The organism is Pseudomonas sp. HMSC066A08 (assembly GCF_001813025.1).
GTDB lineage: Bacteria > Pseudomonadota > Gammaproteobacteria > Pseudomonadales > Pseudomonadaceae > Pseudomonas > Pseudomonas aeruginosa.
Genome location: NZ_KV811290.1, coordinates 312,475 through 354,332 on the forward strand (window position 1 = coordinate 312,475; position 41,858 = coordinate 354,332).

Genomic DNA, 41,858 nt, shown 5'->3' on the forward strand with positions numbered 1-41,858 from the left:
AGCGGGCAGAGCAGCCTGACCGACCCGCTGGCGCCACTGGTACTCGGCGCCCGGTTGTTCCAGTCGCTGATGCACCTGGTCAGCACCTCCGCGCTGTTCGTCTGGCTGCGTTTCGCCGGCTTCTTCGTGCAGTTGCTGGTGCTCGCCTGGTGGCTGCTGCTTCTTGCGGGGCTGGCCTAGCGGCGCGGCGCCGGCTCAGTCGCCGGAGGCCAGTTGCTCGGCGAATACCTCGCGGTCGACGTTCGCTCCGCTGAGGATCAGGCCTACCTTCAGCCCCTTCAGGCGCTCGCGCTCCTGCCAGGCGGCGGCCAGCGCCGCCACCCCGGCGCCCTCGGCGACGTTGTGGGTGGTGGTGAAGCACAGGCGCATGGCCGCGCCGATCTCCCTGTCGCTGACCCGCACCAGGCGATCGGCGCCGGCCAAGATCATTTCCAGCGCGCTCGGGTCCGGCGTACTGCACGCCATGCCGTCGGCCAGGCGGGTGTCGACCGGGTGGCTGATCGGCGTGCCGGCCTCGAACGACAGGGCGTAGGCCGGCGCATGGGCGGACACCACGCCGACGATGCGGGTCTTCAGGCCCAGCGCGTCGCGTGCGGCGATCAGGCCGCAGATGCCCGAACCCATACCGATCGGCACGTAGACCTCGTCAAGGTCGGCCAGCGCGGCGAACAACTCCAGGCTGTAGCTGGCGACCCCGGCCACCAGCCAGGGATGGAACGCCGGAATCAGGTGCAGGCCTTCGTGCCGGGCGCGCTCGGCGGCGTATTCGCGGGAGGCCTGGAAGTCCTCGCCATGCTCGATCAGCTCCGCGCCGAGGCTGCGCATCGCCGCGTTCTTCTCACGGCTGTTGCCGTGCGGCACGACGATGATCGGCTGGATGCCGTAGCGGCTCGCCGAAAAGGCCACCGACTGGCCGTGGTTGCCGCGGGTGGCGCTGATCACGCCGGCCGGTCGCTCGCCCTGGTGCGCCAGGTGGTGGAAATACACCAGGCCGCCGCGCAGCTTGAAGGCCCCCACCGGCAGGTGGTTCTCGTGCTTCATCCACACTTCGCAACCGAGTGCCTCGCATAGCAGCGGCCAGCGTATCTGCGGCGTCGGTGGCAGGCTCTGGTGGACGATGGCGGCGGCCTGTTGGAGGGAGGCGAGAGAAAATGGCATGCGTGGTTTCCCCGTGCTGGTGGTCGGACCAGCCTAGGGAGCGCACGGCAGATTGAACAGGCACACGTAGCCAGGGTTTCGCCGGGAGACTGTACCGTTGTGCGGATTCGCCGTCTCGCTGTGGGTGCCTGGCGGCGAAAACGACTGCCGCCCGGAGCGGGCGGCAGTCGAGGGCGTTATAGCAGGGTCCAGGCGTCCTGCCAGGCCATGCCCTTGCCCGGGGCGTAGTAGAGATCCCAGCCCTTGCACCAGCCGGAGTTCGGGTAGGGCTTGCACTGGTAGCGCTTGCCATCGGTACCGCGCACTACGGTCCCGGCGTCGTATTGCTGCAGGCCTTGCGGATAGTCGAAGTCGACCTTGCCGTCGCCGCCCGGCTGCTCGCCGCCGCCCTCGACCGGCAGTTCGATGTCGACCTGGAAGCGGTAGCCGGCCTGGCGCACGTAGACCTGGTTGTCCTGCGAGCTGGCCACCGGGCTGACCGCCCCGTAGGCATCCAGTACGCCGACATTGACCAGGGTGGAGTCCTGGTTGACCTTCTGCGCCAGCGCCAGCGGCCATTGCTTGGCACCGTTGTTGCCCTGGGCCAGGGTCAGGCTGTGACGCTGGGCGTCGCGGCCCTGGGCATCGAACAGACGCAGGGTGACGGTAGCACCGGCCGGCAGGTCCTGCTGCGCGCGCAGGTTGCCCAGCGCTTGCCAGGGGTTGGCGACGGCGCCGCTGAAGCTCACGTCGATGCAGGCGTAGAAGGCTTCCGGGCTGTCCGAGCGCTGCCAGACGTTATAGATCACATGCTTGCCGGTCTTGCCCTGGGGCAGCGGGCAGTTCATCCGGTAGGTGCCGTTCTCCAGCTTGACGCTGGTGATCGAGCAGAACGGCGCGGGTTCCAGGTCGCTCCAGGCTAGCGGCTTCTCGGGGTTGTAGCCGTCCTTGGTGATGTAGAAGTCGAAGTAGCGGGTCGCGTGCGGCGCGCTGGCCTTGTAGACGAACTGGAAGTTGCCGCTGGCGTCCGGCGCGATGGCAGTGCTGGGCCAGTCGCTGCGAGCCAGGTTCAAGCCCTTGAACAGAGCCTTGCCGGCGCCGCAGAGCTGGCCGTCGGGGACCACCGCCTGGTGGTTGCCGTTGGCGTTGCCCTGGTTGACGCCATTCCAGTCGTACAGCGCCTGGGTACCGCCGGCGGCGACGGCGGCCTTGCAGGCGGCCGACTTGGGATTCTCCGGACCTTCGAGGAAGCAGCCGTAGACCCGACTGGGCGGCGTTTCCATCGAGCCGTGGGCATGGGCTGCCTGGGGCAGGAGCAGGGCGAGGGTGAGTGGCAGGAGTGCCAGGGTGGCTGAGTAGTGTTTCATGACAAGTCCTTTTTTCCAGAACCGGATTCATTTCGAAGCGGGCTGATCCTAGCCCTCGGTGCCGGTTTGAGGTCCCTACCAAATGTGACGGGCCGGTCAGATTCGCTACCCATTCCTGATGGATGTCGCGGAATGCAAAGCGGTCGGCACCCGCACTGTGAGCCGGTAGAGGCAGGCAAAGGGCTGCTATGGGGCGGGGAAGGGAAGCCGGCGGGAAGGTGGCGGACCTGTCAGAACGATCAGTGTCCGCGCCCGGCCGCAGCCGGGCGCGAAGGGAACTAGACCTGGCTGCCGAGCTGTTCGGCGCGACGCAGCCAGCCCTGGCGCTGTTCCTCGCTGGAACTGCGCATCGGCGCGAATTCTTCCAGGCGGCGGGTGGCGATGCCACAGGCGCCGAGCACGCTGCGCACCATCTGCCGGTGCGCCGGCGGGCCCTTGAGGAAGCGCAGCCGCGACAGCGGCTGGTCGTGGCAGACCAGCAGGTCGGCGCTGCGCCCGCCCAGCAGTTGCTCCCAGTCCTTGTCCTGGGTGCCGCGATAGCGGAAGGCGAAGCCCGGTTGCAGGGCGCGGTCGAAGAAACCCTGCAGCAGCGCCGGCAGGCCGCCCCACCAGACCGGGTAGACGAACACCAGGTGCTCGGCCCAGTGGATCTGCCGCTGCGCTTCCAGCAGGTCGGGTTCGAGCACCTGGCTCTGCTCGTAGCCTTCGTGGAGGATCGGGTCGAAGGCCAGCTCGCCCAGCTTCAGTTCGCGCACCACGTGATCCTTGCTGCGCGCGCCCTGGGCATAGCATTCGGCGAGCAGGTGGCAGAAGCTCTTGCGCTTGGGCGAGCCGACGATCAGCAGGATGCGCTTGCCGTCGCCTTCCAGCGGGGTGGCGCCGGACTTGGCGGTTTCAACCATGGTGGCCGGCCTCCAGCATCTGCTCCGGCCGCACCCATTCGTCGAACTGCGCTTCGTCCAGGTAGCCCAGTTGCAGCGCCGCGGCGCGCAGCGTGGTGCCTTCGGCGTAGGCCTTCTTGGCGATCTCGGCGGCCTTGTCGTAGCCGATGTGCGGGTTCAGTGCGGTGACCAGCATCAGGCCGCGCTCCAGCAGGTCGGCCATGCGCTGGGCGTCCGGCTCCAGGCCGGCGACGCAATGCTTGTTGAAGTTGCGGCAGCCGTCGGCGAGCAGGCGGATGGATTCCAGCAGGTTGTAGACGATCACCGGCTTGAACACGTTGAGTTGCAGATGGCCCTGGCTGGCGGCGAAGGAAATCGTGCTGTCGTTGCCCATGACCTGGCAGGCCAGCATCGACAGCGCCTCGCACTGGGTCGGGTTGACCTTGCCGGGCATGATCGAGCTGCCCGGCTCGTTAGCCGGCAGCTTCACCTCGGCGAAGCCGGCGCGAGGGCCGGAACCGAGCAGGCGCAGGTCGTTGGCGATCTTCATCAGGGCCACCGCCAGGCTCTTCAGGGCGCCGGAGAGGATAACCAGCGGCTCGTGGCCGGCCAGGGCGGCGAACTTGTTCGGCGCGGCGACGAAGGGCAGGCCCGATTCGGCGGCGATTTCCGCGGCGATGGCGTCGGCGAAGCCCTTCGGCGCGTTGAGCCCGGTGCCCACCGCGGTGCCGCCCTGGGCCAACTGGTAGACCGCCGGCAGTGCCGCGCGGATGGCGCGCTCGGCGTAGTCGAGCTGGGCGACGAAGGCCGAGAGTTCCTGGCCGAAGGTGATCGGCGTGGCGTCCATCAGGTGGGTGCGGCCGGTCTTGACCAGGCTGGCGTGACGCGCCGACTGTTCGGCGAGACCGCCGGAAAGCTCGGCGATGGCCGGCAGCAATTGTTCGTGCACGGCCTTGGCGGCGGCGATGTGCATGGCGGTGGGGAAGCTGTCGTTGGAACTCTGCGCGCGGTTGACGTGGTCGTTGGGATGCACCGGCGACTTGCCGCCGCGCGGATTGCCGGCCAGTTCGTTGGCGCGGCCGGCGATCACCTCGTTGACGTTCATGTTGGTCTGGGTGCCGCTGCCGGTCTGCCAGACCACCAGCGGGAAGTGTTCGTCGTGGCGGCCTGCGAGGACCTCGTCGGCGGCCTGTTCGATCAGCCGGGCGACTTCCGGCGGCAGTTCGCCGAGGTGGTCGTTGACCCGCGCGGCGGCTTTCTTGATCAGCGCCAGGGCATGGATCACGGCGAGCGGCATGCGTTGGCCGCCGATGGCGAAGTTCTCCAGCGAGCGCTGGGTCTGGGCGCCCCAGTAGGCGTCGTCGGGCACCTCGATGGTGCCCAGGCTATCGGTTTCGGTCCGGCTCATGAGTGTTCTCCAGGGTGCGTATCCGGCAGTTTAGGCCTTCGCTCCCGCCTTGGGTTCCGCTGCCGTCGCTTCCTCGTGGGCATTTTTCGCCGCGCTGCGGGTCGGAAATAGATTGCCCGCCGCCGCCGTCACCAGCGCGCGCGGGTCGAACCGATCCAGCCGAGGGCGCCGTCCACTGGCACGCAATCGCCGTCGTCGTGGCGCAGGGTGCCGTTGAAACGGCCGAACCACTGGCGGGTATTGGCATAGAACAGGCCGACGCTGGGCCGCGCCTGGTGCAGCTGTTCGGGACGGAAGACCAGCTCGACGCGACCGCAGGCGCTGTCCAGGCGCCATTCGGCCAGCGGGTCGCGAGGCTCGCGGATGTGCACGTCGTCGAGCACGCGGCTGAGCTTGCCGCCGAACCACAGGGCGTTCTCGCGCAGGTCGCTGGCTTCGGTCCAGCCGGTGCCGAAGTTGCCGGCAATGCCGCCGGGGGCGGCGAAGGCGGCGCGGGTCCAGTAGGTATGCAGCGGCCAGACGCCGCGGCCGAAGTCCAGCGCGGCGAAGCTCTGGCCCGCCTGGCAGTCGTAGCGCCGGCGGCCGAGTTGCAGGCAGCCGCTGATCGGCAGGCCGAGCTGGCGGCTGCAGGCATGGAAGGTGTGTTCGCCCATCGGCACCACCAGGTTCACCGACTCCAGGTGCGACGGTCGTCGCACTTCCAGCGCCAGCTCCAGCGGCAGGCCGCCGAGGTCCGGGGCCTGGCCGGTGACGCGCAGGCGCCCGGGCTGTTCGTCGAAGCGCAATTGCAGGCGGGGATGCTCGAAGGCATGGCTGGCCTGCGGCTCGTCGGGCAACTGGCAGCCGAGGCCGAAGAAGCGGATCTGCGTGTGCGCTACCGCCTGGCCGCTGTCCAGGTCGAGGAAATAGGCGGCGCCGTAGGTCAGGTAGTCGAGGTCGGCGATGGTCAGCGAGAGCATCCAGCCGGGGCTGACGATACACCAGTGGTTCCAGCGCTTGCGCCGGCCGAAGTGGCCGGGGATGTGGCAGAGCACCCGCGGCCGGGCGGACCAGCCGACCGCCCGGGGATCGAGCCGGCCGAGGCCGTCGCAGAGGTTGCGCAGGGGCGGGGGCGATACGGCGAGGGTATCGGCGGCGGTTCCGTTCATCTAACACATCCATGTGACAGGCTGACGCAAGCATGCCGGCTGCGGAAGGAGGGCGGCAAGTACCCACTACAGAACTGATAGTAGACGGCATGGGGCGGGCTGGCGCCGGATAGGATTCTCCCGATATTCGGCGCTGCGCTTGAGCGGATTTCGAACTTAGGCGCAGAATGTCGGGTCCCACGGACACATCTACCCAACCTCAAGGATTTTCCATGACCCGTCTTCGCCTCATCGGCAGCGCCGTGCTGCTCAGCCTCAGCTCCATGGCCATGGCCGATTCCGCCAGCCAGGCCGAGCAATTCCTCAAGCTGGTCCATGCCGACAAGCTGACGGTCCCGGTCTATGCCCAGGTGCAGCAGATGCTGGCCCAGCGCTTCGCCCAGGCCAAGGCGCCGGAGAGCAAGAAGGCGGTTCTCGAGCGTTACCAGGCCAAGGCCAATGCCGAGCTGGACCGCGCCATCGGCTGGGACAAGATCAAGCCCGAGCTGATCAAGCTCTACACCACCAACTTCACCGAGTCCGAGCTGAAGGACCTGAACGCCTTCTACCAGTCGCCGCTGGGCAAGAAGGTGCTGGAGAAGATGCCGCGCCTGACCGCCGAATCCGCCCAACTGACCCAGGCCAAGCTGCAAGGCGCCGTCGAGCCGGTGAACAAGCTGATGGCCGACATGGACAAGGAACTCGGCGTCGCCGCGCCGGCCCAGAAGAAAAAGTGAGCCGTGATTCGCGATGAGCATGCGTGACCGTATCCAGACCGCCCTGCAGCCCCTCGATCCGCAACACGTCGAGGTGCTCGACGAGAGCCACATGCACAGCCGCGGGCTGGAGACCCACTTCAAGGTGGTGCTGGTCAGTCCGCAGTTCGCCGGGTTGAACGCGGTGAAGCGGCACCAGAAGGTATATGCCACCCTCGGTGGGTTGATGGGCGAGTTCCATGCCCTGGCGCTGCATACCTTCACCCCGGAGGAGTGGAGCCAGGCCGCGGTGCCGGCTTCGCCGACCTGCCGCGGCGGGAGCAGGCACGACATACCCTGAGACGGCGTCCGTCGCGGCGGGGTGCAGAGCCTGCCCCTGCTGCGCTAGACTACGCACCCAGCGCCGGCCTTCCGCCGGCGTTGTCGTTTCCATGGCGCCAGCGGCTGGCGCTTTTCGTTCCGGTCCGCCCTTTACGCGGGCGACCACCTGGAGGCTATATCCCCATGACATCCATCGTCGTGGCGGCGCTGTACAAGTTCGTGACTCTCGACGACTACGTGGCGCTGCGTGAACCCCTGCTGCAAACCCTGCTCGACAACGGTGTGAAAGGCACCTTGCTGCTGGCCGAGGAAGGCATCAACGGCACCGTCTCCGGTAGCCGCGAAGGCATCGATGCGCTGTTCGCCTGGCTGCGCAGCGATCCCCGGCTGGCCGATATCGAGCACAAGGAGTCCTACTGCGACGAACAGCCGTTCTACCGCACCAAGGTCAAGCTGAAGAAGGAAATCGTCACCCTCGGTGTGCCTGGCGTCGATCCGAACAAGCAGGTCGGCCAGTATGTCGAGGCGAAGGACTGGAACGCCCTGATCAGCGATCCGGAAGTCCTGCTGATCGATACCCGCAACGACTACGAGGTGGCGATCGGCACCTTCGAGGGCGCGGTCGATCCGAAGACCAGGTCGTTCCGCGAGTTCCCCGAGTACATCAAGGCCCACTACGACCCGGCGCGGCACAAGAAGGTGGCGATGTTCTGCACCGGCGGCATCCGCTGCGAGAAGGCTTCCAGCTACATGCTCGGCGCCGGTTTCGAGGAGGTCTTCCACCTCAAGGGCGGCATCCTCAAGTACCTCGAAGAGGTGCCGCAGGAACAGAGCCTGTGGCGCGGCGACTGCTTCGTATTCGACAACCGCGTGACCGTGCGCCACGATCTTAGCGAGGGCGAGTACGATCAGTGCCACGCCTGCCGCAACCCGGTCTCGCTGGAGGACCGCCAGTCCGAGCACTACGTGCCCGGCATCAGCTGTCCGCACTGCTGGGACTCGCTGAGCGAGAAGACCCGCGCCGGCGCCCGCGAGCGGCAGAAACAGATCGAACTGGCGCGGCAGCGCAACCAGCCGCACCCGCTCGGTCGCGATCCGCGCCAGTCCACGCTGGAGAACTGAACCTTGGCCAAGGCCCGCCTGCTGTACGTGATGGACCCCATGTGTTCCTGGTGCTGGGGCTTCGCCCCGGTCGCCGAGGCGCTGTCCCGGCAGGCGGCCGCCGACGGCGTCGCTTTCCACCTGGTAGCCGGTGGCCTGCGCGCCGGCCACGGCGCGGCGCTCGACCCGAATACCCGCGGCTACATCCTCGGCCACTGGCAGACCGTGCAGCAGACCACCGGCCAGCCGTTCCGCTTCGACGACGCGTTGCCCGAAGGCTTCGTCTATGACACCGAGCCGGCCTGCCGGGCCCTGGTGGCGGCGCGCAGCCTCGACGAGGAAAGCGCCTGGCCGCTGGTAAGGGCGATCCAGCGGGCGTTCTACGCCGAGGGTCGCGATGTCACCCAGGCGGCGGTGCTCGCCGGCCTGGCGGAAGCGGTGGGGCTTCCGCGCATCGAGTTCGCCGCGGCCTTCGACAGCGGCGAGGCGCGTGACGCCACCGCCGCCGATTTCGCCTGGGTCCAGGACCTCGGCATCGCCGGGTTCCCGACCCTGCTGGCCGAGCGCAACGGCCAACTGGCGTTGCTCACCAACGGCTACCAGCCGCTTGCCGAACTTTCACCCTTGCTCGGCCGCTGGCTGGAACGGGGCCGGCATGAGTGAGCGCGGAGACCGCCTGAGCTGGGCGGAGATTCGTCGACTCGCACTGCGCCACAAGAAAGCCCTGTTGTTCGCCAACCTGGTGGCGGTGCTGGCCACCCTCTGCACCGTGCCGATTCCCTTGCTGCTGCCGCTGCTGGTGGACGAAGTGCTGCTCGGCAAGGGCGACGGCGCGTTGCGTTTCATGGACCGCCTGTTGCCCGCCGACTGGCAGGTGGCGTTCGGCTACATCGGCCTGATGCTGGCGGCGACCCTTCTGTTGCGGGGGGCGGCGCTGGTGTTCAACGTACTCCAGGCAAAGCTGTTCGCGCGGCTGTCCAAGGACATCGTCTACCGCATCCGCCTGCGTCTGATCGAGCGCCTCCGGCATATCGCCCTGGGCGAATACGAAACCCTCGGCGGCGGGTCGATCAGCGCCCACCTGGTCACCGACCTGGATACCCTGGACAAGTTCGTCGGGGAAACCCTCAGCCGCTTCCTGGTCGCCTTGCTGACGCTGCTCGGCACCGCCGCGATCCTGGTCTGGATGCACTGGCAGCTCGCCTTGCTGATCCTGCTGTTCAACCCGCTGGTGATCTGGTCCACGGTGCAGCTGGGCAAGCGCGTCAAGCATCTCAAGAAGCTCGAGAACGATAGCACCGCGCGCTTCACCCAGGCGCTCACCGAGACCCTCGAGGCGATCCAGGAAGTCCGCGCCGGCAATCGCCAGGGCTATTTCCTCGGCCGCCTCGGCCACCGCGCCCAGGAGGTCCGCGACTACGCCGTCGCCTCGCAATGGAAGAGCGACGCCGCCGGACGCGCCAGCGGCCTGCTGTTCCAGTTCGGCATCGACGTGTTCCGCGCCGCGGCGATGCTCACCGTGCTGCTCTCGGACCTGTCGATCGGCCAGATGCTCGCGGTGTTCAGCTACCTCTGGTTCATGATCGGTCCGGTCGAACAACTGCTCGGCCTGCAATACGCCTACTACGCCGCTGGCGGCGCGTTGCAGCGGATCAACGAGTTGCTGGCGCGGGCCGACGAGCCGCGCTACCCGCCGCTGCGCGATCCGTTCGCTGGCCGCACGACCGTTGGCATCGAGGTGCGCGGGCTGGATTTCGCCTACGGCGAGGACAAGGTCCTGGAGCAGTTGGACCTGGACATCGGCGCCGGCGAGAAGGTTGCGCTGGTCGGCGCCAGCGGCGGCGGCAAGAGCACGCTGGTGCAACTGCTGCTCGGTCTCTACAGTGCGCAGCGCGGCAGCATCCGCTACGGCGGGGTGCCCCTGGAGGAAATCGGCCTGGACTGCGTGCGCGAACATGTCGCGGTGGTCCTCCAGCATCCGGCGCTGTTCAACGACAGCGTGCGGGCCAACCTGACCATGGGCCGCGAACGCAGCGACCAGGCCTGCTGGCGGGCTTTGGAGATCGCCCAGTTGGCCGACGGCGTGCGGCGCCTGCCGCAGGGGCTGGACACCGTGGTCGGGCGTTCCGGGGTGCGCCTGTCGGGTGGTCAGCGGCAGCGCCTGGCGATCGCCCGGATGATCCTCGCCGAGCCCAAGGTGGTGATCCTCGACGAGGCCACCTCGGCCCTCGACGCCGCTACCGAGTACGCCCTGCACCAGGCGCTAGGCGACTTCCTCGAAGGCCGCACCACATTGATCGTGGCCCATCGGCTGTCGGCGGTGAAGCAGGCCGACCGGGTCCTGGTCTTCGATGGCGGGCATATCGCCGAAGACGGCGATCACCAGCAACTGATCGCCGAAGGCGGCCTCTACGCCCGGCTCTACGGACATCTGCAACAGATGTGAGGCGCCAGGCTGTCGCCTGGCGGTTTTTCTCGTATATTCCATATAAGACATCCGGTTTTTATTGGCTGCGGCAATAAAAAACGCTGTCTGTTCCGCCAGGCGCAGGGCAGGTTCGGCAAACAGCCACTAGACTCCTACTGTTTGCCGGGTGTCCGCCTCCTCCAGCGTGGTGGCTGCCGGCAGGCAAGGCCTCGGGAGTTCTGCGACGGGATCTTGAGCGGCCGACAGGTGATGCAGTCAGGGGCGACGGAGACGGCGCCCGATCGCTTAGCGCCAGTTTGAATGGTAGATGGAATGAGGCAGAACCGGACTCTCGACAAGCCCCGCCTGCTTGGCCTGGTATGGCCCTTCATCGTCGTGGTGCTGCTGCAGGCCATGCTGGCGGGCGGCAGTCTCTACGTCCTCTCCGCGGTGCGCAGCTATGTCGGCGGCGAAAGCCTCTGGTCGAAGGGCCAGAAGGATGCCATCTACTACCTCACCCTCTATGCCGACTCACGCGCCGACGAAGATTTCCGCCGCTACGAGGAGGCCATCGCGATCCCCCTCGGCGACCGCGAGATGCGCCTCGCCCTGGACCAGCCCGACCCGGACATCGAGGCGGCTCGCCAGGGCATCCTCAAGGGCGGCAACCATGCCGACGACGTTGCCGCGATCATCTGGCTGTACCGCAACTTCCACGACTTCAGTTACTTCGAGCGCGCCATCGAGCTGTGGCTGGTGGGCGACAAGTACGTCATGGAACTGATCGATGTCGCCGGCAAGATGCGCGCGGGCATCGGTGCCGGGCAGGCCAGCGCCGAGCAGGTGCAACAGTGGAAGACCGAGATCCACGCGATCAACGAGAAGGTCACGCCGGCGGCCAAGGCCTTCAGCGACGCCCTTGGCGAGGGCTCGCGGGCCTTGCTCAGGCTGCTGCTGGTGGCCAACCTGACCACCGCCAGCGTGCTCATCCTGCTGGCGTTCCTGCGGACCCGGCAGCAACTGATGCAGCGCCAGGAAGTGGAGAACGCCCTCGATGCCGAGCGCGAACGGGCCCAGATCACCCTGGCCTCGATCGGCGACGGAGTGATCACCGCCGATACCCAGGGGGGTATTTCCTACCTCAACCCGGCCGCCGAGCAGATGACCAACTGGACGCTGGACAAGGCCCGCGGCCTGCCCCTGGCGTCGCTGTTCCGGATCGTCGACGAAAGCTCGCGGGAGGAGGGCATGCTGCTGATCGAGCAGATCCTCAGCGGCGAGATCGACGGCGGCCGCGAGCATTCCAAGCTGGTTCTGCGTCACGACGGCAGCAGCGTGCCGGTGACCCTGGTGGGCGCGCCGATCCACCGTGGCGGCGAGATCACCGGGGTGGTCCTGGTGCTTCACGACATGACCCGCGAGCGCCAGTACATGGCGCGCCTGTCCTGGCAGGCGACCCACGATGCGTTGACCGGGCTGACCAACCGCCGCGAGTTCGAGTATCGCCTGCAGATAGCGCTGGAGCGCCTGGAGCGCAACAGCGGGCGGCACGCCCTGATGTTCCTCGACCTGGACCAGTTCAAGCTGGTCAACGACACCTGCGGCCACGCCGCCGGCGACGAACTGCTGCGCCAGGTCTGTACCCTGCTGCAACAAGGCTTGCGCGAGGGCGACACGCTGGCGCGGCTGGGCGGCGACGAGTTCGGCATCCTGCTGGAGAACTGCCCGGCGGAAAAAGCCGTGGAGATCGCCGACCATCTGCGCAAGACGGTCCAGGACCTGCACTTCACCTGGAGCGGGCAGCCGTTCAACTGCACCGTCAGCGTCGGCCTGGTGCACCTGCTGCCGGGTATCTCGACCCTCGAGGAGGCGCTGCGCTCCGCCGACATGGCCTGCTACATGGCCAAGGAAAAGGGGCGCAATCGGGTCCAGGTGTTCCATCAGGACGACGTCGAACTGTCGATGCGCTTCGGCGAGATGACCTGGGTCCAGCGCATCCACCTGGCGCTGGAGGAAGACCGCTTCAGCCTCTATGCCCAGCCCATCGTGCCGCTGGGCGAAGGCGCGGAGGAGGGCTTGCACGTCGAACTGCTGCTGCGCCTGCGCGACGAGGGCGGGCGCCTGGTGCCGCCGCTGAGCTTCATACCCGCCGCCGAGCGCTACGGCCTGATGACGCTGATCGATCGCTGGGTGGTGGAGAATGCCTTCCGCACCCTCGTCGAGCGGGCACAGGACCCTCGCGCCGAGCCGATCGGCACCTGCGCCATCAACCTCTCCGGCGCGACCATCGGCGACGAGTCGTTCCTGCAGTTCCTCACCGAGCTGTTCGCCCGTTACCGCATTCCGCCGCAGACGATCTGCTTCGAGGTCACCGAAACAGTGGCGGTTGCCAACCTGGCCAACGCCATCCGCTTCATCAACGAGCTCAAGGACACCGGTTGCCGTTTCTCCCTGGACGATTTCTGCGCCGGCATGTCGTCCTTCATCTACCTCAAGCACCTGCCGGTGGACTACCTGAAGATCGACGGCAGCTTCGTCAAGGACATGCTCGAGGATCCCATCGATCGCGCCATGGTCCAGGTGATCAACCATATCGGCCATGTGATGGGCAAACGTACCATCGCCGAGTTCGTCGAGACCGTCGAAGTGATGGAAGCGCTGCGCGAGATCGGCATCGACTATGCCCAGGGCCTGGCCATCGGCGCGCCCCTGCCGTTCAGTCGCCAGCCTCCGGGGGCTGGACTGGATGCCCAGGGCCTGTGGCCGAGCCTGGGACAGAACCTCCGGTAGGTGACCGCGGGGCGAAGAAAGAGTAGTTTCGCTGCTATGAGGCCGTTGCCGACAAGAAGAGAAGGGAGACGGGTGTGAGCGAGTTCTTTGATCGTACGGGCCCCTTGCAGGAGGCGGGAAGCTATCCGCAGTGGGCGCAGCAACTGATCGTCGACTGCCAGGCGAGCAAGGACCGGGTTTCCGGCCACGAGCTTTACCGGCGCATGCGCGACGCCGAGCTGAGCCCGGCGCTGATGCGCCTGTACCTGATCGGCGGCTGGCCGGTGGTCGAGCAGTTCCCCTTGTACATGTCGCAGAACCTGCTGAAGACCCGTTTCGCCCGTCATCCCGGCGAAGACATGGCGCGCCGCTGGCTGATGCGCAACATTCGGGTCGAACTCAACCACGCCGACTACTGGCTGCACTGGGCCGAGGCCCACGGCGTGAGCCTGGCCGAGATCCAGGCGCAAGACGTGCCGGCCGAACTGCACGCGCTCAGCCACTGGTGCTGGCACACCTGCTCCAGCGACTCGCTGGCGGTGGCCATGGCCGCCACCAACTACGCCATCGAGGGCGTCACCGGGGAGTGGTCGGCGCTGGTCTGTTCGAACGGCGTCTACGAAAACGCCTTCCCCAAGGAAGGCCGCAAACGCGCCATGAAGTGGCTCAAGCTCCACGCGCAGTACGACGATGCCCACCCGTGGGAGGCGCTGGAGATCATCTGCACCCTGGCCGGCACCAATCCCGGCGCCGAGCTGCGCCGGCAACTGCGCGACGCGATCTGCAAGAGCTACGACTACATGTACCTGTTCCTCGAGCGCTGCATGCAGCTGGAGGAGGCGCGCAGCGCCCGCAAGCTCGCGGTCGGCGCGGAGTAGTCTCGCGTGCAGGGGAATCCCGGCGCGTTCCGCCGGGATTCCCCCCGCTCCTCAGGGCACCAGGATGATCTTCTCGCAGGTGCCTTCGTTCACCGCCCGGTACTGCTCCACGCCCTGCTCCAGCGGGACTTCCCGCAGCCCGTCCGGCAGCGGCAGGCGGCCCTGGTCGAACAGCTTGCCGAAGGCGTCGAGGAAGCCTGCGCAGGCTTCCACGCCATAGAGCAGCGAGTTGATCCCCACCACCGAGCCACCGCGACGGTAGAGGTTCAACGCCGGCAGGCGCACATGGCCGTCGGCCGGTGCTGCGATGATCGCCAGGCGACCGAAGGCGGCCAGCGCCGGGACCGCCGCCTCGAGCCAGAAACCGGTCGTATCGAAGATCACCTCGGCCCCGCCGGGGAAGATCCCTTCCACCTGTGCCGCCAGTTCGGCCGGCTCGCCCAGCAGCAGCGCGCTGATGCCCTGCGCTTCCAGCGCCTGGCGTTGCTCCTCGCGTCGCACCGCGCCGATCGCTTCGGCCCCCAGGGCCTTGGCCAGCGCCAGCGCGGCCTTGCCGACCGCGCCGTTGGCGCCGATTACCAGGAGCCGGGTGCCGGCCTTGACCTGGCTGCGTTGCAGGGCGTCCCAGGCGGTGCTGTAGGGCACCCCGCAACTGGCGGCCTGGGCGAAGCTCAGGCTTTCCGGCTTGAGCGCGACGCCGGCGGCCGGCAGGGTCAGGAACTGCGCGTGGCTACCGTCGCGGAAGAATCCCGGTTCCCGCCCGGTGCCCCAGACTGCCTGACCGAGCAGGACCTTCGGTCCCTCCACCACCACCCCGGCGAAGTCGCGGCCCGGTACCCGGGGCAGGGTGGTATAGGGGAAGCGGCCGAGAACGTTCTTCACGTCGCTCGGATTCAGCCCGGCGGCGCGGATTTCCACCCGCACCTCATCGGCGGCGGGAAGCGGGTCGGGCATGTCCACCAGCTTGAGGGCGGCGAGGTCGCCGGTACGGTCGAATTGCAGTGCTTTCATCGGGGGCTCCGTGTCGTCGCGGGCGATCAGTGCAGCCACTGCTGCAGCAGGTCGCGGCCAAGGGGGAAAAGCTGTTCGCCGAGCTGCATGCCAAGCAGGCCGACCAGGGCGATGGCGGGTGGCGCCGGCGAGCGGAAGTCGAGGACGGCGTAGAGCACGCCGACCAGCAGGCCGATGCCGAGGGAGATCAGGTAGTTCATGGCGGCTGACAGGGACGGTGAACGATGGCACCAGTCTAGTTGGCCGATAAAATATCTATCGGCCAATAACTAACGAATACCGGTCAAGGCTGGAACGGCTGGTGATGCTCGGCCCTGTACTCGGTGGGAGAGACGCCCAGCTCGCGGCGGAACATGTCGCTGAAGGCGCTCGGCGTATATCCCAGGGCATGGGCGATGCCTGCCACCGGACGGCCATCGATGAGCGCGGCGGCGGCGGTCGCCAGCTGCACCTGCCGCCGCCAGTCGGCGAAGCCCATGCCCAGGCTGCGCTGGAACAGGCGCGAGAGGGTCCGCACGCTGGCCCCGGCGTCTTCGGCCAGGCGCTCCAGGCCGATGTCCAGGGAGGGATTGGCCATCACCGCCTGGCACAGCGCGAGCAGGCGCCTGTCGGAGGCGTCCGGCAGCGGTACGCGGAGGCTGGAACGGCGCGCGCGGCCGAGTTCGAGCACGGCGAGATCGGCCAGCGCCCCATAGTAGTGGGGGTCGCTCTGTCGTTCCTGCTCCACCAGGCTGACGATCAGCTCGCGCAGCAGCGGGCCGACCACCAGCACCAGGGTGCGGTCCTCCAGGCCGCGGGAGAGTTCCGGGCTCAGGTAGATGTTGCGCATCTGCAACTCGGAGGCGACCCGCACCGCATGGCGCAGGCCCGGAGGCAACCAGACCGCCCGTTGCGGCGGGACCGGCAGGGCCTCGTCGGGCGTCTCCAGCCACATCATCCCGGACACCGCATGGAGCACCTGGCCCCAGGCGTGCTCGTGGGCATCGACGCGGTGCCCGGCAGGATAGCTGCGGGCGACGCCGCGCAGGGGCCGGCGGCTGTCGCTCAGGTCGGGTGGGGCGGGTCGTGCCATGGGAATGCCGTTGCGGAGGAAAGATGCAGGTTAACCGCTTGACGCGGATCATGCAGCGCCGGCTTTCAGCGCAGCCGTGACAGCGCTGCTGGCAGCTTTTCGCACCGCCCTGTAAAGATAATTTTACGAAGACCGGGCGTTCGCCATGCATGCCGCCGGCGCGTAAGGAATAGTTGCCAGAAACCGTGCGCCGGGCCCTGCGCCGGGCCCTGTCGACGGCTTGTCCGCCGCGCCGCCACGGGGTGAGATGAAAGCATCTCCCATGTCGCCGGCCGCCTGGACCGGCGGCGGTCCATTCAACAAGAACAACGAGGAGGCCGGATGAACGCCGTGGCCAAGATCGAACAGCACAATCCCATCGGTACCGACGGATTCGAATTCGTCGAGTTCACCGCCCCCGACGCCAAGGGCATCGAGCAGCTACGCCAGCTGTTCAACATGATGGGTTTCACCGAAACCGCCAAGCATCGTTCCAAGGAAGTCTTCCTGTTCCAGCAGAACGATATCAACATCGTGCTCAACGGCAGCCCGACCGGGCATGTCCACGAATTCGCCCTCAAGCACGGTCCGAGCGCCTGCGCCATGGCCTTCCGGGTGAAGAACGCTTCCCAGGCCGCCGCCTACGCCGAATCCCAGGGCGCCAAGCTGGTGGGCAGCCACGCCAACTTCGGCGAGCTGAACATCCCCTGCCTGGAAGGCATCGGCGGTTCGCTGCTGTATCTCGTCGACCGCTACGGCGACCGCAGCATCTATGACGTCGACTTCGAGTTCATCGAAGGCCGCAGCGCCAACGACAACTCGGTCGGCCTGACCTACATCGACCACCTGACCCACAACGTCAAGCGCGGCCAGATGGACGTCTGGTCCGGTTTCTACGAGCGCATCGCCAACTTCCGCGAGATTCGCTACTTCGACATCGAAGGCAAGCTCACCGGCCTGTTCTCCCGCGCCATGACCGCACCTTGCGGGAAGATCCGCATCCCGATCAACGAGTCGGCCGACGATACCTCGCAGATCGAGGAATTCATCCGCGAATACCATGGCGAAGGCATCCAGCACATCGCCCTGACCACCGACGACATCTATGCCACCGTGCGCAAGCTGCGCGACAACGGCGTGAAGTTCATGTCGACCCCGGACACCTACTACGAGAAGGTCGACACCCGCGTCGCCGGGCATGGCGAGCCGCTCGAGCAACTGCGCGAACTGAACCTGCTGATCGACGGCGCCCCGGGCGACGACGGCATCCTGCTGCAGATCTTCACCGATACGGTGATCGGCCCGATCTTCTTCGAGATCATCCAGCGCAAGGGCAACCAGGGCTTCGGCGAGGGCAATTTCAAGGCCCTGTTCGAGTCCATCGAGGAAGATCAGATTCGCCGTGGCGTGATCTGATCCCGCTGCCGCCAGCCTCTTCCGGGGCTGGCGGTTTTCCTTGCGCTCCGCGTTTCCGTTCCAGCGGCGCCGATCGCGCCAGCCTTGCCCGCACCGCCGAGCCACGAGCCTGGCGGCCCATTCACGTCACGTACAACAACAAACAGGTGACGCATGATCCGTGAGCCCTTCCTTCGTCCTGCCGACCGCCCGCCGCCACGCGCCCCGCATGGCGTCCGCCGTGCGCCTGCCGCCTGAGCCGCACGGCCCCGTTTCGCCTCCGACAACAATAAATTTCCACTTGCGTGAGATAACTCAATGGACGGCCAACATCCGCATTCGGGCGAGCTCAAGCGCGGCCTGAAGAATCGTCACATCCAGTTGATCGCCCTCGGCGGCGCCATCGGCACCGGCCTGTTCCTCGGCTCGGCCGGGGTGCTCAAGTCGGCGGGCCCGTCGATGATCCTCGGCTACGCCATCGCCGGCTTCATCGCTTTCATGATCATGCGCCAGCTCGGCGAGATGATCGTCGAGGAGCCGGTCGCCGGCTCCTTCAGCCACTTCGCGCACAAGTACTGGGGCGGCTTCGCCGGCTTCCTCTCCGGCTGGAACTGCTGGGTGCTGTACATCCTGGTCGGGATGTCGGAACTGACCGCGGTCGGCAAGTACATCCACTACTGGTGGCCGGAGGTGCCGACCTGGGCCACGGCGGCGTTGTTCTTCGTCGTCGTCAACGCGATCAACCTGGCCAACGTCAAGGCCTTCGGCGAAGCCGAGTTCTGGTTCGCGATCATCAAGGTGGTGGCGATCATCGGCATGATCCTGCTCGGCTGCTACCTGCTGTTCAGCGGCAGCGGCGGTCCGCAGGCTTCGGTGAGCAACCTCTGGGCACACGGCGGTTTCTTCCCCAACGGAGTGAGCGGACTGGTGATGGCCATGGCGATCATCATGTTCTCCTTCGGTGGCCTGGAAATGCTCGGCTTCACCGCGGCCGAGGCGGACAAGCCGAGGACGGTGATCCCGAAGGCGATCAACCAGGTGATCTATCGCATCCTGATCTTCTACATCGGCGCCCTGGTCGTGCTGCTCTCGCTGACGCCCTGGGACAGCCTGCTGCAGACCCTCAACGCTTCCGGCGATGCCTACAGCGGTAGCCCGTTCGTGCAGATCTTCTCGATGATCGGCAGCGGCACCGCCGCGCACCTGCTGAACTTCGTGGTGCTCACCGCCGCGCTGTCGGTGTACAACAGCGGCACCTATTGCAACGGCCGCATGCTTCTCGGCCTGGCCGAGCAAGGCGATGCTCCGCGCGCGCTGGCCAGGGTCGACAAGCGCGGCGTACCGGTACGCGCCCTGGTGGTATCGGCGTTGGTGACCTTCCTCGCGGTGGTGGTGAACTATGTGATCCCGCACCAGGCGCTGGAGCTGCTGATGTCGCTGGTGGTGGCGGCGCTGGTGATCAACTGGGCGATGATCAGCATGGCGCACCTGAAGTTCCGCGCGCAGATGGACCGCCAGGGCACCCGCACGCACTTCCGCGCGTTCTGGTATCCGTACGGCAACTACCTGTGCATGGCCTTCGTGGTGTTCATCCTCGGCGTCATGCTGCTGATCCCCGGCATCCAGGTCTCGGTCTATGCCATCCCGGTCTGGCTGCTGGTGATGTGGGCCTGCTACCGACTCAAGGGAGCCCCGCGGCCGATGCCGGGCCTGCGGGTGAAGCCGGTCACCGAGTGATCGATGGGGCGCCGGCGCGGAGAGGAGAGGGGAGTGCTCCTTTGCGCGTTCCGGCGGCCCACAAGACTTTTTCTAGGGGCGCCTGTCGTTGACGCGGCAGGTGCCGAGTTCCTACAGTGGCAGCGCCATTTTTTCTCGTTAGAGGGATTTCCATGAAAAAAGCGCTCTGGCTGCTTCTGGCTGCCGTTCCCGTGGTCCTGGTCGCCTGCGGCGGCAGCGACGACGACAAGCAGACCGCCCAGGTCGATTACCTGGCCCTGCCGGGGGATGCCAAGCTGGATACCCGCAGCGTCGACTACAAGTGCGAGAACGGTCGCAAGTTCACCGTGCAGTACCTGAACAAGGGCGACAACAGCCTCGCCGTGGTGCCGGTCAGCGACAACTCGACGCTGGTCTTCAGCAATGTGATTTCCGCCTCCGGCGCCAAGTACGCCGCCGGCCAGTACATCTGGTGGACCAAGGGCGAGGAAGCCACCCTCTACGGCGACTGGAAGGGCGGCGAGCCCACCGACGGGGTCGCCTGCAAGGAGCGTTGAGTTCGACCTGGCGTCTCGCCGAAATGAAGGAACCCGGCCGCGGCCGGGTTTCTTTTTGCCTGCTTTTCCGCTCGGCAAAGGGGTTATGCTGGCAGCCCCGTTGGTCCACCGTGCCGCCCCATGCTGATCATCTCCAATGCCGTCCACCTGCCCGACCATGAGATCGAGCTGAATGCCATTCGCGCCCAGGGGGCTGGCGGGCAGAACGTCAACAAGGTCTCCAGCGCGGTGCACCTGCGCTTCGACATCCAGGCCTCGTCGCTGCCGCCGTTCTACAAGGAGCGCCTGCTGGCACTGAACGACCAGCGCATCAGCAGCGACGGTGTGGTGGTGATCAAGGCCCAGCAGTACCGGACCCAGGAGCAGAACCGCGAGGATGCCCTGGAACGCCTGGCGGAGTTGATCCGCAGCGTGGCCAAGGTGCAGAAGGCGCGGCGCCCGACCAAGCCTACGCGCGGCTCGCAGAAGCGCCGGCTGGACGGCAAGGCCAAGCGCGGCGCGGTGAAGGCCGGGCGCAGCAAGGTGGATTTCTGAGCCGGCCGGTCTTCGCGACGGATCAGCGTACGGCCTGGGCCACCGGCTGGCCGAGGCCGCGCTCGCGGTCGCGCTGCAGGCGATAGGCCTTGGCCGCGGCCGGGATCGCAGTGACCTGGCCGGTTTCCAGCCAGCGTCGCAGGCGGGTGGCGTCGGCGAAGTGGGTGTACTTGCCGAAGGCGTCCAGCACCACCAGGTTGACCGGGCTGCGGTTGATCGTGGTGCGCATCACCAGGCAGTGGCCTGCCTCGTTGGTGAAGCCGGTCTTGGTCAACTGGATGTTCCAGGTCTTGTTGTTGATCAGGTGGTTGGTGTTGCGGAAGCCCAGGGTGTAGTTGGGGTGGCGGAAGGCCACGGTCTTCTCCGGAGTGGTGCTCCACTGGCTGAGCAGCGGGTATTGCCGGCTGGCCACCAGCAGGCGGGTGAGGTCGCGGGCGGTGGAGACGTTGTGCAGCGACAGCCCGGTCGGCTCGACGTAGCGGGTGTTCTTCATGCCCAGGGCATGGGCCTTGGCGTTCATCGCCTTGACGAAGGCGTTCTTGCCGCCCGGATAGTTCTGCGCGAGGCTGGCGGCGGCGCGGTTCTCCGAGGACATCAGGGCGAGCAGGAGCATATCCCGGCGGCTGATCTGGCTGCCGACCCGTACCCGGGAAAACACCCCGCGCATTTCGCTGGTCTCGCTGATGGCGATCGGCAGTACCTCGTCCAACGGCAGTTTCGAGTCGAGCACGACCATGACGGTCATCAGCTTGGTGATCGAGGCGATCGGCACCACCAGGTCGGGGTTGCGTGAGTAGAGCACCTTGCCGGTGTTCTGGTCGGTAACCAGCGCGCTGCCCGAGGCCAGTTCCTGTTGCAGCGGCAGCCGCGTCTTCGGTGGCGGGGAGGCGGATACCGCGGTGGCAACGCTGAGGGACAGGAACAGGGTGACCAGTGACAGGAGACGGTTTCTCACGTGCGTTGCTCACTAAGACGAGAAAGTGGGGGCCGTGGGGCGCAGTGTGAACTGGTGCCCATAATTGAGCATTTTATGCTCTTTTATAGGAAAAGCACGTAGGGCTTTGAAAGTGCTGACTTATGGCTGGCCCGGTTCGGAGAGGTTCGGCGGATAACGCCTGTGGCGTTATTCGCCCTACGCCCACAAGGTCGTGGTGCGGTAGGGCGAATAACCGCGAAGCGGTTATCCGCCGCCTTGGCGGGAGTGCGCGGCGTTAGCGGGGGCGAAAAAAAGCCGGCCATCGCAGCCGGCTCAGGGGAACCGTGAGGGTTCAGTCCGCGCAGACCTGGGCGATGGCTTGCGCCAGGCGGTCGAGGTGGCGTGCGTCGAGACCGGCGACGTTGGCCCGGCCGCTGGAGACCAGATAAACGGCGTGCTCGTCGCGCAACCGAGCGACCTGCTGCGGGCCCAGTCCGGTATAGGAGAACATCCCGCGTTGCGCGCCGACATGGGCGAAGCGCTCGGCCAGGCCGTGCGGCGCCAGGGCTTCGACCAGGCCGATGCGCAGGCTGGCGATGCGCGAGCGCATGCCTTCGACCTCTTCCTGCCAGAGTCCCTTCAACTCGCTGTCGCCGAGGATCGCCGCGACCACCTCGGCGCCATGCGCTGGCGGGGTCGACCAGAGGTTTCGGGCGAGGAAGGCCAGTTGGCTACGCACGTCGGTGAGCTTCTCGGCGTTCTGCGCGCAGACGATCAGCGCACCGACGCGGTCGCGGTACAGGCCGAAGTTCTTCGAGCAGGAACTGGTGACCAGCACCTCCGGCAGTTCGCCGGCGAACAGGCGTACCGCCCAGGCGTCTTCCTCGAGACCGTCGCCGAAGCCCTGGTAGGCGAAGTCGATCAGCGGCAGCAGCTCGCGGCGACGCACCACGTCGAGCACCCTGCGCCAGTCGTCGTGGCTCAGGTCGAAACCGGTCGGGTTGTGGCAGCAGGCATGCAGCAGCACCACGTCTCCCTGGGGAATGCGCTCCAGGCCAGCAAGCATCGCCTCGACATCCAGGCGGTTGTCGGCGTTGACGTAGGGGTAGTGGGAAACCTTCAGGCCGGCGGCGGCGAACAGCGTCTCGTGGATCGGCCAGGTCGGGGCGCTCAGCCAGATGCCGCGGCCGGGCAGGCAGTGGGCGATGAAGTCGCCGGCCAGGCGCAAGGCGCCGGTGCCGCCGGGCGTCTGGGTGGCGTCGGCGCGTTGCTCCAGCAACAGCGGCGAGGCGGCGCCGAGCGCCAGTTCCGCCAGGCGCGCGGCGAACAGCGCGTCGCCGTGGCCGCCGACGTAGCTCTTGGTGGTTTCCTGCTCGACCAGGCGCTGCTCGGCGAGTTTCACCGAGCGCAGGATCGGGGTCAGGCCCTGGGCATCCTTGTAGACGCCGACGCCGAGGTCCAGCTTGTCCGCGCGCGGATCGTTGCGGTAGGCGTCGAGCAGGCCCAGGATCGGGTCGCCCGGTACGCGGGCGACCTTGGCGAAATGACTCATTTGCGCCCCTCGGCGGTTTTCGCTACCTCGTCGGTGCGCGCCGCCATGATGAAATCGTTGCGGTGCAGGCCTTTGATCGAATGGCTCCACCAGGTCACGGTGACTTTGCCCCACTCGGTCAGCAGGCCCGGATGGTGGCCTTCGGCCTCGGATATCTCGCCGACGGCATTGGTGAAGGCCAGGGCGTGCTTGAAGTTCTTGAACAGGTAGACCTTTTCCAGCTGCATGATGCCGTCGCGGACTTCGATGTTCCAATCCGGGATCTGCCGCAGCAGCACGGGCAGTTCTTCGTCGCTGACGTGCGGGGCGTCGGCGCGGCAGGCTTCGCAATGGGCTTGGGTGAGTGCGGTCATGGTGGGAGTCCTTGGTTGTTGCATGTGGGAGCGGCGGGCGGGCCGGGCCCGTCCACCATAGTACAAGACCGCCGCGGGGGCAGCCGCGGCGGCGTTTCTCGTCAGGCCGCCTGCTTGGGTGGGAACAGCGGCGCGTGCAGGCCCAGGCGCATGGCCTCGTGGACCAGCGCCATGATGTCTTCCTGGGCCAGTTGGAACAGGCGCTTGAGGTCGGGCAGGACGAAATAGAGCGGTTGCAGGATGTCGATGCGGTAGGGCGTGCGCATCGCCTCCAGCGGATTGAAGGCCTGGTGCAGCGGCTCGTCGGAGAGGCTGTAGACGGTCTCCTTCGGCGAGGAGAGAATGCCGCCGCCGTAGATGCGCTTGCCCTGGTCGGTCTCGACCAGGCCGAACTCGATGGTCATCCAGTACAGGCGGGCGAGGAACACCCGCTCCTCCTTGCTCGCCTTGAGGCCCAGCTTGCCGTAGGTATGGGTGAACTCGGCGAACCAGGGGTTGGTCAGCAGGGGGCAGTGGCCGAAGATCTCGTGGAAGATGTCCGGCTCCTGCAGGTAGTCCAGTTCTTCCGGGGTGCGGATGAAGGTGGCGACGGGGAATTGCTGGCTGGCCAGCAGTTCGAAGAAGGTCTGGAACGGAATCAGCGCCGGAACCCGCGCCACGCGCCAGCCGGTGGTGGCCTGGAGAACCCTGTTGATCTCGTCGAGCTGGGGGATCCGCTCGTGGGGCAGGCCGAGCTGTTCGATGCCGTCGAGGTATTCCTGACAGGCGCGGCCTTCGATCACCTTCAGTTGCCGGGTGATCAGGGTATTCCAGACCTGGTGCTCGGTTTCCGGATAGTGGATGAAACCGTTGTCGTCGGGCTGGCGGGCCACGTACTGCGTCGTTTTCATACGGACTCCATGAGCGGCTTGTGGCCGCGGGGTCTTTGTTGTTGTCGTTGCCTTATCGATACCGCGTCGGGACGGTCCGTGCAGCCCCGGATAGGGACCGGGCAACGGGGATGAATCGGCTTTTTCGTAAAGTTTTCCTTACGAATTGGCCTGGGTCGCCTGTTCATTGGGCCAGGCATTCTTGCTGGTGAGTCTAACTGTCACATATTCTTGACGGAAATTTCCGGCCGGGAGTTAAAAAAACCGGCCGCGAGCCCATCAGAACGACAACATCGGGCCACGCCATGCGTATCAAAGTGCACTGCCAGAACCGTGTAGGCATCCTCCGCGACATCCTCAACCTGCTGGTCGACTACGGCATCAACGTCAATCGCGGCGAAGTCGGCGGTGACCAGGGCAACGCCATCTACCTGCTCTGTCCGAACATGATCAACCTCCAGTTGCAGTCGCTGCGGCCCAAGCTGGAGGCGGTGCCGGGGGTCTTCGGGGTCAAGCGGGTCGGCCTGATGCCCAGCGAACGCCGGCACCTGGAACTCAACGCGCTGCTCGCCGCCCTGGACTTCCCGGTGCTCTCGGTGGACATGGGCGGGCAGATCGTCGCCGCCAACCGTGCCGCCGCGCAGTTGCTCGGCGTGCGCGTCGACGAGGTGCCGGGGATTCCGCTGTCGCGCTATGTCGAGGACCTCGACCTGCCCGAACTGGTGCGCGCCAACAAGGCGCGGATCAACGGGCTGCGGGTGAAGGTGAAGGGCGACGTGTTCCTCGCCGACATCGCGCCGCTGCAATCCGAGCACGACGAGAGCGAGGCGCTGGCTGGAGCGGTGCTGACCCTGCATCGCGCGGATCGCGTCGGCGAGCGCATCTACCATGTGCGCAAGCAGGAGTTGCGTGGCTTCGACAGTATCTTCCAGAGCTCGCGGGTAATGGCCGCGGTGGTCCGCGAGGCGCGGCGCATGGCGCCGCTGGATGCGCCGCTGCTGATCGAGGGCGAGACCGGCACCGGCAAGGAGCTGCTGGCGCGCGCCTGCCACCTGGCCAGCCCGCGCGGGCAGTCGCCGTTCATGGCGTTGAACTGCGCCGGCCTGCCGGAATCCATGGCCGAGACCGAGCTGTTCGGCTATGGTCCGGGAGCCTTCGAGGGCGCCCGTCCGGAAGGCAAACTCGGCCTGCTGGAGCTTACCGCCGGCGGCACGCTGTTCCTCGACGGCGTCGGCGAGATGAGCCCGCGCCTGCAGGCCAAGCTGTTGCGCTTCCTGCAGGACGGCTGTTTCCGCCGGGTCGGCAGCGACGAGGAGGTGTACCTGGACGTGCGGGTGATCTGCGCCACCCAGGTAGACCTGTCCGAACTCTGCGCCAAGGGCGAATTCCGCCAGGACCTCTATCACCGTCTCAATGTGCTCTCGCTGCACATCCCGCCGCTGCGCGAGTGCCTGGATGGCCTGGCGCCGCTCGCCGAGCATTTCCTCGACCAGGCCAGCCGGCAGATCGGCTGCGGCCTGCCGAAGCTCTCCGCGCAGGCGCTGGAACGTCTCGAACGCTACCACTGGCCGGGCAACGTGCGGCAATTGGAAAACGTGCTGTTCCAGGCGGTTTCGCTGTGCGAAGGGGGAACGGTCAAGGCCGAGCACATCCGTCTGCCGGACTACGGCGCGCCGCAGCCGCTGGGGGATTTTTCCCTGGAAGGAGACCTCGACGCCATCGTCGGGCGCTTCGAGAAGGCGGTGCTGGAGCGCCTGTTCCGCGAGCATCCGAGCAGCCGCCAGTTGGGCAAGCGCCTCGGCGTTTCGCATACCACGGCGGCGAACAAGCTGCGCCAGCATGGCGTGGGGCAAGGCGAGGGCTGAGCGTCATGCTTGCCGGTTTGTTGCAGGCTGGGAAAGAAACGGCAGAGGCGTCGGTCCTTGTGGAAGGGCGCCAGCGCGGTTTGAGGCGAGGGGAAGACGGCCAGGATGTTCGTCGAGGGATGGGATTGTCGCCGCCGAGTACACAATGATCGCGCCGGATGGGCGAGTTGCCCGTCGTGGCGCGATCCTTCGGAGGTCGACCCGGGTCGAGGAGAGTTTAGCCGCCAGTGCAGCCGTTGCCCCAGACCTGATATTCGACGGTATGTTTCTGGCCGTTCGAATCTTCGTAGGTCATGCGTGCGGGAACGATGCCGCACGCATTGGAAGTGTCGGTTGAAGATATAACGCGAGCCACATCCAGTTGCATGCCATAGGCATATTCTTCAACAGCGTTTTCCTGCTGGCTGGCAGGTTGATCCTGGGCGCCAGCCGCCATCACCAGCGGCGAGCAGGCGAACAGGGCCATCAGGGCGAAAGCCTTCATTACTATTTACCTGAGTAGTTTCTGAGTGGGTACGATCTGCCGTCGGAAGACAGGCGGACAGGTCACCGGTGCAACTCGATAAACAAGGCTGGATAAGTAAGTCTGCAATCAAGTTGCGGAGTCGAAGTTCAACGGGAGTTAACTTCGGCTGTTGGGTTTATTGTAAGTTGGGATAGGCTGCGACATATAGACTCAGTCAAGACAAGAACCTTGTACGGATCGGTAACAATACCCCTGCGGCCCTCTGCGCCGCGGCTTTTCGACCGGCTCACGGGTTTCTTTCCTGGCCCAGCGGCGATTGCGGGTCGAGCAGGGCGCTGCGAATGAAGTGCAGGTAGCTGAGCACCCGTCGCAGCGGCGAGGTATCGAACTGCGGTGCGCGCGGCTCCGGCGCCGCGCGTACCGCCATGATCGCCTGGTTCACCGCGTGCAGGGCGCGCTGACGGTTGCTCGGCCCGGGTTGCAGGAACAGCCGGATCAGCGCCCGGCCCATCAGGCGGATCGCCCGGCGCCAGGCGGTGCGTTCGGCGTAGCAGGGCTCCTGGGGCAGGCGTTGCTGTTCGAGGCGCAGCTCGATGATCGCCTGGCCGACCTCCAGCACCAGGAACATCCAGCCCAGCAACCGGCGCTGCACGTCCGGGCGCCCGGCGGAGAAGGTGTAGGCCTGGTTCAGCAGGTCGCGGGTGCCGCTTTCGAAACCGGAGACCAGGCCCTTGCTCTTGCCGCTGATGGCGAACACCACCCGCTCGCGCAGGTCGTGCTCCAGGCGCTTCCACATCCACGGCCGGTTTGGCGGCAGGATCACCATGGCGGCGACCGTGGCGAGGACCATCGACAAGAGTAGCGCCAGGTATTCGTTGAAGAAGGCCAGGGCGTCGTAGCGCGCCATGTTGGCCGGCAGCGAGGCGAAGCAGAACCACACCAGCAGGCCGACGCCGTAGCCGTTCCACTGCGGCCGCCAGAGCAGCAGGGCGCCGACCGCGAAGACCGGCAGCAGGCAGCAGAGCAGCATCGGGAAACCGTCCACGTGGGGTAGCAGGTAGAGCAGCACGAACAGCCCGGTGCAGGCCCCGGCGAGGGTCCCGAGGGTGAGTTGCAGCGACAACCGGCCGGGATTCGGCGAGGTCGAGGAGAGCGCCGAGATCAGCACCGCGGTGAGGGCGAAGGTGCCGCCGTGGGGCCAGGAGGTCTGGATCCAGAAAGTGCCGAGCAGGCCGATCATCAGCGCGCTGCGCGCTCCGGCGACCAGCGCGGCGACCGGGTTGGCGCGGGCGACGAAGCTTTCCTTCCATTGCTCGCGGGCATGGTGGTGCTCGGCCAGGGAGGCGTGGGTCAGGGCGTAGTTGTGCAGGTCGTCGGTGAAACGGAAGGCCAGTTCGGCAGCGGTGTTGAAATCCAGCAGGTCGTTCTCGCCGGGCCGCTGCTCCACCAGGCGCTGGCGGGCCTGGCGGATATTCTGCATCAGTTCCGGCTTGTAGGCCTCGATGCGTTCGGCCAGGCGCGCGGCGTCGGCGTCGGTGGGCGTCCGTTCGCGAATCGGCGCGAGCAGCCCGGCAAGCTCCGCCAGGCAGGGCGCCAGGACCTCCAGGACATTCTGCGCACCGCGCCCGCGCAGGCGCTCGAGCAGACGGTGGAGGCCGTGGAAGCGACTGGTCATGACCATGAATTCGTTGTTCAGGCGAATCAGCCGGCCGCTGCGCAGGCGCATGTGCGGATCTTCGAAAGTAGTGGCGCTGCGCAGGTTTTCCAGGCCCACGGACTGGGCGACGAAGCGCGCGCTGAGCTCGCCGAAGCGCTCGCCGTCGAGGCTGCCCTGCAGGCCTTCGGCGGCGAATCCGGCGAAGTCGCGGAAGCGCCCGTAGAGTGTGTTGCGCAGGGCGGCGCCGCTGGTCTGGGGCAGGAAGATGGCGCTGACGGTACCGGTGCAGAGGATGCCCAGGGATATTTCCAGGACCCTCCACAGCGCCGCCATGAAGGCGCCTTCCGGGTGCGCGGTGGCTGGAATCCCGATCATGGTCGCGGTGTAGCCGGCGAGTACGCAGGCGTAGCCGCGGAAATCGCGGTAGCGCGCGGCGCCGGCGGTGCACAGGCCGACCCAGAGCGCCAGGCAGGCGAGGAACAGCACGCGCTCCTGGGCGAACAGGGCGATCAGAGTGACCATCACGCTGAGGCCGATCAGGGTTCCGACGATGCGGTAGAAGCTCTTGGCCAGGACCTGCCCGCTCTGCGTCTGCATGACGATGAAGACCGTCACCAGCACCGTGCTCGGCTGCGGCAGTTCCAGGCGATAGGCCAGCCACAGGGCGAGGCTGGCGGTGAGCAGGGCCTTGAACACGAAGACCCAGGCGACGCCGTCGCTACGCGCCCATTCGAGCAGGGCGCGGCGCAATTCGTCGGGGCTGGGAAAGAACGCGAGGGAAGCCGGTGGAACCAGGGGGAGACCTTTCCGGGTGGCGCGGGGCACTGCTGCGAATCCTGAACGACGGCGAGGGGAGGCCGAAACGGCTGGGAATTCTAGGAGCGCCCGCGCTTGCGGATAAGAGCTCGGATAGGTGAAAAATTTTTGTCACAAAAGGCAATAATAGGTGGGTTGACTCGTGACAGAATCTGCGCCGCCTTGGGGTGTCCTCCGGGTTGCGTGGAAAAGAGACGCGCCATAAGCGTCAGAGCCTAGAGGGCCGTGATGGATATCCTGTTCAATATGCGCGCGTTCGTCAGCGTCGCGGAGACCGGCAGTTTCACTGCCGCCGCCCAGCGCCTGGACCTGACGACCGCCTATGTCTCCCGTGCGGTGGCCAAGCTGGAGGCCCACCTGCAGACCCGCCTGCTGCATCGCACCACCCGGCGCATCGCGCTGACCGAAGCCGGGCAGCGCTACCTGATGCGCGCCCAGCAGATACTCGCCTACATCGAGGAGGCCGAGGCCGAGGCGGGCGACGCCCATGCGCGGCCGTCGGGCACGCTGAAGGTCCACGCGATGACCGGCATCGGCCAGCACTACCTGATCAAGGCCATCTCGCAATATTGCGAGACCTACCCGGAGGTTGGCTTCGACCTGACCCTGGCCAACCGGATCACCGACATTCTCGACGAGGGCTACGACATTTCCGTGGTGATCGCCCCCGAGCTGCCGGACTCCGGTTTCGTCTCCAAGTGCATCGGCCAGACCTACAGCATCCTCTGCGCCTCGCCGGGCTACATTGCCGCGCATGGCTTCCCCACGCTGCCGGCGGAGCTGTCCGCGCACCGTTGCCTGCGCCTGGTGAACTCGGTGATGTCGCTGGACCGCTGGCTGTTCGACGGTCCCGACGGCCAGGAACTGGCCTGCATCAACCAGACGCATTTCCAGGTCAACACCGCCGACGCCATGACCGAGGCGGTGGTCTCCGGCATGGGTATCGGCGCGCTGCCGGTGTACGCGGCGGTCAACGGCCTGAAGGACGGCAGCCTGGTGCGGGTGTTGCCGCGCTATAGCCTGTTCCATCTCAACGTCTACGCCCTCTACCCCTCGCGGCAGTACCTGGATGCGAAGATCCGCACCTGGGTCGAGTTCCTCCGCGAGCACATGCCGGCGATGCTCGCCGCGGACGAGCGCAGCCTGGCGGAGAGCGGTGGGTTGGCGAACTGAGCGGGAGTGGTGGGCGGCGTTCTTCGCGACGATCGCACCCCGGCTTGTCGGGAGTCGTAGGGCGGATAACCGCCAGGAGGTTATCCGCCGATTCTCCGGAGCCCTACAGGCTGTCTCCCACCCTCTGCAACTCCTCGACCAACGCCCGCAGGCAACTCGGCAGTGCCTCCAGGTCGCGTACCAACAGGCTGCGCTCGCGGATCGCCCAGGGCTCGTCGAGTTCGATGGTCGCCAGCTTCATCGTCCGGCTGTGGCGACGCGCGGCGGACTGCGGGATTACGCCGATGCCGACGCCGCCCTCGATCATCCGGCAGATCGCCTCGAAGCTGGAGACCTGGATGCGCAGCGATAGCTGCTCGCCCATCTGCTCCACCCGTTCGTACAGGAAGGCGTGCAGGGTGGTGCCCTCGGGCAGGCCGATATGCTGGAACTGCAGGGTATCGCGCAGGCGTACCTTTGCCTGTCCGGCCAGCGGATGGCCCTGGGGCACCGCCATCACCAGGCGGTCGGTGCTGAAATGCAGGACCTGCAGGCCACTGGCCGCCACCGGCCCGGCGATGATGCCGAGGTCGGTGGAGCCGTCCAGCACGCCGCGGACGATGTCGCGGCTGAGGCGTTCCTGCAGGTCGACGGTGACCCCGGGACGAGCGGCGAGGAAGCCGGCGAGGATTTCCGGGAGGAATTCGGTGACCGCGGTGGTATTGGCGAAGATGCGGATATGCCCGGCGGCGTCGCTGCCGTACTCGGCGAACTCGCTCTTCAGGTAGTCCACCTGGCGCATGATCAGGCGCGCGTGCTGCAGCAGGCGCTGGCCCGCCGGGGTCAGTTCGACGCCGCGGCTGTCGCGGTACAGCAGGCGGCTGCCGAGCTGGCCTTCGAGCGCCTTGACCCGCGCACTGGCGGCGGCCGGGGAAAGGAAGGCGCGGCGCGCGCCCTGGGTCAGGCTGGGCGACTCGGCGATATGGATGAACAGGCGCAGGTCGGCGAGATCGAAATGCATGGGTACTCCATGGCGTTCGGCAAATCCGAACGCGCCATTGCGTAATTGCAAATTCTCAAAACGCTAGCATCCTATCATTCTCCTCCCATCACCCCTAGGTCATGGGAAGCCACGCATGAGTGAGTCCGCTTTCGCCCCCTGGATCGGTCGCCAGGAAGAAACCCACGATCAATTGAGCCGCAACCTGGTCAAGCGCATCGCCGCCACCTTCGGCGAGCCGACCCCCGCCCACGGCGAAGCGCTGCCGCCGCTCTGGCACTGGGCGTTCTTCCAGGACCCGGTGGAGGCCGCCGGCCTCGGCGCCGACGGCCACCCGGCGCGCGGCGGTTTCCTGCCGCCGGCGGACGATCGCAACCGCATGTGGGCCGGCGGGCGCCTGGAGTTCCACCAGCCGCTGCGGGTCGGCGGCGAGGCCAGCCGCACCTCGACCATCCTCCGGGTCGAGGAGAAGCACGGTCGCAGCGGCGCGCTGCTGTTCGTCACCCTGCGCCACGACTACCGCCAGGACGGCCAACTGGCGCTGAGCGAAGAGCATGACATCGTCTACCGCGAACCGACCCCGCCCAAGCTCGGCGGTACCGAGGCCTTGCCCGAGGGCGACTGGCGCGAGGCGCTGGAGCCCGATCCGGTGTTGCTGTTCCGCTACTCGGCGGTGACTTTCAACGGCCACCGCATTCACTACGACTGGCCCTATGTCACCGACGCCGAAGGCTATCCGGGCCTGGTGGTGCATGGTCCGCTGATCGCCACCCTGGCCCTGCGCGCGTTCTGCCGGGCCAATCCGCAGGCGCGCCTGCGTCGCTTCGCCTATCGCGGCCTGCGCCCGCTGATCTGTCCCGAGCCGTTCGAGGTTGGCGGCCGCCTGCTCGCTGCCGGCAAGGCCGAGGTATGGGTCGGCAATGGCGCCGGCCTGGCCCAGCGCGGCGACGTGGAATTCGACTGAAAGGGCGCCAGCGCCCGTCCAACGACAAGAATCGAGGAGTGTCCGATGAATCCGAACAGCGAAGAGCTGAACGCGATCCGCGAGGGCGTACGTGCCCTCTGCGCCGAATTCGACGCCGCCTACTGGCGCCGCATCGATGAGCAGCGCGGTTTTCCCGAGGCCTTCGTCAAGGCCCTGACCGACGCCGGCTGGCTCTCGGCGATGATCCCGGAGGAATACGGCGGTTCCGGCCTGGGCCTGGCCGAGGCCTCGGTGATCCTGGAGGAAGTCAACCGCTGCGGCGGCAACTCCGGCACCGTGCACGGGCAGATGTACAACATGTTCACTTTGCTGCGTAACGGCAGCGAGGCGCAGAAGCGCTTCTACCTGCCGAAGCTGGCCAGCGGCGAGCTGCGCCTGCAGTCGATGGGGGTGACCGAGCCGACCACCGGCACCGATACCACCAAGATCAAGACCACCGCCGTGCGCAAGGGCGACCGCTATGTGATCAACGGGCAGAAGGTGTGGATCTCGCGGATCCAGCACTCCGACCTGATGATCCTGCTGGCGCGCACCACGCCGCTGGCCGAGGTGAAGCGCAAGTCCGAAGGCATGTCGATCTTCCTCGTCGACCTGCGCGAGGCCATCGGCAAGGGCCTCACCGTGCAGCCGATCGCCAACATGGTCAACCACGAGACCAACGAGCTGTTCTTCGACAACCTGGAGATTCCCGCCGATAGCCTGATCGGCGAGGAAGGCAAGGGCTTTCGCTACATCCTCGATGGCCTCAATGCCGAGCGCACGTTGATCGCCGCCGAATGCATCGGCGATGGCCGCTGGTTCATCGACAAGGCCCGCCACTATGCCCGCGACCGTGTGGTCTTCGGCCGGCCGATCGGGCAGAACCAGGGCGTGCAGTTCCCCATCGCCGAGGCGCACATCGAAGTGGAGGCCGCCGACCTGATGCGCTGGCGCGCCTGCCAGGAGTACGACGCCGGGCTCAACGCCGGGGCCAGCGCGAACATGGCCAAGTACCTGGCGGCGAAAGCGTCCTGGGAGGCGGCCAACGCCTGCCTGCAGACCCACGGCGGCTTCGGCTTCGCCTGCGAGTACGACGTCGAGCGCAAGTTCCGCGAGACCCGCCTGTACCAGGTGGCGCCGATCTCCACCAACCTGATCCTGTCCTACGTGGCCGAGCACCTGCTCGAACTGCCGCGCTCGTTCTGAAAGGGGGCCGCCCATGCAGATCGACCGTCTCGACCACCTGGTGCTCACCGTCCGCGACATCGACGCCAGCATCGATTTCTACACCCGCGTACTGGGTATGCGCGCCGTTACCTTCGGCGCGGGTCGCAAGGCCCTCGCCTTCGGTGCGCAGAAGATCAACCTGCACCAGGCCGGAGGCGAATTCGAACCCAAGGCCGAGCGACCTACGCCAGGGTCCGCCGACCTCTGTTTCATCGTCGCAACGCCACTCGCAGCGGTGGCCGAGCAACTGCGCCAGCGGGCCGTGGAAATCCTCGAGGGCCCGGTGCAGCGCACCGGCGCCTGCGGGCCGATCCTCTCGCTGTACCTGCGCGACCCCGACCTGAACCTGATCGAACTGAGCAACCCGCTGTAGGCCGCGTGCCTCGGGACAACTACAAGAGAGCGTTGGTCATGACCGACTACACCCAGCAACTCGCCGGCTTTCTCGCCGGCCTGCGCTACCAGGACCTGCCGCCGGCGGTGCTGGCGCGGATGGAAGAATTGTTCCTCGACTGGCTCGGCTCGGCACTGGCCGGCAAGGGCCAGCATCCGATCCCATTGTTCGAGCGCTACGCCGAACGCATGGGCCCGGCCGACGGTAGCGCGCAGATCCTGCCCAGCCGGCGACGCAGTTCGCCGTATTTCGCCGCCCTGGTGAATGGCGCGGCTTCCCACGTGGTGGAGCAGGACGACCTGCACAACAGCTCGGTGCTGCACCCCGCGGCGGTGGTGTTCCCTGCCGCCCTGGCCGCGGCCCAGGACCTCGGCCGCAGCGGCGCCGAGCTGATCCTCGCGGCGGTGGCCGGCTACGAGGCCGGCATCCGCATCGGCGAATTCCTCGGTCGTTCCCACTACCGGGTGTTCCATACCACTGCCACGGTCGGCACCCTCGCCGCGGCAGTGGCGGTGGGCAAGCTGATGGACTTCGACCGCGAGCGCTTCGTCGACCTGCTCGGCAGTGCCGGAACCCAGGCCGCCGGGCTCTGGGAGTTCCTCCGCGACGCCGCCGATTCCAAGCAGTTGCATACCGCCAAGGCCGCCGCCGACGGGCTGCTCGCCGCCTATCTCACCGCCGACGGCCTGAGCGGCGCGCGGCACATCCTCGAAGGCGAGCAGGGGATGGCCGCCGGGATGTCCAGCGACGCCGACCCCGAGCGCCTGGTGGAACGCCTAGGCAGCCGCTGGGCGCTGCTGGAAACCTCGTTCAAGTTCCACGCCTCGTGCCGCCATACCCACCCCGCGGCCGATGCGCTGCTGGCGTTGATGCAGCGCGAAGGGCTCGATCACTCGCAGGTTGCCGCGGTCACCGCGCGGGTCCACCAGGGCGCCATCGACGTGCTCGGCCGGGTGGTCGAGCCGCAGACCGTGCACCAGGCGAAGTTCTCCATGGGCACCGTGCTGGGCCTGATCGCGGTGTACGGCAAGGCCGGCCTCGGCGAGTTCCATCGGCATGCGCTGAGCGACCCGCGGGTCGCCGCGTTCCGCGAACGGGTCGAGATGCGCCTGGACCCGGAGGTCGATGCCGCCTATCCGCAGCGCTGGCTCGGGCGGGTCGAAGTACTGGATCGCGAAGGGCGTCGCCATACCGCCGCCATCGACGAACCCAAGGGTGATCCCGGCAATACCCTCAGCCGCGACGAGCTGGCCGACAAGTTCCGCCGCCTGCTGGCGTTCTCCGGCGCGGCCACCGGCGCCGAGGCGGAAATCCTCATCCAGCGGGCCTGGGGCCTGCGCCAGGCGCCTTCCGTAACGCCCCTGATCTGATCAACCGAACCAGCCGCACCTCGTCTTCGACGGACGAGGGCAGGGAGTCCGACCCATGACGCAATCCCATCGACCGCGCCCGCTCGACGGCATCACCGTGGTCAGCCTGGAACACGCCATCGCCGCGCCGTTCTGCACCCGCCAACTGGCCGATCTCGGCGCGCGGGTGATCAAGATCGAGCGCCCCGGCGTCGGCGATTTCGCCCGCGGTTACGACGAGCGGGTCAACGGCCTGTCGTCTCACTTCGTCTGGACCAATCGTTCCAAGCAGAGCCTCAGCCTCGACCTCAAGCAGGCCGAGGCGCTGCCGTTGCTGGAGAAGTTGCTGGCCGGCGCCGACGTGCTGGTGCAGAACCTCGCGCCGGGCGCCGCCGCGCGCCTGGGCCTGTCCTACGAGGCATTGCGCGAGCGCTTCCCGCGCCTGATCGTCTGCGATATCTCCGGCTACGGCGAAGGCGGTCCCTACGAGAAGAAGAAGGCCTACGACCTACTGATCCAGAGCGAGGGTGGCTTCCTTTCGGTGACCGGCGGCGCCGGGCCGAACGAGATGGCCAAGGCCGGCTGTTCGATCGCCGATATCGCCGCCGGCATGTATGCCTACAGCAGCATCCTCTCGGCCCTGCTGCTGCGCGAGCGCACCGGCGAGGGCAGCCGCATCGACGTGTCGATGCTGGAGAGCCTGGTGGAGTGGATGGGCTACCCGATGTACTACGCCTACCAGGACGCACCGCCGCCGCCGCGCGCCGGCGCTTCGCACTCGACCATCTACCCCTATGGGCCATTCCCCGCCGGCGACGGCGGCACGGTGATGCTCGGCCTGCAGAACGAGCGCGAGTGGCGGGCCTTCTGCGACAAGGTCCTGCGCCGCCCGGAACTGGCCGATGACGAACGCTTCTCGGCGAACTTCAAGCGCTCGGCCAACCGCGAGGAGCTGCGTGCGCTGATCGTCGAAGCCTTCGCCGCCTTGCCGGCCGCCGAGGTGGTGGCGCGCCTGGAACAGGCGCAGATCGCCAACGCCCACGTCAACGACATGGCCGGGGTCTGGGCGCACCCGCAGTTGCAGGCGCGGCAACGCTGGACCTCCATCGACAGCCCGGCCGGGCGCCTGCCGGCGTTGTTGCCGCCGGCCAGCAGCAGCGCCTTCGTTCCGCGCATGGATGCGGTGCCGGCGCTGGGCGGCGACAGCGACGCGCTGCTTGCCGAACTGGGCTGTACCGCCGCCGATATCCAGCGCCTGCGCGCGACCGGAACGGTATGAGGAGGCGGACATGAACCGACAGATCGTGCGCAGCGCGCTGTTCGTCCCGGCGACCCGCCCGGAGCGGATCCCCAAGGCCCTTGCCAGCGGCGCCGACCGGGTCATCGTCGACCTCGAGGATGCGGTGGAGGAGGGACTGAAGGTCGAGGCGCGGGCCAATCTACGGCGTTTCCTCGTCGATACGCCGGAAGCCCGGGTGCTGGTGCGGATCAACGCGGCGGAGCATCCCGGGCATGCCGACGACCTGGCGCTGTGCCGCGACCACGCCGGAGTGATCGGCCTGCTCCTGCCGAAAGTGGAAAGCGCCGCCCAGGTGCGCCACGCCGCCGTGGCCAGCGGCAAGCCGGTCTGGCCCATCGTCGAGAGTGCCCGCGGCCTTGCCGCGCTGGGCGAGATCGCCGCCGCCGCAGGGGTCGAGCGGCTGTCCTTCGGCAGCCTCGATCTGGCCCTGGACCTGGATCTCAACAGCGGCAGCAACGCCGCCGAACAGATTCTCGGTCACGCCCGTTACGCGCTGCTCCTGCAATCGCGCCTGGCAGGACTGGCGCCGCCTCTGGACGGCGTCTATCCGGCGATCCAGAACCGTGCCGGACTGGTCGAGGCAGTGCGCTTCGCTCGCGACATGGGCTTCGGCGGGTTGCTGTGCATCCATCCGAGCCAGGTCGAGCCGATCCACCAGACATTGATGCCGAGTCCCGCGGAACTGGAGTGGGCGCGTCGGGTGGCAGAGGCCGGCGCCTCCGGTGCCGGCGTCTTCGTGGTCGACGGCGAGATGGTCGACGCGCCAGTGCTGGGACGCGCTCGACGCCTGCTGGAGCGGGCCGGGGAGGGTGGCTGAACGCGTTCGACAGACGCGAACGCGGGCTTGAGCAATGGCGAATTCTCCGAACGCGCCGGCTGCGTCAGGCTCGTCGATACCTCGAAAGCACAACAACAATCTGAGGTCACGAAATGTTCAAGACGATGGTACGGGCGCTGTTGTGCGCCCTGGCGATCGGTGGCTCCTGCCTGGCGAATGCCGCGCAGCCGATCGTCATCAAGTTCTCCCACGTGGTCGCGGAAAACACGCCCAAGGGCCAGGGCGCGCTGCTGTTCAAGAAACTCGTCGAACAGCGCCTGGGCGGCCGGGTCGAGGTGGACGTCTATCCCAACTCGTCGCTGTTCGGCGACGGCAAGGAAATGGAGGCGCTGCTGCTGGGCGACGTGCAGATGCTGGCGCCGTCCCTGGCCAAGTTCGAGCAGTACACGCGCAAGGTGCAGATCTTCGACCTGCCGTTCCTCTTCGACGACATCCAGGCGGTCGACCGCTTCCAGCGCAGCCCGCAGGGGCGCGCCCTGCTGACCAGCATGCAGGGCAAGGGCATCCTCGGCCTGGCCTACTGGCACAACGGGATGAAGCAGCTCTCCGCCAATCGCCCGTTGCTGGAGCCGGAAGACGCGCGCGGGCTGAAATTCCGCGTGCAGGCGTCCGACGTGCTCAACGAGCAGTTCCGCCAGCTCCGCGCGATCTCCCGGAAGATGTCCTTCGCCGAGGTCTACCAGGGCTTGCAGACCGGCGTGGTGAATGGCACCGAGAACACCTGGTCGAACTACGAGAGCCAGAAGGTCAACGAGGTACAGAAGTATTTCACCGAGTCCAACCACGGCCTGGTGGACTACATGGTGATCACCAACGCGAAGTTCTGGAACGGCCTCCCGGCGGACATCCGCGAAGAGCTGCAGCGGATCATGGACGAGGTCACCGTGCAGGTGAACCTCGAGGCCGAGCGCCTCAACCGCGACGCTCGCCAGCGCATCCTCGCCAGTGGCGCCAGCGAGATCCATACCCTGAGCCCGCAGCAGCGCGCCGACTGGCGCCAGGCGATGCAGCCGGTATGGCAGAAATTCCGCGGCAATGTCGGCGCTGACCTGCTCCGGGCCGCCGAAGCCTCCAACCGTCCCGATTGACCCGTCCGGCCCCGCCCGGCCGGGCGGGGCATTGTGGAGAACGCTGCGATGAATCGACTCGTGCGCGTCTGGAACCGCTTCGAGGAGGGCGCTATCGCCTTCCTGCTGGCGGCGATGACGCTGGTGACCTTCCTCTATGTGGTGATGACCAACGTCTTCACCCTGTTCTACGACCTCGGCGACCGCCTGCCGACACTGCGGGCTCCGCTGTACTCGGTGGGCGACGCGATCCTCGGGGTAGCCCAGGACATGTCCTGGAGCAACGCGCTGACCAAGGCGCTGTTCGGCTGGCTGATCTTCCTCGGCATCGCCTACGGCGTGCGCACCGCCGGCCACCTCGGGGTGGATGCCCTGGTGCGCCTGGCGCCGCGTCCCTTGCAGCGCCTGATCGGGATACTCGCCTGCCTCTGCTGCCTGGGCTACGCCGGGCTGTTCATGGTCGCCAGCTACGACTGGGTGAAGACCCTGTTGGTCGCCGGCATCGGCGCCGAGGACCTCGACCACTTCGGCATCCTCCAGGCCTACATCGCGGTGGTGGTGCCGGTCGGCTTCGGCCTGGTGCTGCTGCGCTACCTGGAAATCCTGGTCAACCTGTTGCGCGGTCGCCAGCTCGGGCTGGGCCTCGCCGACGAGGCCGCCGAGGCCTCCAAACTGGCCGGCGAAGAGGCCGGGGAGAACCGCCCATGACCGTGCTGATCCTGTTCCTGCTGCTGTTCCTGTTCATGTTCATCGGCGTGCCGATCGCCATCTCCCTGGGGTTGTCCGGCGCCCTGACGATCCTGCTGTTCAGCCCTGATTCGGTGCGCTCGCTGGCGATCAAGCTGTTCGAGACCTCCGAGGCCTACACCCTGCTGGCGATCCCGTTCTTCCTGCTCTCCGGCGCGTTCATGACCACCGGTGGCGTGGCGCGGCGCCTGATCGACTTCGCCAATGCCTGCGTCGGGCATATCCGCGGCGGCCTGGCGATCGCTGCGGTGCTCGCCTGCATGCTGTTCGCCGCGCTGTCCGGTTCGTCGCCGGCGACGGTGGCGGCGGTCGGCTCGATCGCCGTGGCCGGCATGGTCCGCTCCGGCTATCCGCGTGCCTTTGGCGCGGGGATCATCTGCAACGCCGGGACCCTGGGCATCCTCATCCCGCCATCGATCGTGATGGTGGTCTACGCCGCCGCCACCGAGACCTCGGTGGGCAAGCTGTTCGTCGCCGGGGTGGTTCCGGGGCTGCTGCTCGGGGTGATCCTGATGGTGGTGATCTACATCGTCGCCCGGGTCAAGAAGCTGCCGGCGCAGCCACGCGCCAGCTTCCGCCAGTGGCTGGCCGCCGCACGCCGTGCAGGCTGGGGTCTGTTGCTGCTGGTGATCATTCTCGGCGGCATCTATTCCGGGCTGTTCACCCCCACCGAGGCGGCGGCGGTGGCGGCGGTGTACTCGGCCTTCGTCGCGCTGTTCGTGTACAAGGACATGCGCCTGCGCGACTGTCCCAAGGTGCTGCTGGAGTCGGGGCGGCTGAGCATCATGCTGATGTTCATCATCGCCAACGCCATGCTCTTCGCCCACGTGTTGACCACCGAGCAGATCCCCCAGCAGATCACCGAATGGGTGGTGCAGGAAGGCCTGACCCCGATCGGCTTCCTGCTGATGGTCAACGTGGTGCTGCTGGTCGCCGGCAGCTTCATGGAGCCCTCGGCGATCGTGCTGATCCTGGCGCCGATCTTCTTCCCCATCGCCATGAAGCTGGGCATCGACCCGATCCACCTGGGCATCGTCATGGTGGTGAACATGGAGATCGGCCTGGTGCACCCGCCGGTGGGCCTCAATCTGTTCGTCACCTCGGCGGTCACCGGCATGCCGCTGGGGGCCACTATCCGCGCGGCGCTGCCGTGGCTGATGATCCTGCTGCTGTTCCTGATCCTGGTGACCTACGTGCCGTTGATCTCGCTGTGGCTGCCGGGCCTGCTGGGTATGAGCTGAGGTCGCGGCGGCGGGGCGCGGGACGCGCTCCGCCGTCCGACGCAAGGCTACGATCGGCGCGGCTTATAGCTACGATCGGCGCTGTCGCGCAGTGGTAAGACCATGGTCGTATGGTTCGTGGGGTGTGCGCTCGCTACAACTGGGCACAACAAAAACAACACTCACGTACCGAGGTTAAAGCCATGTCTGCGGCATCCCTGTACCCCGTGCACCCGGAAGCGGTGGCACGGACCTTCACCGACGAAGCCACCTACAAGACGATGTACCAGCAGTCCGTCGTCAACCCCGACGGCTTCTGGCGCGAGCAGGCCCAGCGGATCGACTGGATCAAGCCGTTCGAGAAGGTCAAGCAGACCTCCTTCGACGACCATCACGTGGACATCAAGTGGTTCGCCGACGGCACCCTCAACGTGTCGTACAACTGCCTCGACCGTCACCTCGCCGAACGCGGCGACCAGGTGGCGATCATCTGGGAAGGCGACGATCCCGCCGACCACCAGGAAATCACCTACCGCCAGCTCCACGAGCAGGTCTGCAAGTTCGCCAACGCCCTGCGCGGACAGGACGTGCACCGCGGCGACGTAGTGACCATCTACATGCCGATGATCCCCGAGGCCGTGGTCGCCATGCTCGCCTGCACCCGCATCGGCGCGATCCACTCGGTGGTCTTCGGCGGTTTCTCCCCTGAAGCCCTGGCCGGGCGCATCATCGATTGCAAGTCGAAGGTGGTGATCACCGCCGACGAAGGCGTGCGCGGCGGCAAGCGTACTCCGCTGAAGGCCAACGTCGACGATGCCCTGACCAACCCGGAAACCTCCAGCGTGCAGAAGATCATCGTCTGCAAGCGTACCGGCGCCGAGATCAAGTGGAACCAGCACCGCGACGTCTGGTACGACGACCTGATGAAGGTCGCCGGCAGCACTTGCGCACCGAAGGAAATGGGCGCCGAGGACCCGCTGTTCATCCTCTACACCTCCGGCTCTACCGGCAAGCCGAAGGGCGTGCTGCATACCACCGGCGGCTACCTGGTGTACGCCTCGCTGACCCACGAGCGGGTCTTCGACTACCGTCCGGGCGAAGTCTACTGGTGCACCGCCGACATCGGCTGGGTCACCGGCCACACCTACATCGTCTATGGCCCGCTGGCCAACGGCGCCACCACCATTCTGTTCGAGGGCGTGCCGAACTACCCCGACGTGACCCGCGTGGCGAAGATCATCGACAAGCACAAGGTCAACATCCTCTACACCGCGCCGACCGCCATCCGCGCGATGATGGCCGAAGGCAAGGCGGCGGTGGCCGGTGCCGACGGTTCCAGCCTGCGTCTGCTCGGTTCGGTGGGCGAGCCGATCAACCCGGAAGCCTGGCAGTGGTACTACGAGACCGTCGGCCAGTCGCGTTGCCCGATCGTCGACACCTGGTGGCAGACCGAGACCGGCGCCTGCCTGATGACCCCGCTGCCGGGCGCCCACGCGATGAAGCCGGGCTCCGCGGCCAAGCCGTTCTTCGGCGTGGTACCGGCGCTGGTGGACAACCTCGGCAACCTGATCGAAGGCGCCGCCGAGGGCAACCTGGTGATCCTCGACTCCTGGCCGGGCCAGGCGCGGACCCTGTTCGGCGACCACGACCGCTTCGTCGACACCTATTTCAAGACCTTCAAGGGCATGTACTTCACCGGCGACGGCGCGCGCCGCGACGAGGACGGCTAC

Annotated in this window: 39 protein-coding genes (1 of these 39 running past the window's edge); 24 read left to right on the forward strand and 15 right to left on the reverse strand. The window is 66.9% G+C overall.

Going from position 1 to position 41,858, the window contains the following annotated elements:
- Positions 1–180: the end of an MAPEG family protein gene (locus HMPREF2886_RS10685; protein ID WP_003085846.1), read on the forward strand. Its footprint begins 240 nt before the window's first position; 180 of the gene's 420 nt are visible here — the last part of the coding sequence; its start codon lies off the left edge, out of view; its stop codon occupies positions 178–180.
- 15 nt (positions 181–195) lie between these two features.
- On the opposite strand, the gene HMPREF2886_RS10690 is transcribed toward HMPREF2886_RS10685, so the two are convergent.
- The 5 genes from HMPREF2886_RS10690 to HMPREF2886_RS10710 all read right to left on the reverse strand — a co-directional run bounded on the left by HMPREF2886_RS10690 (position 196) and on the right by HMPREF2886_RS10710 (position 5,941).
- On the reverse strand, positions 196–1,158 hold the full coding sequence (locus HMPREF2886_RS10690; RefSeq protein ID WP_033971257.1) for a threonine dehydratase: 963 nt from the start codon (positions 1,156–1,158) through the stop codon (positions 196–198).
- A gap of 176 nt (positions 1,159–1,334) precedes the next feature.
- Positions 1,335–2,504, reverse strand: a complete 1,170-nt coding sequence (cbpD, locus tag HMPREF2886_RS10695) for a chitin-binding protein CbpD (protein ID WP_033971254.1) — start codon at positions 2,502–2,504, stop codon at positions 1,335–1,337.
- A 278-nt stretch (positions 2,505–2,782) separates the two neighbouring features.
- Positions 2,783–3,406 carry an NAD(P)H-dependent oxidoreductase gene (locus tag HMPREF2886_RS10700; protein WP_003140847.1) on the reverse strand — a complete coding sequence of 208 codons (624 nt, stop codon included), beginning with the start codon at positions 3,404–3,406 and terminating at the stop codon, positions 2,783–2,785.
- Complete coding sequence (locus tag HMPREF2886_RS10705) at positions 3,399–4,793, reverse strand: class II fumarate hydratase (RefSeq protein ID WP_003085854.1); 1,395 nt, start codon at positions 4,791–4,793, stop codon at positions 3,399–3,401. Before HMPREF2886_RS10705 ends, HMPREF2886_RS10700 begins: the two co-directional genes overlap by 8 nt.
- A 128-nt stretch (positions 4,794–4,921) precedes the next feature.
- Positions 4,922–5,941, reverse strand: a complete 1,020-nt coding sequence (locus HMPREF2886_RS10710) for a DUF2804 domain-containing protein (protein WP_039027271.1) — start codon at positions 5,939–5,941, stop codon at positions 4,922–4,924.
- 167 nt (positions 5,942–6,108) lie between these two features.
- Here HMPREF2886_RS10710 and HMPREF2886_RS10715 point away from each other — a divergent pair, with 167 nt between their 5' ends.
- From HMPREF2886_RS10715 to HMPREF2886_RS10745, 7 genes are all read left to right on the forward strand, one after another.
- Positions 6,109–6,657 (forward strand): DUF2059 domain-containing protein, encoded by a 549-nt coding sequence (locus HMPREF2886_RS10715; RefSeq protein WP_003120754.1) that lies wholly within the window; start codon positions 6,109–6,111, stop codon positions 6,655–6,657.
- Positions 6,658–6,670: 13 nt separating this feature from the next.
- The gene (locus HMPREF2886_RS10720; RefSeq protein ID WP_070747332.1) at positions 6,671–6,976 is read left to right on the forward strand and encodes a BolA family protein; all 306 of its coding nucleotides are present in this window, start codon (positions 6,671–6,673) and stop codon (positions 6,974–6,976) included.
- A gap of 164 nt (positions 6,977–7,140) precedes the next feature.
- On the forward strand, positions 7,141–8,079 hold the full coding sequence (locus HMPREF2886_RS10725) for an oxygen-dependent tRNA uridine(34) hydroxylase TrhO (RefSeq protein ID WP_003085861.1): 939 nt from the start codon (positions 7,141–7,143) through the stop codon (positions 8,077–8,079).
- A 39-nt stretch (positions 8,080–8,118) separates the two neighbouring features.
- Complete coding sequence (locus tag HMPREF2886_RS10730) at positions 8,119–8,721, forward strand: DsbA family protein (RefSeq protein ID WP_003145641.1); 603 nt, start codon at positions 8,119–8,121, stop codon at positions 8,719–8,721.
- Complete coding sequence (locus HMPREF2886_RS10735; RefSeq protein WP_033971243.1) at positions 8,714–10,504, forward strand: ABC transporter ATP-binding protein; 1,791 nt, start codon at positions 8,714–8,716, stop codon at positions 10,502–10,504. The genes HMPREF2886_RS10730 and HMPREF2886_RS10735 overlap by 8 nt, the downstream gene beginning before the upstream one ends.
- 294 nt (positions 10,505–10,798) lie before the next feature.
- Positions 10,799–13,255 carry an EAL domain-containing protein gene (locus HMPREF2886_RS10740; RefSeq protein WP_033976520.1) on the forward strand — a complete coding sequence of 819 codons (2,457 nt, stop codon included), beginning with the start codon at positions 10,799–10,801 and terminating at the stop codon, positions 13,253–13,255.
- 74 nt (positions 13,256–13,329) lie between these two features.
- Positions 13,330–14,112 carry an iron-containing redox enzyme family protein gene (locus HMPREF2886_RS10745; RefSeq protein ID WP_033971235.1) on the forward strand — a complete coding sequence of 261 codons (783 nt, stop codon included), beginning with the start codon at positions 13,330–13,332 and terminating at the stop codon, positions 14,110–14,112.
- 51 nt (positions 14,113–14,163) lie between these two features.
- On the opposite strand, the gene HMPREF2886_RS10750 is transcribed toward HMPREF2886_RS10745, so the two are convergent.
- The 3 genes from HMPREF2886_RS10750 to HMPREF2886_RS10760 form a co-directional block, all read right to left on the reverse strand.
- The gene (locus tag HMPREF2886_RS10750; protein ID WP_033976521.1) at positions 14,164–15,123 is read right to left on the reverse strand and encodes a quinone oxidoreductase family protein; all 960 of its coding nucleotides are present in this window, start codon (positions 15,121–15,123) and stop codon (positions 14,164–14,166) included.
- Between the two features lie 26 nt (positions 15,124–15,149).
- Positions 15,150–15,323 (reverse strand): DUF1427 family protein, encoded by a 174-nt coding sequence (locus HMPREF2886_RS10755; protein ID WP_003085873.1) that lies wholly within the window; start codon positions 15,321–15,323, stop codon positions 15,150–15,152.
- Between the two features lie 83 nt (positions 15,324–15,406).
- Positions 15,407–16,195: an AraC family transcriptional regulator gene (locus HMPREF2886_RS10760; RefSeq protein ID WP_033971232.1), complete on the reverse strand. Its 789-nt coding sequence runs from the start codon at positions 16,193–16,195 to the stop codon at positions 15,407–15,409.
- 321 nt (positions 16,196–16,516) lie between these two features.
- On the opposite strand from HMPREF2886_RS10760, the gene hppD reads away from it, so the two are divergent.
- From hppD to arfB, 4 genes are all read left to right on the forward strand, one after another.
- Entirely contained in the window at positions 16,517–17,590 is a 1,074-nt protein-coding gene (gene hppD, locus HMPREF2886_RS10765) for a 4-hydroxyphenylpyruvate dioxygenase (protein ID WP_003117128.1), read from the forward strand.
- A gap of 297 nt (positions 17,591–17,887) precedes the next feature.
- On the forward strand, positions 17,888–19,306 hold the full coding sequence (locus tag HMPREF2886_RS10770) for an amino acid permease (protein ID WP_003085884.1): 1,419 nt from the start codon (positions 17,888–17,890) through the stop codon (positions 19,304–19,306).
- A gap of 152 nt (positions 19,307–19,458) precedes the next feature.
- Positions 19,459–19,842, forward strand: a complete 384-nt coding sequence (locus tag HMPREF2886_RS10775; RefSeq protein ID WP_003085889.1) for a lysozyme inhibitor — start codon at positions 19,459–19,461, stop codon at positions 19,840–19,842.
- Between the two features lie 120 nt (positions 19,843–19,962).
- Positions 19,963–20,376 carry an alternative ribosome rescue aminoacyl-tRNA hydrolase ArfB gene (gene arfB / locus HMPREF2886_RS10780; RefSeq protein ID WP_070747334.1) on the forward strand — a complete coding sequence of 138 codons (414 nt, stop codon included), beginning with the start codon at positions 19,963–19,965 and terminating at the stop codon, positions 20,374–20,376.
- Between the two features lie 22 nt (positions 20,377–20,398).
- Here the strand turns inward: arfB and pbpG are convergent, their stop codons facing one another.
- From pbpG to phhA, 4 genes are all read right to left on the reverse strand, one after another.
- Complete coding sequence (gene pbpG / locus HMPREF2886_RS10785) at positions 20,399–21,331, reverse strand: D-alanyl-D-alanine endopeptidase (protein WP_070747336.1); 933 nt, start codon at positions 21,329–21,331, stop codon at positions 20,399–20,401.
- A 313-nt stretch (positions 21,332–21,644) separates the two neighbouring features.
- Positions 21,645–22,844 carry an amino acid aminotransferase gene (locus tag HMPREF2886_RS10790; protein ID WP_033971226.1) on the reverse strand — a complete coding sequence of 400 codons (1,200 nt, stop codon included), beginning with the start codon at positions 22,842–22,844 and terminating at the stop codon, positions 21,645–21,647.
- Positions 22,841–23,197: a 4a-hydroxytetrahydrobiopterin dehydratase gene (locus HMPREF2886_RS10795; RefSeq protein ID WP_003085898.1), complete on the reverse strand. Its 357-nt coding sequence runs from the start codon at positions 23,195–23,197 to the stop codon at positions 22,841–22,843. Before HMPREF2886_RS10795 ends, HMPREF2886_RS10790 begins: the two co-directional genes overlap by 4 nt.
- Before the next feature lie 101 nt (positions 23,198–23,298).
- Positions 23,299–24,087, reverse strand: coding sequence for a phenylalanine 4-monooxygenase (gene phhA / locus HMPREF2886_RS10800; protein WP_003114241.1), 789 nt, complete (start codon positions 24,085–24,087; stop codon positions 23,299–23,301).
- Between the two features lie 284 nt (positions 24,088–24,371).
- Between phhA and HMPREF2886_RS10805 the strand changes: the two genes are divergently transcribed.
- Positions 24,372–25,931 (forward strand): sigma-54-dependent phenylalanine hydroxylase transcriptional regulator PhhR, encoded by a 1,560-nt coding sequence (locus tag HMPREF2886_RS10805; protein ID WP_003105980.1) that lies wholly within the window; start codon positions 24,372–24,374, stop codon positions 25,929–25,931.
- Between the two features lie 217 nt (positions 25,932–26,148).
- Here the strand turns inward: HMPREF2886_RS10805 and HMPREF2886_RS10810 are convergent, their stop codons facing one another.
- On the reverse strand, positions 26,149–26,415 hold the full coding sequence (locus tag HMPREF2886_RS10810) for a DUF2790 domain-containing protein (RefSeq protein WP_003085904.1): 267 nt from the start codon (positions 26,413–26,415) through the stop codon (positions 26,149–26,151).
- Positions 26,416–26,683: 268 nt separating this feature from the next.
- The gene (locus HMPREF2886_RS10815) at positions 26,684–28,879 is read right to left on the reverse strand and encodes an FUSC family protein (protein ID WP_073648845.1); all 2,196 of its coding nucleotides are present in this window, start codon (positions 28,877–28,879) and stop codon (positions 26,684–26,686) included.
- Positions 28,880–29,098: 219 nt separating this feature from the next.
- Between HMPREF2886_RS10815 and HMPREF2886_RS10820 the strand changes: the two genes are divergently transcribed.
- The gene (locus HMPREF2886_RS10820; protein ID WP_070747338.1) at positions 29,099–30,043 is read left to right on the forward strand and encodes a LysR family transcriptional regulator; all 945 of its coding nucleotides are present in this window, start codon (positions 29,099–29,101) and stop codon (positions 30,041–30,043) included.
- Positions 30,044–30,146: 103 nt separating this feature from the next.
- Here HMPREF2886_RS10820 and HMPREF2886_RS10825 read toward each other — a convergent pair whose 3' ends face one another.
- Positions 30,147–31,043, reverse strand: a complete 897-nt coding sequence (locus HMPREF2886_RS10825; RefSeq protein WP_033971223.1) for a LysR family transcriptional regulator — start codon at positions 31,041–31,043, stop codon at positions 30,147–30,149.
- Between the two features lie 115 nt (positions 31,044–31,158).
- Here HMPREF2886_RS10825 and HMPREF2886_RS10830 point away from each other — a divergent pair, with 115 nt between their 5' ends.
- From HMPREF2886_RS10830 to acs, 10 genes are all read left to right on the forward strand, one after another.
- Positions 31,159–31,986: an HTD2 family dehydratase gene (locus HMPREF2886_RS10830; RefSeq protein ID WP_033971222.1), complete on the forward strand. Its 828-nt coding sequence runs from the start codon at positions 31,159–31,161 to the stop codon at positions 31,984–31,986.
- A 45-nt stretch (positions 31,987–32,031) separates the two neighbouring features.
- Complete coding sequence (locus HMPREF2886_RS10835) at positions 32,032–33,192, forward strand: acyl-CoA dehydrogenase family protein (protein ID WP_033962094.1); 1,161 nt, start codon at positions 32,032–32,034, stop codon at positions 33,190–33,192.
- Between the two features lie 13 nt (positions 33,193–33,205).
- A complete protein-coding gene (locus HMPREF2886_RS10840; RefSeq protein WP_033971221.1) occupies positions 33,206–33,586 on the forward strand; it encodes a VOC family protein in 381 nt (126 codons plus the stop codon).
- Between the two features lie 38 nt (positions 33,587–33,624).
- Complete coding sequence (locus tag HMPREF2886_RS10845) at positions 33,625–34,977, forward strand: MmgE/PrpD family protein (RefSeq protein ID WP_070747340.1); 1,353 nt, start codon at positions 33,625–33,627, stop codon at positions 34,975–34,977.
- Between the two features lie 55 nt (positions 34,978–35,032).
- A complete protein-coding gene (locus HMPREF2886_RS10850) occupies positions 35,033–36,235 on the forward strand; it encodes a CaiB/BaiF CoA transferase family protein (RefSeq protein ID WP_003123246.1) in 1,203 nt (400 codons plus the stop codon).
- Between the two features lie 10 nt (positions 36,236–36,245).
- On the forward strand, positions 36,246–37,073 hold the full coding sequence (locus tag HMPREF2886_RS10855; protein WP_003123245.1) for an HpcH/HpaI aldolase/citrate lyase family protein: 828 nt from the start codon (positions 36,246–36,248) through the stop codon (positions 37,071–37,073).
- 113 nt (positions 37,074–37,186) lie between these two features.
- Entirely contained in the window at positions 37,187–38,182 is a 996-nt protein-coding gene (locus HMPREF2886_RS10860; RefSeq protein ID WP_070747342.1) for a TRAP transporter substrate-binding protein, read from the forward strand.
- Positions 38,183–38,230: 48 nt separating this feature from the next.
- Entirely contained in the window at positions 38,231–38,869 is a 639-nt protein-coding gene (locus HMPREF2886_RS10865; protein WP_003134273.1) for a TRAP transporter small permease, read from the forward strand.
- Entirely contained in the window at positions 38,866–40,149 is a 1,284-nt protein-coding gene (gene dctM / locus HMPREF2886_RS10870; protein ID WP_033971210.1) for a C4-dicarboxylate TRAP transporter large permease protein DctM, read from the forward strand. Before HMPREF2886_RS10865 ends, dctM begins: the two co-directional genes overlap by 4 nt.
- 182 nt (positions 40,150–40,331) lie before the next feature.
- Positions 40,332–41,858 (forward strand): acetate--CoA ligase (gene acs / locus HMPREF2886_RS10875; RefSeq protein ID WP_070747345.1); only part of this gene is annotated, 1,527 nt, incomplete at its 3' end.

Coding starts and splice junctions, on each gene's coding strand:
- HMPREF2886_RS10690 (WP_033971257.1), bottom strand. CDS start 1,158: ATGCCATTTTCTCTCGCCTCCCTCCAACAGGCCGCCGCCATCGTCCAC.
- cbpD (WP_033971254.1), bottom strand. CDS start 2,504: ATGAAACACTACTCAGCCACCCTGGCACTCCTGCCACTCACCCTCGCC.
- HMPREF2886_RS10700 (WP_003140847.1), bottom strand. CDS start 3,406: ATGGTTGAAACCGCCAAGTCCGGCGCCACCCCGCTGGAAGGCGACGGC.
- HMPREF2886_RS10705 (WP_003085854.1), bottom strand. CDS start 4,793: ATGAGCCGGACCGAAACCGATAGCCTGGGCACCATCGAGGTGCCCGAC.
- HMPREF2886_RS10710 (WP_039027271.1), bottom strand. CDS start 5,941: ATGAACGGAACCGCCGCCGATACCCTCGCCGTATCGCCCCCGCCCCTG.
- HMPREF2886_RS10715 (WP_003120754.1), top strand. CDS start 6,109: ATGTCGGGTCCCACGGACACATCTACCCAACCTCAAGGATTTTCCATG.
- HMPREF2886_RS10720 (WP_070747332.1), top strand. CDS start 6,671: ATGAGCATGCGTGACCGTATCCAGACCGCCCTGCAGCCCCTCGATCCG.
- HMPREF2886_RS10725 (WP_003085861.1), top strand. CDS start 7,141: ATGACATCCATCGTCGTGGCGGCGCTGTACAAGTTCGTGACTCTCGAC.
- HMPREF2886_RS10730 (WP_003145641.1), top strand. CDS start 8,119: ATGTGTTCCTGGTGCTGGGGCTTCGCCCCGGTCGCCGAGGCGCTGTCC.
- HMPREF2886_RS10735 (WP_033971243.1), top strand. CDS start 8,714: ATGAGTGAGCGCGGAGACCGCCTGAGCTGGGCGGAGATTCGTCGACTC.
- HMPREF2886_RS10740 (WP_033976520.1), top strand. CDS start 10,799: ATGAGGCAGAACCGGACTCTCGACAAGCCCCGCCTGCTTGGCCTGGTA.
- HMPREF2886_RS10750 (WP_033976521.1), bottom strand. CDS start 15,123: ATGAAAGCACTGCAATTCGACCGTACCGGCGACCTCGCCGCCCTCAAG.
- HMPREF2886_RS10755 (WP_003085873.1), bottom strand. CDS start 15,323: ATGAACTACCTGATCTCCCTCGGCATCGGCCTGCTGGTCGGCGTGCTC.
- HMPREF2886_RS10760 (WP_033971232.1), bottom strand. CDS start 16,195: ATGGCACGACCCGCCCCACCCGACCTGAGCGACAGCCGCCGGCCCCTG.
- hppD (WP_003117128.1), top strand. CDS start 16,517: ATGAACGCCGTGGCCAAGATCGAACAGCACAATCCCATCGGTACCGAC.
- HMPREF2886_RS10770 (WP_003085884.1), top strand. CDS start 17,888: ATGGACGGCCAACATCCGCATTCGGGCGAGCTCAAGCGCGGCCTGAAG.
- HMPREF2886_RS10775 (WP_003085889.1), top strand. CDS start 19,459: ATGAAAAAAGCGCTCTGGCTGCTTCTGGCTGCCGTTCCCGTGGTCCTG.
- arfB (WP_070747334.1), top strand. CDS start 19,963: ATGCTGATCATCTCCAATGCCGTCCACCTGCCCGACCATGAGATCGAG.
- HMPREF2886_RS10790 (WP_033971226.1), bottom strand. CDS start 22,844: ATGAGTCATTTCGCCAAGGTCGCCCGCGTACCGGGCGACCCGATCCTG.
- HMPREF2886_RS10795 (WP_003085898.1), bottom strand. CDS start 23,197: ATGACCGCACTCACCCAAGCCCATTGCGAAGCCTGCCGCGCCGACGCC.
- phhA (WP_003114241.1), bottom strand. CDS start 24,087: ATGAAAACGACGCAGTACGTGGCCCGCCAGCCCGACGACAACGGTTTC.
- HMPREF2886_RS10805 (WP_003105980.1), top strand. CDS start 24,372: ATGCGTATCAAAGTGCACTGCCAGAACCGTGTAGGCATCCTCCGCGAC.
- HMPREF2886_RS10810 (WP_003085904.1), bottom strand. CDS start 26,415: ATGAAGGCTTTCGCCCTGATGGCCCTGTTCGCCTGCTCGCCGCTGGTG.
- HMPREF2886_RS10820 (WP_070747338.1), top strand. CDS start 29,099: ATGGATATCCTGTTCAATATGCGCGCGTTCGTCAGCGTCGCGGAGACC.
- HMPREF2886_RS10825 (WP_033971223.1), bottom strand. CDS start 31,043: ATGCATTTCGATCTCGCCGACCTGCGCCTGTTCATCCATATCGCCGAG.
- HMPREF2886_RS10830 (WP_033971222.1), top strand. CDS start 31,159: ATGAGTGAGTCCGCTTTCGCCCCCTGGATCGGTCGCCAGGAAGAAACC.
- HMPREF2886_RS10835 (WP_033962094.1), top strand. CDS start 32,032: ATGAATCCGAACAGCGAAGAGCTGAACGCGATCCGCGAGGGCGTACGT.
- HMPREF2886_RS10840 (WP_033971221.1), top strand. CDS start 33,206: ATGCAGATCGACCGTCTCGACCACCTGGTGCTCACCGTCCGCGACATC.
- HMPREF2886_RS10845 (WP_070747340.1), top strand. CDS start 33,625: ATGACCGACTACACCCAGCAACTCGCCGGCTTTCTCGCCGGCCTGCGC.
- HMPREF2886_RS10850 (WP_003123246.1), top strand. CDS start 35,033: ATGACGCAATCCCATCGACCGCGCCCGCTCGACGGCATCACCGTGGTC.
- HMPREF2886_RS10855 (WP_003123245.1), top strand. CDS start 36,246: ATGAACCGACAGATCGTGCGCAGCGCGCTGTTCGTCCCGGCGACCCGC.
- HMPREF2886_RS10860 (WP_070747342.1), top strand. CDS start 37,187: ATGTTCAAGACGATGGTACGGGCGCTGTTGTGCGCCCTGGCGATCGGT.
- HMPREF2886_RS10865 (WP_003134273.1), top strand. CDS start 38,231: ATGAATCGACTCGTGCGCGTCTGGAACCGCTTCGAGGAGGGCGCTATC.
- dctM (WP_033971210.1), top strand. CDS start 38,866: ATGACCGTGCTGATCCTGTTCCTGCTGCTGTTCCTGTTCATGTTCATC.